The following is a 57,671-nucleotide window of genomic DNA, read 5'->3' on the forward strand; positions in this document are numbered from 1 at the left end:
TGTCGAGGCCTTGCGGCAGTTGCGAAATGAAGTCCATCGCGTAGGCATCACGCGCGGCTTTCTCGATGTCTTCGCGGGGGGCACCGGCCAGATCGCCATAAGCGATGTTATTGGCCACGGTGTCGCTGAACAGAGTGACGTGCTGGGTCACCTGGGCGATATGACGGCGCAGGTTGAGCAGCTTGTACTGCTCGATTTCCACGTCGTCGATAAGGATTTCGCCCTTGTCGTGGTGATAGAAGCGTGGAATCAGGTTGGCCAGCGTTGACTTGCCGCTGCCGGAACGGCCGACCAGCGCGACCATCTGTCCCGGCTGGACCGAGAAGCTGATGTCGTCGAGCACCTGACGCTCGGTGCCCGGGTAGGTGAAGCTCAGGTTGCGCACGTCCAGGCGACCGCTCACCGAATCGCGTTCGACAGTGCCCGTATCGACTTCCGGCTCGACGTCCAGTTGTTCGAAAATGCTCTCGGCACCGGCCACGCCTTTCTGGATGGTCGAGCTGACTTCGGACAATTGACGGATCGGCTTGGGCAGCAGACCTGCCAGGGTGATGTAGGCGACCATGTCACCGGCCGAGGCGTCACCGCGCAGGAACAGCACGAGGAACATCAGCACCGCCATGGCGGTGTAGATCACCAGTTGCAGCATCGGCGTGTAGATCGCGCCGGTACGGGTCATGCGCAGTTGCTTGTCGGTGTTGCTCTGGCTGGCGTTGAGGAAGCGTTGTTCTTCGTAAGCCTCGCCACCGAAGCTGCGCACCACGCGATAACCCTGGATGGTTTCCGAGGCCACATGCGTGACATCACCCATCGCCAGCTGGATCTTCTTGCTCTGCTTGCGGAATTTCTTGCTCGCGGTGCGCACCATCAAGGCGATGAGCGGCAGGATCGCGACCATTACCAGTGTCAGCTTCCAGTTCATGAACAGCAGCGAGGCAAACAGGAAGATCACCGTCATCCCTTCACGGATTACGACCTTGATCGCATCTGTTGCCGCCCCCGTGACCATGGTCACGTTGAAGGTGATACGCGAAATCAGATGACCGGAGTTATGCTTGTCGAAATAGCGGTTGGGCAGCACCAACAGGTTGTTGAACAACTGCACACGCAAGTCATGCACCAGCCCCAGGGAAACCTTGGCCAGGAAGTAGTTGCCCAGATAGGAGCCCAGCCCCTGCCACGCGGCGATCAGAATGATCAGCAGCGGTACGGCCTGCAGCAGTTGCAGGTCACGCAGGTAAGGCACGGAGGGAAACAGCACCGCTTCAGGATTGGACAGGCCATCGACAAAGTACTTGAGGATGTAGCCGAGCATCGGCTGCGTCGAGGCGAAAATCAGAAAGCCGACGATGCTGATCAGGAACAGACTGATGTACGGCCGGACGTAGCCGAGCAGGCGGAAGTAGATTTTCAAGCTCGAAGGGCTTGCGGCGGGACTGGAGTCGGTCATATCACGCGAAAGTCGATAAAAAGGACGCTGACTTTAGCACAGCTTCTTCAGGGTTCTGGCAATCGGCGAAAGGCTGTTATTGTTATGCACCTTTTCTGCATCAAATAGCCATCACTCGAATGGTCGATCAACCTCAGGAATGAATCTCACAGCATGCAACTTCGCGGCTTCAGCGGTACGTCCAATCGAGTTTTCGATTTCATTAGCCTGTGGATACTCCCCACCGGTTATTTCCTGCTCCTGTGCGCGCTGTTCTTTTTGCCGGGTCGAAGCCTTCATCACAAGTTGTTCTACGGGCTGTTCAGCATTCCGACACTGATCGCACTGTGCCTGCGCCCGCGTGAGCTCAAGGAGCTGCTGCGCGAGCCGGTTTTCGTCGCGGTCCTGCTGTTCGCTGCATGGGCGTTGCTCAGTCTCGCCTGGGGGCCGGGCGGGGAGCCGCTCGGCGGAATGTTCAAGCCGCCACTGCATACCTTGCTGCTGTTTGCCGGCTGCTACCTGCTGGTGCGCTACCGCAGCGACATCCTGCAACCCTTGCTGTTCGGCGCAGCGCTGGTCGCCCTGATTGCTACCACCATTTTCCTGTTCATGTTCGCCCGGATTTATGAACCGGGGATGCGCCTGATTGGCGGCGGCGCCTTCGATAACCCGCTGCTCAGCTCACACCTGTTCGGGTTCTTCAGCGCCTACTGGCTGAGTGTGACCATGACCTGCAAGCGCCGCCAGATGATGTGGCTCAGCGTCCCGGCGATGGCCGTCATGTTCATGGCGGTGATCGGCACCGGCTCCAGAACACCACTGGTGGCTCTGACCATGGCTGCGTTGTGGCTGTGTTTCATTTGCTGGAACCGACGCTCGGTAGGGTTACTGATCGCGCTGGTCCTGAGTGCCGCGACCGTTCTGACCCTGTTTGCGCAGATGATCATTGAACGTGGCGATTCCTACCGCCTGGAAATCTGGCAGAAAGTGCTGCACATGATTGCTGATCACCCCTGGATCGGCCATGGCTACAGCGCCAGCCTGGCTGTCGACCCCGGCAACGGTGTCAGTTTTCAGGAGCCGCACAGCTTTGTCCTGGGGGTTCTGTATTACGTCGGCATCATCGGCCTGCTGCCATGGCTGTTTTTCCTGCTATGGGGCCTGCTGAGCAGTTGGCGTCAGCGTGTACAGCCCATGCTGATCATTGCTTCGACCTGGCTGATATTCGGTATCGGCGCAGGCCTGACGGAAGGTGGCGGGATCATTTCGCGGCCCAAGGAACACTGGTTCCTGCTGTGGATCCCGCTGGCACTGATCGCGGCGCTGAGCATCAATCAACGCGCGCGTCGGCTGTTGACCCTGCCCGTGCAAAAGCTGTCGGTGACAGGCCTTGAGCAATTGAGCCGCGAAGCCCGGATCATCGAAGAAGACGGCCTGGGCCCGAAAGTCCTGTGCCTGAACGATGGCAGCTTCCTCAAACTGTTCCGTCGCCGCCGCTGGTACACCTCCGGCAGCTTCAACCCCTACTCCGAGCGGTTCGCAGTCAACAGCGAACAACTGCGCCAGATGGGGATTCCCACCCCGCAAGTATTGAACGTTTACCGTCTCGAAGATGGCAGCAGTGCCGTGCATTACGCACCGTTGCCTGGCCACACCCTGCGTCAGGTGCTGCAGGGCATTACCGCCCCGGCGGTGCGTCAGGCGTTGATCGAACGCTTCGGCAAATTCATGGCGCAATTGCATGAGAAAGGCGTGTACTTCCGCTCGCTGCACCTGGGCAACGTACTGGTACTGGAAGATGGCGAGTTCGGCTTGATTGATCTGGCCGACCTGCGCATCTACCCGACCCCGCTCAGCCTTTCGATGCGTCAACGCAATTTGCGTCATATGCAACGTTACACTGTCGACAAACGCTGGCTGTTCGAGGATCACCTCGATGCCCTGCTCCAGGGATACGCTGTGACGGCGTCCAAATCCGCAGTTGAAAATCTGCACAGGCAAGTGCTGGCCGGCAACACCCCGGCCCGAGTTCAGTGATGATCGAAACCAATCCTCTTATTGCGCTGGCAGCCTACCTGCTGGCCATCGTCACCTCCGCCCTGCTGTTGCGCGCGGTGCCGAAAATTGCCCGGCACCTGCAGCATTCCGGCGAAAGCCGCTATGCCAGCATCGACGGTCTGCGCGGCTATCTGGCGTTTGGTGTATTCGTGCACCATTCGATCATTACCTGGATCTTCTTGCGCACCGGCGTGATCGACTTCCCCCCGAGCAACTTCTATTCGATGCTGGGCCAGGGCAGCGTCGCGCTGTTCTTCATGATCACCGGGTTCCTGTTCTGGAGCCGCTTGCTCGCGCAGGGCCGCAACCACGACTGGCTGGCGTTCGGCGTTTCGCGGGTGTTCCGCCTGTACCCGCTGTACCTGCCATTGATGCTGCTGGTGTTCGTCTCGATCTTCCACTTGCAGAGCTGGCAATTGAAAGAGCCGGGGCTGGAACTGTTCAAGCAGGTGCTTGCGTGGCTGACGTTCGACCGCCCGGACATCAACCAGTACCGACACTCCGGCATGCTGATATCCAACGTCACCTGGACGCTGGCCTATGAAGTGTTTTTCTACCTGGCACTGCCATTGGCCGGACTGGTGTTCATCTACCGCGGCAACTGGTTGCAAGTGGTGCTGTGCCTGATCGGCATCTACGCGCTGTACCAGATCATCGGTTGGGAGCATTCGCTGAAAAAGCACTTTCTGGCGAGTTTCCTCGGCGGTATCGCCGCCGCGTACTGGATTCGCCGCCCGGCGCTCGTGGCATGGAGCCAGTCACGCCTGGCAAGCATCATCGCCGTGCTCGCGCTGGTGGTTGCGTTCACCGCGTTCAGTCGGGCGTTCAAGACTGCGCCGCTGTTTTTGCTGACGCTGTTTTTCGTGATCGTGGCGTCCGGCAACAACCTGTTCGGCGCGCTGAAACCACGCAGCATTCGCTGGCTCGGCGAAATCAGCTACAGCACTTACCTGCTGCACGGTTTCGTCCTGTGGCTGATGGTGCAACGGCTGCCGCTGCTGCTGGATATCGATGCGCGGGAAGCTTCGGTGTACCTGCCCCTGGTGGCGGTCTGCACGTGCCTGCTGATTTTGATCAGCAGCGTGACCTTCCTCTATATCGAGCAACCGGGCATGGCTGCCGGCAAGAAGGTTGTGCATTGGTTGCGCCAGCGCCAGAAGGGCGAAAAGCGCCTGCCGGAGAAAGTCGCTCGCTGAGTGTGAGCGACCAGGACCTCAGTCCTTTTCCAGCGGAGAAAAGAGCAAGCGCCCCAAGCCGCGCCAGGTCTTCTTGTTCCAGGCCTTGAACGGGATCTGTGCCAGCAGTTCGCGGGCCAGCTTGCGATTGCGGTTGGCGGTCTTGAGGAACATCGAGTTCAGCGCCTTGAAGCGTACTTCGTCATACAGCGGATGATCGCTGAACAGCGCATAGGTGCGCAGAATGTTCTCGATCATGAAGCGATGGTTCTTGTACGAGTTGGTAGCGTGCTTGCGGTAGCGCGCCATCACCACGTTCAAACCGTCGATGAAGTAGCCGGCGCGGGTCACTTTCAGCTCGATGTACAGGTCCTCAAGGCGAATCGTCGGATCGAAGCCACCCACCTTGTCCAGCGCCTCACGACGGATCATCAGCGTCGGTGCCGGTGGATACGGCTTGCGCTCAAGGAACATATCGTCGAAATCCAGACGGCGGAACGGCACGTCACGGCGCTGACGCTTCTCCGGGTAAAGGCTGCCATCGGCGTGCATCAATTCGATGTTGCCGGCGCAGATCCCGACTTCGGGCTTGCCGTCCATGTACGCCACCTGGGTGGCGATTCTCTCCGGGTACATGATGTCGTCGGAGCCGAACGGCACGATCAGGCTGCCCTTGGCACGAGCGATGGCGCCGTTGAGGGTGTTGGTCAGACCCTGATTCTGCTGCACACGAAAATCGAAACCGTACTGCGCCTGCAACGCGCTGATGCGCTCGACACTGTCGTCCTTCGAACCGTCATCGACCACCAGCAGCTCAATGTTCTTGTAGGTCTGATTGAGGACGCTGAGGATGCTTTCCTCGATGTACGGGCCGTGGTTGTACGAGGCGATGATCACCGTGACGAGGGCGTTGGCTTCGCTCATGACTTGTTCTTCGCTCACCGCTGCTCCTTGCGGGCCTGCTCGAGGCCAGAGTCGATCAGGTCCAGGTATTGCTGACGGAACACCTCGATGTCGTGTTGTTCCTGCAGGTAGCGATAAGCCTGCTCGCCCTTGGCCTTGAGTTCTTCATCCGATAGCGCGAGATAGTTGTCCAGCGCGGCGACCAGACTCGGTACATCCTTGGGTGTAATCGCCAAGCCACCGGCGCCTTCGATCAGCGGCAACATGGCCGGCACATTCGAGGCGATCACCGGCAGGTGTCCGCTCATGCCTTCGAGCAAGGCCAGGCCGAGGCCTTCGGCCAGCGAGGGCATGGTCCAGATGTCGAACGCACGCACGTATTGCAGGGCGTTTTCCTTGAACCCCAGCAGATGCGCACGGCCGCTCAAGCCCAGTTGCTCAATCTCCGCCGCCAGCGGCGCTTGCAGGCGTCCGGCACCGATAATTGCCAATTGAGTGTTCGGGTATTTGTCTTTCAGCGCGGCGAAAGCTTGCAACAGATAGGTGTGGCCCTTGACCGACACCAGCCGCCCCAGCGCGCCAATCAAACGCACATTCGGGTCGAGGCCCAACAACTCGCGGGCTTTGTCGCGGCTGTGCTGCAAGCCTTCGGCCTGCTCGATGTCGATGGCATTGGTAATGGCGTAGGTGTTCTGGTCGGTGAAGCCGCAATCGCAATCGAGCAGGTACTGTTTGACCGCCGGCGAAACGCCGACAAAGCGCCAGTGCCGATCGATCAGGCGCTGGGTCTGACGACGTCGGTAAAAGCGGTCGTATTCGCCGAAACCGTGGGAGATGCCAATGCACAGCGGCACCTTCAACCAGCGGTTGAGCGCCAGCATCATGTTCACCGGCTTGAAGCGGTTGCAGATCACCACATCGAACTTTTCCCGACGGCAGAACTTGTACAGCTGCCACATCGCCCGCAGGCGCATGCCTTTGAGCGACTTGTCGGAAAACTCGAAGTACACCGAACGGTCAGCCCGGCTCACCGGCTCGCCCGGCCCCGGTTTGCCGCGCAGGAACGCCGCCGTGACTTCATAGCGATCAGCCGGTAACGCCTTGACGATCTGCTCGGCCAGGTCGGCGAAATCATGGGCTTTGACGTTGTAGTCGGGTTGCAGCTGCAACACCTTGGACCGTTGACTCATGACTCTCCCCGCTGATCGCCCGGTTCACCGTGCTTCAATAACCAGAACAATTCCTGGCGTCTGACCGCTTTTCGAAAAAACTCGTTTTCCCCGTATACCGAGGATGTCCGCCCGGCGAGCAGGCGCTGAATCAGGCGGCGCAGGCGACGCTTGAACGGTGCCGGCGGCTGCAGGTCATGCATCATGCCCAGCGCCATGGCCTTGTCCCGCTGTTGTTCAAGGGACAGCGACAGGCACAGCGGCTGCATCGGCACCGCCGCATCGAAGGCCGGCGGCAAGGCAATGCCCTGCCCGGTGTTGCCCATCGGCCAGCGGTCGTTGTCGTGCAAATGGTTGGCGTAACCGAGCAACGTCGGCTGCCAGTCGAGACTTTGGAGCGCCTGCAAAACCGCTTGCTGGGCGCAGACATGATCGGGATGCGGATCAAGGGTCGGGTGCGGCAACACGATCACGTCCGGACGGGCGCGCAGCAGCACTTCACGCAGGTCGGCCAGCAGGTTGTTCCAGGTCGGCGCACCATCGGCGTCGCCCGGCAGAGTGAACGGATTCAACTGACGAAACAGGCGCGTGTCATTCAAGTCCGCTTCGCGCGAACCTACTGCCTGATTCGGCGCAGCTTGCATCGCGGCCAGTTGCAGACAAAAGTAACCGAGCTGCACGCAGTGTTCCTGCGGGACACCGGCCCAACGCGGCACGGCGAGGCTGTCCCAGGCGCGCAACCGGCCCTTGAGTCGCGCCGCTTCGACCTTGTTCATGCCCATCTGTTGATAGTGTTCGGCTTCGATTTCGCCTGCGGTCAGGGTGACGATCCAGGCTTCGTCGGCCTGACTGTACAAGCCATAGGCCGCCAGTTCGGCGTCGTCGGCGTGCGGGGCGATGACCATCACCCGCTGACGACGGTAATCAGGCTGTTCCAGCGCCCACAACACCGGTTCGCCGGACACCCGGCAGAAGCGCCCGCGCAGGCGCAACTGGCCTTGCGACAGAGCTTGCGCCTGACCGCTGAGATTCAGATAGCGCAGGCCATTGACCCCGCGCTCGAAGGTTTGCGCATCCGGATTAGTCCCGCCGAGCAGTTCCACGCGCGGATCAAAGAAGCGTCCGAGCCAACTGCTTTTGACCTTTACCGCGAGGATCAACGTCGCTTCGTCGACCAGCATCACACCTTCATCCAGACGCAATTGTTCGCCGTTCAGATGCACTTTCGGCTGCGGTGTGAACGGTGGAAAGCTGTACTGGTAATCGTCTTTCGGCGAATAGAACAGGTGATCGGCAAACCACGCTTCATGGGCGACCCAGCCAAGCACCGCGAGCACCAGCGGCAACCACCACGCCACCAGCACCCCGAGCGCGATCAACACGATCAGGGCGATCAGCAAGGTAATGCGTTTATTGCGCCGATGACGCTTGAGCAGTTGCTGTTTGCGGCTCATGGGCTGACTCATACGGTGAACACCGGCACAGGATTGCACCAGCGATCCTTGTATTCACGGTCGGCGCGACCGAAGGAAAACCGCAGCGGCTTGTTCAGTGCTCGCGCGTGCTCCCAGGCGCTTTGCGTATTGAGGAAGCTCAACACACTGCCAGGGCTGAATTCGCGGGTCTCGGGGTCGACGCCGCCGTTGATGTACTCGACGCTGATCCACTCCGGCGCTTCGACGCGGTACACCAGTTGAATGGCGATCGGCGCATCATTGAGGAAAATCACCGAGCCGATCAACAGTTCGCGCAGCAGCCCGATGACGTCGGCCATGCGCGCCGCGCCGGTGGCCGGAAAGCCCCAGCGGCGCTGGAACAGATCACAGTAGATCGCCGCCAGTTCGGCACTGGAAAACTCACTGACCGGACGCACCAGTCCACCCGCCTCTTCCAGCAAGCGCAGTTCGCGGCGCTGGTTGTAGCGAAACTTCTTCGACAATTCTTCGGGGGTGCGGGCCATGGCCAGTTGTTCGGTCTGCAACTTGAGGCCGCTGAAGCGGTTTTCGTTGAGCGCCGACAGATAGCGGGCGCGATGGCGCAGCGGCGCCTGGGCATCGGCGGCGGCCGGCAGGATCAACTCGGCATTGCCGAGGTCGAACAGGCCTTTCTTGCCGTTGCGCTTGAGCACGTCTTTGGACAGCGCCAAATCACGGCCCCAGGTCGGGATCGCCGCTTTGACTTCGCCGCCCTGCTCCCAGGCCAGATAACGCACCGGGATACCGGCCAGATCCGCCAGGCGTTCGACCACCAGCGGATGGGTCGCGACACTGCCGCCAAAACGCTGCCAGGCGCTGGCATAGGTGGAGGCGTCAACGGGCGACCAGCCACGTTCGCGCCAGCCTTGAAATCGGTTGAGCATCAGCCCCTCGGTGCCAGATCGATAACTTGCGGCAGACGCCAGAAGGTGTCGCGCACCGCACGGTCGGAGAAACGCTCACGCAGACGATCGAGCATCAGCTCGGCGCACTGCCGGCGTTGCTGATCATCCATACCGGCCAAATGTTGCAGGCCTTGGGCAAGGTGTTCGGCATCGCCCAGCGGGAACAGAATGCCCACGCCTTCGACCACTTCCTTGGCCCCGCCACAGGCAGTGGCGAGCAAAGGCACGCCGGCGGCCATGGCTTCGAGCAGCACCATGCCGAACGGTTCGTGATCGGAGCTCAGGGCAAACACATCGAAGGCGCGGAAGTAATTGCGCGCGTCCGGCACCTGACCGAGAAACAACACCCGATCACCGATGCCCAGTTCGCGCGCCAGTTCCTTGAGGTCCTGCTCCAGACGGCCCTTGCCGAGAATCACCAGCTGACTGTTGCCCGGCAGACCCGGCAACGCGGCAGCAAAACCGTGCAGCAAGGTGGCCTGATCCTTGTCCGGGTGCAGCCGTCCAACGTTGCCGACAATGAACGCATCAGCCGCCAGACCGAGGGTCTCGCGGGCTTCGTGGGCTGACACCTGACTGGCCTGCAAGGCCGGCACATCGATGCGGTTGTACAAGGTCTGGATGCGGGTCGACGGCCATTTCGGCAGGCAGCGCCGCATGTCGTCGCGCACGGCATCGGAGACGCCGAGCAGGCTCAGGCGCTTGCGGAAAATGTGCGCGAACAGCTTGCGCGTGCCGCGTTTGTAATCGTCAAACGCGTGGTGCACGCCAATCACCGGCAGCGACGTGCCGAGCAAGGCGATGTAGATCGGCTTGAAGCGATGGGCGATGCAGAAACTGAAATTGCGTGAAGCGGCGATCTTGCGCAAATCGCCGATGGCGCCCAGCTTCAGGCCACGAATGGCCTTGGAGCTGTATTCCATGAACAACACTTCATCGGAAGCACACGCTGCGGCCACCTCGCTATCGGCGGCCCCGGTCAGAAAGACCGTGGTCACCCGATAACCGGTGCCCGCGAACAGGCTGGCGTACTGCCGTGCGCAGTCGAGGAACGGCCCGTCATAGCCGTGACAGAACTGCAGCACATGGCGTTCAGCCGAGCGAGTCATAAGCGTTTGCGCCCTCTTTGACCACCAGAATGTCTTCCATGATCAGGTACTGAAGATCGGAACCGAAGAACATGTTCAGGGCATCGGTCGGCGAGCAGATCATCGGTTCACCACGACGGTTCAGCGAGGTGTTCAGCGACACGCCGTTGCCGGTGAGATTTTCCAGCGCCTTCATCATGTCGTAGTAGCGCGGGTTGTATTCGCGCTTCAGGACCTGGGCCCGGGAAGTGCCATCTTCGTGGACAACTTCCGGCACGCGGGTCTTCCACTCTTCCGCCACTTCGAAGGTGAAGGTCATGAACGGCGCCGGGTGATCGATCTTGATCATCTGCGGTGCAACGGTGTCGAGCATCGACGGGCAGAAAGGCCTCCAGCGCTCGCGGAACTTGATCTGGTGATTGATGCGATCAGCCACACCGGCCACGCTCGGGCAACCGATGATCGAACGACCGCCCAGAGCACGCGGACCGAACTCCATGCGGCCCTGGAACCAGGCCACCGGGTTGCCATCGACCATGATTTTGGCGATCTGCTCCGGCATGTTGTCGAGCTTGCGCCAGGTCGGTTTGTTCTCGTGACGGGCGCACGCGGCGATCACGTCTTCGTTGCTGTAGGACGGGCCGAGGTAGACGTGTTCCATCTTCTCGACCGGCACGCCACGGGCGTGCGACACATAGGCCGCGGCACCGACTGCGGTGCCGGCGTCGCCGGATGCAGGCTGTACGAACAGCTCTTTGACGTCGTCACGGGCGATGATTTTCTGGTTGAGCTTGACGTTCAACGCGCAGCCACCGGCGTAGGCCAGCTTGCCGGTTTCCTTGAGCACGTCGCCCAGGTAGTAATCGATCATCTGCAGCGCGATTTTTTCGAACAGTGCCTGGATGCTGGCGGCGTAGTGGATGTAAGGCTCGTCGGCGATGTCGCCCTCGCGCTTGGGGCCCAGCCACTCGATCAGTTTCGGCGAGAAGTAGTAACCCTTGCCCTTCTCCTTGTAGCGACGCAGGCCGATCACGTTGGCGTAGTCAGTGTTGATCACCAGCTCGCCGTTCTCGAAGGAAGCCAGGCGCGAGAAGTCGTATTTGCTGGCGTCGCCGTACGGCGCCATGCCCATGACCTTGAACTCACCGTCGAGCATGTCGAAGCCGAGGAACTCGGTGATCGCGCCGTACAGGCCGCCGAGGGAGTCCGGATCGAAAAATTCCTTGATCTTGTGGATCTTGCCGTTTTCGCCATAGCCGAAGAAGGTCGTGGCGTACTCGCCCTTGCCGTCGATGCCGAGGATCGCGGTTTTCTCTTTGAAACCCGAGCAGTGGTAGGCGCTGGAGGCGTGAGCCAGGTGGTGCTCGACCGGCTCGATCTTGATCTTCTTCGGATCAAAGCCCAGTTGCTCCAGGCACCAGACGATCTTGTTGCGATAACGCTTGTAGCGACGGTTGCCCATCAGGATCGCGTCGAGTGCACGATCCGGGGCGTACCAGTAACGCTTGGCATACTGCCAGCGGGCCTTGCCGAACAGGCTGATCGGGGCGAACGGAATCGCCACCACGTCAACGTCGGACGGCTTGATGCCGGCCTGTTCCAGGCAGAACTTCGCCGATTCGTAGGGCATGCGGTTCTTTGCATGCTTATCGCGGACGAAGCGCTCCTCTTCAGCCGCCGCCACCAGCTTGCCGTCGATGTACAAGGCGGCTGAAGGGTCATGGCTAAGGGCGCCGGACAGGCCAAGAATCGTCAATGCCACAGGGTCTAGCCTCTTTAGTCTGCATTCAGGCGCGATGCGCCTTGAAAATTGATGTGCCCTCGCACCGGGCGAGAGACAGCTAAAGGGCGGGATTATAGCGTAAACGTGGCGGGAATGACCCTGTGCGAATTGCCCTTGGTGAATCGGCCCGGTGAAACCTTGCTTTCACACTCAATAACCGCCCGCGCGCCAATAGATACCGAGATTGCCGTCACTGGCTTGGCGGTAAATCGTATACGGCAACACCACCGTATCCAGCACCCCGGACAACGGCAGGTCGAGCAACACGAACGGCTCCAGGACGCCGGAGGGGTCTGGGGACGCGTGGAGTACGCAGACGTCGAACGCCAGCCCGCTGTAGCTCCGTGGAATCGACTGGCAATAGGTTTTCTGTTTGCGCAGGTCGCGGGCGACGTCAGCGTCCATCTGCCATACCGGGGCGGCAGTGCCGGAGCCGGATAAAAGCCATGCGCAGGTGCCCAGTGTTACAGCGCTTTGGATGCTCAAGGTTTGCCCTCCGAAGTGGTCAGGGCAAGCTGGCATCGGGGCTGGAACGGGCAAAGCTCATGGCTTCTGGAGACGCTGCAGGACACGTCAGTGGAGTTCGTCCGCTGTTGCTTAACCGGATTTTTTTGGGGCTTTAAAGCCCTATCGCGAGCAGGCTCACTCCTACAGGGGAATGCTTTCCCATGTGGGAGCCAGCCTGCTGGCGAGGCGGCTCATGCCGCGCTGGAGATGTCCTTGGGCAACCGCTGATCGATCACCTGATACAACGCGCTGCTCTCGGGCCAGTTGCGCATGAACCGTGCCCGATCCCGTGCATAGGCCGCTGCGAAACTTCCGACAGAGCCGTGCTGACACATCGAATCCAGGTCGATCAACGCCCAGCGACCTTCCTGCCAGAACAGGTTATGCCCCTTGAAGTCGCCATGACTGATGCGCTCGGCAATCAATCGGGCGAACAGTTGATCCAGCGCCTGCAGCTCGGATTCCGGCGCCGCACCGCTTTCAACATACGGCGCAAAGCGCTCGATGATGTCCGGCCCCGGCAGAAACTCGGTCACCAGATAGGCGCGACTGCGCAGCCACAGAAAGCGCTTTTCCAGCACCGCCAGCGGTTTCGGTGTGGCGATGCCGAGGAACGCCAGGCGATTGCCTTCATGCCACGAATGCCACGCCCGGCTCGGGCGCCAGAAACGCTTGAGCCAATGCGCAAAGCCTTTGATGTTGTAGCGCTTGATCACCAGCGTGCGCCCGGCCACTTCGACCTTGCCAACACTCGCCGCGCCGCCGGTCTTGTACAGATGCCCCTGATCGAGCAGCACATCGGCTTGATCCAGCACCGGCAGCATGGCTGCCTCTTCCTCACGACGGACTGCCCGCAAGCCAAACGCACCGCGCTGCACACTGAACAACGTGCACTCGCGGCCCACCTTGATCAGGTAATCCTTCAGGCGCCAGGCGCGCACCTTGGCGATCTGTTTCTGCAGGGCTTCCAGCGGCAACGCATGCTCGCTGTTGCTCAGCAGGTAATACACCAGCAATTCCTCGATGAACGGCTCCAGTGACTTGGGCAACTGGGCGAAAAACACCCCGAGGTTTTCCAGCACCTTGTGCCGCGACAACGGCTGACCGGCAGTTTCGACGCAGATCCCCGCGCCATCGATCAGGTACAACTGCCCGCCGTGACGCAGCAGGTTGTCCAGATGCAGATCTTCCTGCCACAACCCTTTGCCATGCAGTTGGCCGATAGCGCCCAGCGCCTCGGCCAGTATCGCCGTTTGTTCGTCCGCCAGCACCGGCAACGATTCGACTTGCTGCCAGGCATCGCCGAGGCTTTCAGCGCCTTCGAGAAATTCGAAAAACAACCAGCCGCCCTCGCCGTCCTGCAAGCCATCGGCCAACAGCAATGGCGTGGTAAGGCCCTGTTCGGCGAGCAGTTTGACGCCCGCCAGCTCGCGCTGAAAATGCCGCGCAGCCTTGCTGCCCACCAGCAACTTGGCCAGCACCGGCCGACCGCGCCAGACCCCGGCGCCGACATAACGCTGCCCCGGCAACACCCGCAGCAGGCTCAGCAACTGCAAATCCGCAGGACCGGCCGCATCAGCGAGGCTGATCGTCAGCGGCAGATTCGGCGCACGCCCGGCGTTTTTCAGTTCGGACAAGCGCATCAACGGGTCTCCTTGCGACTGCGCCGTGCGGTCAGGCGCGAAACCCAGCTGTCGACCAGCGAACTGTCGACGGGCTGATCGAGGTACGCCGCGAGCAACTCGCGCAATTGCGCCTCGCTCCATTCCGGCGCGCGACGCAGCAGCGGCTCCAGATCCTTGACCCGATCGCGCATGCCGAACAGCAGGGGCCGGGTCTTTTCCAGGTCGATCAACTGCGCCCGATAGGCGTCGCCCTCAGCCTGCAAGAAAATGTGCTTGGGATAAAAACAGCCGTGCACCTGACGCACGCCGTGCAGCTGGCGCGCCAGTTGTCCACAGGCCTTGAGAATCGCCGAGTGCTGCGCGGCGGTCAGCTCGGACCAGCGTTGCAACAGCGAGTCGAGATCATCCCAGCCGTCGAGGGCACGGGTCAGCAGGATCGCCTGAACATCGCCCTTGACCTTGCGCTCGCCGAAAAACGCCGCTTGCAGCGCAGGAATCCCCAGCTTGTTGTAGCGGCTGATATTGCGAAACTCACGGGCGAAACTCGGCTCGCCGAACGGCGCATGCAAGGTGCGGGTCAGGTAATTGCTCTGCCGCTTGAGATAGTAGGCCTGCCCTTCCAGCTCCAGGCGAAACACGCTGCTCCAGCCACCGCCATCGGTGTTCGGTTCGTCCACGGCTTCGAGCTGCTTGGCCCAGAGCGCGTCGAAAGTGCCGAGGCCATGACGCTCAAGCAGCGCCCGGTCTTCAGCAGCCAGGAAATCAGTCATTCGCGTCCCTCGAAAAATCTCACCACGTGGCGAATCCGTTTCTTGTCGGCGGCATTCAGCCGATCACGTCCGCGGTATTGCAGGTAGAAGCGCAGGCGCTGGGTGTTCGACAGGTGATATTTGGCCACTTTGTCGAGACAGGCCAGATCCTTGGTGATCCGGTATTTGAGCCAGAAGCCGCGCCAGAAATCGCCGTTCGGGCAGTCGATCAGAAACAGCTGCGCCTGATCGTCGATCAGCAGGTTGCGCCACTTCAGATCGTTATGGGTAAAGCGGTGGTCGTGCATGGTTCGCGTATAGCCGGCCAGTTGCCGGCTGATGCCATCAACCCACAGGCGATCCTTGAGTTTCGGATCGTTGCGTTCGGCCAGCGCCGACAGGTCTTCGGTGCGCGGCAGCTCGCGGGTGATCATGGCGCCACGGTTGTACGCCGCGCCCCGCCGCTCCAGTCCCCAGGCCACCACTTCGGCCGTGGGAATGCCCCACTTGGCGAAGCGCTTGAGGTTCTGCCACTCCATCTTCACCCGCGGCTTGCCCAGGTAGCGGCGCAAACCTTTACCGGCGCCGACGTAGCGCTTGACGTAGTAATTGACGCCGTTGCGCTGCACGCGGATGACTTCGGACAGCGGATCACGGGTCAAACGCTCGCCCTGCAGGGCAAACACCGCTTCGAGGCTGCCGAAATCTTCGCTCAGTTCGCTGTATTGCGGCTCAAGAGTCCAACCCGCCATCAGAGCGCATCCCCGTATCGCTGTTTGCGCGCATAAAGCTTGTTGGCCTTGCCTTCGAGCCAGCTCAACAGCGGCGCTTCTTCTGCCAGGATCTGCCGCAGCGGTTGCTGGAAGTAGCCCTTGAGGAAACGCAACTTGTCGCGACGGGTCAGGCCGATGTCCAGCGCCGAAAAATACAGCGCGGCCAGATCCTTGTTGCGCCAGCGTTGCGTGATCTTTGCACGGGTCTGGGCGCGGTGCAGGTCGATCACCGAGAGCTTGAAATCGTCCGGGGTGACCGGTTTGTCGGTGTGCAGCAGGAAGTGGCAGATGTAGCAGTCGCGGTGGTTGACCCCGGCGCGGTGCATCATGCCGGTCATGCGTGCCACTTCAGCGATCAGCGCGCGCTTGAGTTTCGGCTGCGGCGGGTTCTTGACCCAATCGATGCTGAAATCTTCGAGGCTGACGGTCGGCGCCAGCTCTTCGGTGACGATGAACGAATGCTGATCCGCCGGGTTGCTGCCCTTTTCGCCGTAAGCCACAGCGGTCATGGTCGGCACGCCGACTGCCTGCAAACGCTGGATCGCCTGCCATTCCTGACCCGCGCCGAGCACCGGCAGCTTGGCGGTCAGCAGGTTCTTGAAGATCTCGCCCCAGCCGATGCCCCGGTGGATCTTGACGAAAAATCCGTTGCCGTCGACTTCCGTGCGCAGCGTGCGTCGAGCTTCCAGCTCGCGATAGACCTCGCCCTGCAAGCCTTCGACTTCGGCGAACGGGTCGCGTCCGGCCCACAGGCTCTTGAACGGTTCAGCCAGCATCAACTTCATTTAAGCGTGCTCCGCCAGAATCACATCGGCCGCGTGCTGCGGCATGCTGTAGAGGTCGGCCGTCTCGGCGAAGGCCAGACCATTGCGGCTCCAGGCCGCGCGTGCAGCGTCGTCATTCAACATGTCAGTCAGGTACTGCGTCAGTTGCGCCTGCTCGAATGGTTCGTCCAGCACGCGCCCGGCGTCCGCCTCGGCAATGTAATGGGCATAACCGCAGACCGCGCTGACCAGCACCGGCAAACCGGCCACCAGCGCTTCGAGCAGCACGGTACCGGTGTTTTCGTTGTACGCCGGGTGGATCAACAGATCGGCGCCGAGCAGGAAACGCGGGATATCGCTGCGGCCCTTGAGGAACGTCACGTTATCGCCCAGCCCCAAAGTTGCACTCTGCATCTGGAACAATTTGGGGTCATCCTGGCCGATTACAAACAGCCGGGTGCGTTTCTTCAGTTCGGCGGGCAATGCGGCCAGCGCCTTGAGGCTGCGATCGACGCCCTTGGTCTTGAACCCGGAGCCGATCTGCACCAGCAGCAGTTCGTCGTCCTTGAGGTTGAATTCGGCGCGGAAACCGGCGCGAATCTGGTCGGCATCCGCCGGCCGTCGACGATCCTGGGCGATACCCGGCGGCAGCAGATGGAAGCGCTCCAACGGCGTGTCGTAGTGCTTGATGAACAGCGGCTGCTGCACTTCGGAAATCATCAGCACTTCGGTTTTCGCCTCTTTGGCGAACACCGCGCGCTCGTACTCGGCGAAGTGGCGATAGCGACCCCAGCGGCGGTACAGCGAATGGCGCAGGTTCTGCGCCTTGTCTTCGAAGCAGCCGTCGGCGGCGTAGTAGACATCCAGCCCCGGCATCTTGTTGAAGCCGATCAGCCGGTCCACCGGACGCTTGGCCAGATCCGCTTCCATCCATGCGCTGAGTTTCTCGTTGCGCCGATGGTTGAAGAACGCCTTGACCGGCGCCACCAGCACTTCGAAACCGGGCGGCACGTCGCCTTCCCAGATCAGGGTGTAGACGCGGATCTGGTGACCGCGCTTCTGGCATTCGAGGGCGATGCGCATGAAATCGCGCTGCAAGCCACCGAACGGGAAATATTTGTACAGGACAAAAGCCAATTGCATCAGCGCAGCTCCTCAGCCATTAACAACGTGCTCAGACGGCTGGCGACACGCTCGGGATTTACACGCGTGAAGCACAGAGGCTGCTCGCGCTTGAGGTCAAACTGACGGGCATCCTGCGCAGTCGGTTGGTAGGTACATTTCTTTTGCAGGCACGGAGCGCAAGGGAAATCACTGGCCATGTGAATCTGCACCTTGCCGTAGGCGCCGGTCAGGCCCGGGTTGGTCGGGCCGAACAGCGAAATCGTCGGCACATCCAGCGCGGCGGCAAGGTGACCAAGACCGGTGTCCACCGCCACGCAGGCCTGCGCACCGGCCAGCACTTTGCCGACCCCGGCCAGATTCAGCTTCGGCAGCACTTCGGCGTGTTTGAAACCGGCGGCAATGCGTTCGGCGCGGGCCTTCTCCTGCGGGTTGCCCCACGGCAGCTTGACCCCGACGCCCAGGTAGCCGACGCGCTCGGTCAGCTCGCGCCAGTAGGCTTCCGGCCAGTGCTTGGTGTCCCACGTGGTGCCATGCAGGAACACCACAAAGGCACTCTTGCGCGGCAATTCCACCAGACGCTCGACGTTGAGGCCGTAGTCGCCCAACCCTTTGGGCAGGTCATAACCAAGGGCGATGGCGAACAGCTGACGCACCCGTTCGACGGCGTGTTGCCCACGGGCCACCGCCAGTTTGCGGTCATAGAAACGTGCAGCGATCGGCTCACGCGCCGAGCCTTTGTCGAGACCAGCTACCGGGGCTTTGACGTAGCGCGTCAGCCAGGCGCTTTTCAGCAGGCCCTGAGCGTCGATCACCAGATCGTATTGGCTGGCGCGCACACTTTGCTTGAAGCGCTTCCACTCGCCGCTCTTGATGGTCTGCCAAAGGTTCTTGCGCCAGCGGCGGATCGCCACCGGAATCACCTTGCCGACGGCCGGGTGCCAGGTCGGAATTTCGGCGAAGCCTTCTTCCACCACCCAGTCGAACGTGATCCCGGGGATGGCCCGGGCCGCGTCGGTCAGCGCCGGCAACGCGTGAATCACGTCGCCCAGCGATGAAGTCTTGATCAGCAATACCCGCAACTTAATGAACCTCGACCACAGAGCCCTGCAGTTTCTGCAAGGCATCGTTGACCGCGTCCGGCATCAGCTGGCGCAGGCAGTTGTAATGGCCGAACCGGCAGGTACGGTCGAAGCACGGGCTGCAATCCAGACCCAGCCGAACGATTTCCACGTGCTCGGCCAGCGGCGGGGTGAAACCCGGCGACGTCGAGCCGTAGACCGCCACCAATGGACGGTTCAGCGCCGCCGCGACATGCATCAGGCCGGAGTCGTTGGACACCACCGAATCGGCACAGGACAGCAGGTCGATGGCCTCGGCCAGCGAGGTGCCGCCGCTGAGGTTGACCGACTCTTCACGCAGGCCGGGAATCAGCCGTGCGCGGATGTCTTCGCCCACCGCGTGGTCGTTTTTCGAGCCGAACAACCACACCTGCCAGCCTTCGCGAATCCGCGCTTCGGCAACTTTGGCGTAATGCTCCGACGGCCAGCGCTTGGATTCGCCGAACTCGGCACCGGGGCACAGGGCCAACACCGGACGGTCGAGGGTCAGGCCGAACTTGGCCAGTGCCGCTTCGCGGGTCACCGGATCGATTTGCAGGCTCGGACGTGGATACGGTTTCGGCAGCTCGGCGTTCGGCTCGTAAGCCAGGGCCATGAAGCGCTCGATCATCAGCGGATAACGTTCCTTATCCAGCGTGCGCACGTCATTGAGCAGGCCGTAGCGGAATTCGCCGCGCCAGCCGGTGCGCTGCTTGATGCCGGCGAAAAACGGCACCAGCGCCGACTTCAGCGAGTTCGGCAGCAGGATCGCCTGATCGTACTGGCCGGCCAGGGATTTGCCGATGCGCCGACGCGTCGCCAGTTCCAGCGCGCCATGGCCGAGCGGAAAGCTCAAGGCTTTGCGCACTTCAGGCATGCGCTCAAGGATCGGCCGGCTCCACTCGGGGGCCAGCACGTCGATTTCGCATTGCGGGTGGCGCTGTTTGAGACACTGAAACAGTGTCTGCGCCATCACCATGTCACCGACCCAACTGGGCCCAACGATCAGAATATTCATGTGGTTTCCATAAACGAACCGGGGAGGCATTTACGCCTCCCCGCCTCGAGAATCACTGAGGGAGCGGCGCTGCTTGCGATGGGTCATTACCTTCAACATGACTGTCGACTGTCACTCCGCTATCGCGAGCAGGCTCGCTCCTACATGGTTTGTTCGTGTCTCAATCTGCAAATCACCACAAGTCCCTGTGGGAGCGTGGCTTGCCCGCGATGAGGCCATCACATCTGAAAGTGACGGTGGCTGACACTCCGCCATCGCGGGCAAGCCCGCTCCCACAAGGTATTCGATGCTTCAAATATCCGGTTTCAGCTTAGCCCCAACTCTTTCCAGATCCGCAATACCTGCCGGCGCTCCTCGACAAACTGGTCGCCTGCAATCACCCCGGCGTCCTTCTGCAAGGCCTGCCGGTGGGCGGCGGAGCGGTAAGCCTTATAGGCTTCGCGCAACAGGCTGGCGTCTTCGGCGGGCATCAGCCCTTCGTGTTCCAGCTCTTCCAGAATGCGGATGTTATCGGTCCAGCGCAGCAATGGCGGGTGGCTGTGCGACCACGCCAGGGCCGCGTATTGCACCATAAATTCAATATCGACGATACCTCCGGCGTCCTGCTTGAGGTCGAACGGCGCCATGGCCTCGAAGGCATTAGCCGCCGTACCGGCCGCGGTGCCCTTGGTGCCGAGGTTGTCGCGCATCTTGGCGCGCATCTCGCTGACTTCCTGTTGCAATTTCGCCAGATCCCGCGCTTTACCCAAAACCTGCGCCCGGACTTTCTCGAAGGCCTGGCCGACATCCTGACTGCCCACAAGCACCCGCGCCCGCACCAGCGCCTGATGCTCCCAGGTCCAGGCTTCATTTTCCTGATAGCGCTCGAAGGCTCCGAGTGAACTGACCAACAGCCCCGACGCGCCGGACGGGCGCAAACGCATGTCTACTTCGTACAGCTGACCGGAGTTGGTCTGCGCCGTCAGCAAGTGAATGATCCGCTGCCCCAGCCGGGTGAAGAACTGCGCGCCATCGATCGGTTTCGGCCCGTCGGTTTCCGCCTGCGGATCACCGTCATGGATGAACACCAGATCCAGGTCCGAACCATGCCCCAGTTCCAGCCCGCCGACTTTCCCATAACCGACAATGATGAAGCCCGGATCGCACAAACTGCCATCAGTGCGCAGCGGCGTGCCGTACTTGGCCACGGTCTGGCGCCAGGCCAGCGCCAGCACTTGCTCGAGAATCGCTTCGGCCAGCCAGGTCAGGTAATCGCTGACTTTCATCAACGGCAGGCTGCCGGCGATTTCCGACGCGGCGACGCGCAAGCGGTGCGCGAGTTTGAAGTGACGCAGGGCTTCCATCTGCTGCTCGAGGTCGTCTTCGGGAATCCGCGTCAGCCGTTCGCGCAGCTCGGCGGCCAGTTCTGGCGCCAGGGGCGGCTTGAACAGGCGACCTTCATTGAGCAACTCGTCGAGCAGCAGCGGGAAACGGGTGATCTGCTCAGCAATCCACGGACTGGCCGCGCACAGCGTCAGCAAGCGCCGCAAGGCGCCGGGGTTTTCCGTCAGCAACACTAAATAAGCCGAACGCCGCGCTACCGCTTCGACCAGCGGCAGCACTCGCTCCAGCACCAGATCCGGGTTGTCATGTTCCACCGCCTGAGCCAGCAGACGCGGAATAAACGCATCGAGACGCTCGCGACCCAGGCGCTGCATCGCGCGCAATTGCGGGCTGCCACGCAAACTGGCCAGCGCTTTCAGCGCTTTGCTCGCGTCCTTGAAGCCGCCCTCTTCCAATTGTCGGCAAGCGGCCTCCTCATCCTGCGCCTCTTCCCACAGCGGCAACCACTCACCACCGACCACCACCTCGCAATCGGCACCCTCTTCTTCATCGGGATCGGCGATCACCTGCGCGAAGTGCCAGGCCACACGGCCGCGCCAGAACATCAGCTTTTCGTGGAAGGCCTGCCAATCGGCGAAACCGAGCATAAAGGCAATGCGCGCCTGATCCTGAGCGCCGTCCGGCAACATCTGGGTCTGGCGGTCGGCAATCGCCTGGATCGCGTGTTCGGTGTAGCGCAGGAACTCGTAGCCTTCGCGCAATTCACTGATCACTGCCGGCGGCAGATAGCCTTGCCCTTCCAGCGTGCTCAATACCTTTAATAGAGGACGCTGCTGCAGGCTCAGATCGCGCCCGCCGTGGATCAACTGGAAAGCCTGGGCGATGAACTCGACTTCGCGGATGCCGCCGGATCCCAGCTTGATGTTGTCGGCCATGCCCTTGCGCCGCACTTCCTGCTGGATCAACTGCTTCATGGTGCGCAGCGCTTCGATCGCCGAGAAGTCCAGATAACGCCGATAGACGAAGGGGCGCAGCATGTCGAGCAACTGCGCGCCGGCAGTCTGATCGCCGGCCACCACCCGCGCCTTGATCATCGCGTAGCGTTCCCAGTCGCGGCCCTGATCCTGGTAATACTGCTCCAGTGCATTGAAGCTCAGCACCAGCGCGCCGGACGAACCGTACGGGCGCAGGCGCATGTCGACGCGGAACACGAAGCCGTCGACCGTCATCGGGTCGAGGGCCTTGATCAGGCGCTGACCGAGACGAATGAAGAATTCCTGATTATCCAGCGCGCGTTTCACGCCGACGGTTTCGCCGCCCTCGGGGTAGGCGAAGATCAGGTCGATGTCCGACGACAGGTTCAACTCGACCGCGCCGAGCTTGCCCATGCCGAGGATGACCATCTGTTGCGGCAGACCGCTGCGCCGACCGGTTGGCGTGCCGAACTGATCGCAGTGGCGACGGTACAACCATTGATAAGCCTGATCGATGGTGGCGTCGGCCATGTCTGAAAGATCGCGGCAGGTCTGTACCAGATCGGCCTGGCGGTTCAGGTCGCGCCAGATGATTCGTACCTGATGGCGAGCGCGCTGGCGACGCAGGACACGACCGAGTTCATCTTCGCTTTGCGCGGTGTTCACGGCGGCGGCAATCTGCGCGCAGAGCTCACCCGGCGCGTACGGCCGGTCGAGTTCGCCGGACTGCACCAGCGACAGCAACATCAAAGGGTCACGAACGCTCTGTTCAATGACGAAATCGCTGGCGGCACCGACGCGGGCGAATTGCGCCCAACGCTCCGCTGTCCAGGTCGACAAGCCGTGATCGCCTTCAAGGGAGGCGACGGCCGTACGGAACGACTGCTCGGATCGAGTGACCAACGGCAGGAGAATGGCGGGGAGTTCGGCAAGCACGGGCAGGGTCATGGTCTATCCTTGATCGGCGTGTAAATGGCCGCTTGTAGTGTTTGATGAAAACCCGCTACGCGAAGGACTGTCGAACAAAAGTTATAAATAGCTGAAATTTCTTCTTCTTTGGCATCCAGCATCAAACTTTCACCTTTTTCGGATGGTAATCGACCAACCTTAACGATTATTCTCACAACGCAGTCGGAGGCCACAAGCCTTTCCTCTGTAGTTTTACTACTCGTCTATACAGGCGAAAGGCTGAAATGCTCAAAGATTTGTAGTAAAACTACACGCCGCCGGAACAACCTGTCGGCAATCCAAGAATTTTAAATCGTCTGCCCACAAGGCCAGTCGCAAACTCAGGCAACCGATTCTGGAAGCCTTTCCGCCCTGGAGCAAGCCATGCAAGACCTCGATCCCGTCGAAACCCAGGAATGGCTGGACGCCCTGGAATCGGTTCTCGACAAAGAAGGCGAAGACCGTGCTCACTATCTGATGACCCGTATGGGTGAACTGGCGACCCGCAGCGGTTCGCAGCTCCCTTACGCCATCACCACGCCTTACCGCAACACCATCCCGGTAACCCACGAAGCACGCATGCCTGGCGACCTGTTCATGGAACGCCGCATTCGCTCGCTGGTGCGCTGGAACGCGATGGCCATGGTAATGCGTACGAACCTGAAAGATTCTGACCTGGGTGGTCACATCTCCAGCTTCGCTTCCAGCGCGACCCTGTATGACATCGGCTTCAACTACTTCTTCCAGGCCCCGACCGACGAACACGGCGGCGACCTGATCTACTTCCAGGGCCACACCTCGCCAGGCGTTTACGCCCGTGCATTCATGGAAGGCCGCATCACCGAAGACCAGATGAACAACTTCCGCCAGGAAGTCGACGGTCAGGGCCTGTCGTCCTATCCGCACCCTTGGCTGATGCCTGACTTCTGGCAGTTCCCGACCGTATCCATGGGTCTGGGTCCGATCCAGGCGATCTACCAGGCACGCTTCATGAAGTACCTGGAACACCGCGGTTTCATCCAGCCGGGCAAACAGAAAGTCTGGTGTTTCCTGGGCGACGGCGAGTGCGACGAGCCGGAATCCCTGGGCGCGATCTCCCTGGCCGGCCGCGAGAAGCTGGACAACCTGATCTTCGTCATCAACTGCAACCTGCAGCGCCTCGACGGCCCGGTTCGCGGCAACGGCAAGATCATCCAGGAACTCGAAGGCGTGTTCCGCGGTGCACAGTGGAACGTGACCAAAGTCATCTGGGGCCGTTTCTGGGACCCACTGCTGGCCAAGGACGTCGACGGCATCCTGCAACGTCGCATGGACGAAGTCATCGACGGCGAGTACCAGAACTACAAAGCCAAAGACGGCGCGTTCGTTCGCGAGCATTTCTTCAACACGCCTGAACTCAAGGCGATGGTTGCCGACCTGTCCGACGACGAGATCTGGAAACTCAACCGTGGCGGCCACGACCCGTACAAGGTCTACGCGGCGTACCACGAAGCGGTCAACCACAAAGAACAACCTACCGTCATCCTGGCCAAGACCATCAAGGGTTATGGCACCGGTGCCGGCGAAGCGAAAAACACGGCGCACAACACCAAGAAAGTCGACGTCGACAGCCTGAAGTTGTTCCGTGATCGCTTCGACATCCCGGTCAAGGATGAAGAGCTGGAGAACCTGCCGTTCTTCAAGCCAGAGCCAAACAGCGCCGAAGCCCGCTACCTGAGCGAGCGCCGTGCTGCACTGGGCGGTTTCGTACCGCAGCGCCGCGCGCAGAGCTTCAGCGTACCGACCCCGGATCTGGACACCCTGAAAGCCATCCTCGACGGCTCGGGCGACCGTGAAATTTCCACCACCATGGCCTTCGTGCGCATCCTCGCGCAACTGGTCAAGGACAAGGAAATCGGCCCGCGCATCGTGCCGATCATCCCGGACGAAGCCCGTACCTTCGGTATGGAAGGCATGTTCCGTCAGCTGGGCATCTACTCCTCTGTCGGCCAGCTCTACGAGCCAGTCGATAAAGACCAGGTAATGTTCTACAAGGAAGACCAGAAAGGTCAGATCCTTGAAGAAGGCATCAACGAAGCGGGCGCCATGAGTTCCTTCATCGCCGCCGGTACTTCGTACTCCAGCCACAACCAGCCGATGCTGCCGTTCTACATCTTCTACTCGATGTTCGGCTTCCAGCGTATCGGTGACCTGGCTTGGGCCGCTGGCGACAGCCGCACCCGTGGCTTCCTGATCGGCGGCACCGCCGGCCGTACCACCCTGAACGGTGAAGGCCTGCAACACGAAGACGGTCACAGCCACCTGCTGGCCGCGACCATCCCGAACTGCCGCACCTACGATCCGACCTACGGCTACGAGCTGGCGGTGATCATTCAGGACGGCATGAAGAAGATGACCGAAGAGCAGCAGGACATCTTCTATTACATCACCGTGATGAACGAGTCGTACCAGCAGCCAGCCATGCCGGCCGGTGCCGAAGAAGGCATCAAGAAAGGCATGTACCTGCTCGAAGAAGACACCCGCGATGCAGCGCACCACGTGCAACTGATGGGCTCCGGCACCATCCTGCGTGAAGTGCGTGAAGCGGCGAAGATCCTGCGTGAAGAGTTCAACATCGGCGCTGACGTATGGAGCGTCACCAGCTTCAACGAACTGCGTCGCGACGGCCTGGCCGTAGAGCGCAGCAACCGTCTCAAGCCTGGCCAGAAGCCCAAGCAGAGCTACGTTGAAGAGTGCCTGAGCGGCCGTAAGGGTCCGGTCATTGCCTCTACCGACTACATGAAGCTGTTCGCCGAGCAGATCCGTCAGTGGGTACCGTCCAAGGAATTCAAAGTCCTGGGCACCGACGGTTTCGGCCGCAGCGACAGCCGCAAGAAACTGCGTCATTTCTTCGAAGTCGACCGTCATTTCGTGGTGTTGGCAGCCCTGGAAGCACTGGCTGACCGTGGTGATATCGAACCTAAAGTCGTGGCCGAGGCCATCGTCAAGTTCGGCATCGACCCGGAAAAACGCAACCCACTGGACTGCTGAGGAGACATTTTGTGAGCGAACTCATTCGCGTACCTGACATCGGCAGCGGTGAAGGTGAAGTAATTGAACTGTTTGTGAAGGTCGGCGACCGTATCGAAGCCGACCAGAGCATCCTGACCCTGGAATCGGACAAGGCCAGCATGGAAGTGCCGGCCCCGAAAGCCGGCGTCATCAAAAGCCTGAAAGTGAAGCTGGGCGACCGCCTGAAAGAAGGCGACGAACTGCTCGAGCTGGAAGTCGAGGGCGCCGCGCAAGCGGCTCCTGCGCCTGCCGCTGCACCGGCCAAAGCCGAAGAAAAACCGGCTGCTGCCGCTCCTGCTGCTGCCGCGCCAGCCGCTGCCCCGGCTGCCGCTTCGGTGCAGCAAGTGCACGTGCCGGACATCGGTTCGTCGGGCAAGGCCCAGATCATCGAGATCCAGGTCAAGGTCGGCGACACCGTCGAGGCTGATCAGTCGCTGATCACCCTGGAATCCGACAAGGCCAGCATGGAAATCCCGTCGCCTGCCGCAGGCGTGGTCAAGGCCATCAGCGTCAAGCTCAACGACGAAGTCGGCACTGGCGACCTGATTCTGGATCTGGAAGTGGCGGGCGCTGCGGCCCCGGCTGCGGCCGCTCCGGCTCAGGCTGCTGCTCCGGCACCCGCCGCTGCGCCTGCTCCGGCTGCCGCTCCAGCCGCCCCGGTCGCCGACAGCGTTCAGGACATCCACGTTCCGGACATCGGTTCGGCCGGCAAGGCCAAGATCATCGAAGTTCTGGTCAAGGCTGGCGACAGCGTTGAAGCCGACCAGTCGCTGATCACCCTCGAATCCGACAAGGCAAGCATGGAAATCCCGTCGCCTGCCGCGGGCGTGGTGGAAAGCGTTTCGATCAAGCTGGACGACGAAGTCGGCACCGGCGATCTGATCCTCAAGCTGAAAGTCAAAGGTGCGGCCCCGGCTGCGGCCCCGGCTCCAGCTGCCGCTGCGCCAAGCGCTCCGGCACCTGCCGCTGCTGCTCCGGCTGCCGCTGCCCCTGCTGCTGCCGCTCCGGTTGCTGCGCCGGCCAAGCCAGGCGCGAAAGTTCACGCCGGCCCTGCCGTGCGTCAACTGGCCCGTGAGTTCGGCGTCGAGCTGAGCGCTGTTGGCGCCAGCGGTCCGCACGGTCGCATCCTCAAGGAAGACGTGCAGGTTTACGTCAAGGCGATGATGCAGAAGGCCAAGGAAGCGCCAGCTGCTGGCGGCGCAACTGGCGGCGCAGGCATCCCGCCGATTCCGGTGGTGGACTTCAGCCGCTTCGGCGAAATCGAAGAAGTGCCGATGACCCGTCTGATGCAGGTCGGCGCGGCCAACCTGCACCGCAGCTGGCTGAACGTGCCGCACGTGACGCAATTCGACTCGGCGGATATCACCGAGCTGGAAGCCTTCCGTGTTGCGCAGAAAGCCGTCGCGGAGAAGGCCGGCGTCAAGCTGACCATCCTGCCGCTGCTGCTCAAGACCTGCGCACACCTGCTCAAGGAACTGCCGGACTTCAACAGTTCGCTGGCGCCAAGCGGCAAGGCGATCATTCGCAAGAAGTACGTCAACATCGGTTTCGCCGTCGACACCCCGGATGGCCTGCTGGTACCGGTCATCAAGAACGTCGATCAGAAGAGCCTGCTGCAACTGGCCGCAGAAGCTGCTTCGCTGGCTGAAAAAGCCCGGACCAAGAAGCTCTCTTCGGACGAGATGCAGGGCGCCTGCTTCACCATTTCCAGCCTCGGCCACATTGGCGGCACCGGCTTCACGCCGATCGTCAACGCGCCGGAAGTGGCGATCCTCGGTGTTTCCAAGGCAACCATCCAGCCAGTCTGGGACGGCAAAGCCTTCCAGCCGAAACTGATGCTGCCACTGTCGCTGTCCTACGATCACCGCGTGATCAACGGCGCTGCTGCTGCACGCTTCACCCAGCGTCTGGGCAGCCTGCTGGGCGACATCCGCACCATCCTGCTGTAAAGCGTTCGGCCCTCCGGCAACGGAGGGCCGACTGCGTTCCACGTTTTCGAGCGCCACACGCTCGTACCTCAACCCCGTCAGTTTGACGGGGCTTTTTTTGCACTGAAAAAAGTGCAGTGCCTCTTCCTACAAGTTCGGTTTACTTGAACTACGACTGCAGTCGAATTCGTCTCGATATTTTTCATCGACAGGCAACTAATCTCTGCCCTCGGATTAAATAACGATTCCCCTGCGTTATTTATAAAAAATGAAACTTACTCGAACGGACTCGAATATGTTCAAGCCAACTATTGGCCCGATTATCGGCCACACGACAACTCATCACGCGCGCATATTCATGCGCGCCGACAAGCAAGGCAATGCACCGGTATTTGCCGCCATTCGCTATCGGAAGTCTGGAACACAACAGTGGTCAGCTAGTACTTTCGCCGAACCCGATGCGCTGCGCGACATGACCGAAGTGTTCACCCTCAACAACTTGAGCAGTGACACCGAATATGAATACCAGACCGGCTGGTTCAGCCCGATGAATCCGGTCCATACCGTGGACAGTGTCGCCGAACTGCCGCTGCAGTGGCCGCGGGAAATCTACCGATTGCGCACCCGTTCCAGCAATGCCCTGCAGCCAAAGGCCTATATCGTCGGTTCTTGCCGCTATTTGCGCATGACGGCGGGGGTGCCGGTGCTGCCCCATCTGGGTGACCGGATCTTTGCCTCCATCAACCGATTGATCGAAGGTGCGCAGCCGCCGATCAGTGCCACCCTGATGACGGGTGATCAGGTTTATCTCGACGACCTTAATCTGTTCGCGCCTGATCGTGAATATAAGGACATCCTCAGCAAGTACCGTGCGGCCTTCTCTCAGCCGAATATCGAGCGTTTGATGTCCGGCACTTCGACTTATATGATCCTGGACGATCACGAAATCGAAGACAATTGGCCGGCGAATGCCGAACAATCAGATCAAATGTTATATCGCAATGCAATGGCCGCCTATGAAATCTATCAAGTCAGCCACAGCCCGGCGCATGAACTTACAACTAACGAAAAGGTGAATCGGGCAAAACTCGAGCACTACTGGTATCAATTCAGTGACGCTGATATCGAATGGTTTGTGACCGACAGCCGCACCCGCCGCAACCTGTCAGCCGATGATCGCCGCATCCTCGATGAAGCGCAGGAACAGGCGCTGATCGAATGGCTGATCAATAGTCCGGCGCGGGTGAAATTCGTCGTGACCAGCGTAATGTTCTACCCGGATCGCCAACTGCTGGGCGACGACGCCTGGAAAGCTTTCCCGGAGCAGCGCCTGCGCCTGCTGGAAACCATCCGAACCCGACGCATCAAAAATGTCGTGTTTGTCTCGGGCGATGTGCATGGCTCGCTGACTTCGCGCCTGACCCACAGCGAAGACCCGGACTTCGAAGTCCATACCATCGTTTCCTCACCGTTTTACAACAGCAAGCTGCTGCCCTATGCCAAGGCGTCGACGTTTATCCTCGATCGACCGCTGGCGCGCACGTCGACGGGTGATTATCAGCATGAGTTGACCAGCCCGGTCATCAGCGAAGACAACTTCGCCCATGTAGTCGTCGAGACTGATCAAATTCTGGTCAATTACCATGATCGTGATGGCAAGAAGCTGCAATCGATCAGCCTGAAATTACGCTGATATCTTGAAAGATCGCAGCCTTCGGCAGTTCCTACATTGGCATGCATCCACTGCAGGAGCTGCCGCAGGCTGCGATCTTTTGCTCTTTTCAACCACCTACTGGAGAAATGCTCTGAGCGGCCGACACATTCTTATAGCACTTGGCCTTCATCTCTCTTGTCAGTCGGTGCCGCAATGATGCAACCTTGCCGCAGGCAACAGTAAAGAGGGCGCGAGCCCGGCGCGTTCAGCATATTTCCAAGCGAGTTCCTTCATGAAGAGCCAACCCGATGCCGCCAGCCGTATGGCGGCCGAGGTAGTGACGCAGTTGCCTGTGCCCTCGCGGCTCGGCATGCTGCGTTTCGAGCGCTTGAATGAAGCCAGTTGGGCGATGCTGTTTCTCGACCCCAACTGCGAACGCCAGTTCGGCCAGCCGGCCGTCGAATTGTGTGCCCTGGTCGGCTCGCCCTACGCCAGCCTGATGGAGCCTGAAGCGCGCTATCAACTGCACGACACCATTCAGCAACAACTGCGCGACAGCCCGCATTATCTGGTGCGCTACACCTTGCACACCGCCGCTGGCGTGTTGAGCATCCTCGAGCTGGGCGAAGCCTATAAGCAGCACAATCGGCACTTGCTGCGCGGTTATCTACTGGCGGTCGATGATGTCTTCGACGAAGCGCCAGCGCTGCCCTCGGTCGACCTCGAAACCCAGAACTCGCGCCTGCAGATCGCCCTTGAACTCAACCAGCGCGCCCAGCAGGAACAACTGCAGCACCTTGATCGGGTGCGCGCCCAGCAGGACCTGATTCTGCTGCTCGCCCGCCAACGCTACAGCAGCCACAACTCGCTGCAGGAAGCCGCCGAACTGATCACCCGCTGCGCCTGCGATATCTATGAAATCGACTGCGCCAGCCTGTGGAACCTCGAAGGCAATCTGTTGGTGCCGATTTCCGCGTATCACCGCGCAACGCAGGAATACCTCCTGCCGGAGGTGATCGACATCAGCGGCTTTCCCGACTACATGGAAGCGCTGCACGGCAGCCGCGCCATCGACGCGCATAATGCGATGCGCGACCCGCGCACACGCGAGATGGCAGAGGCCCTGCGCCCGCGCGACGTCAACGCCATGCTCGACGCCAGCATCCGCGTCGACGGCCAGGTGGTCGGCGTGCTCTGTCTGGAGCAGACCGGCGTGACCCGCGCCTGGCAGTCCGATGAAATCGCCTTTGCCGGTGAGCTGGCGGATCAATTCGCCCAGGTCATCAACAACCACAACCGCCGCACCGCCACCAGCGCCCTGCACCTGTTCCAGCGCGCAGTGGAGCAAAGTGCCAACGCCTTTTTGCTGGTCAATTGCGACGGTGTGGTCGAGTACGTCAACCCGAGTTTCACCGCGATCACCCAGTATTCCACCGAAGAAGTCCACGGCCAGCGCCTGTCGGAGCTGCCGGCCCTGGAAAACCTCAGCGAGCTGCTGTTCGACGCGCCTTCGGCGCTGGCCAAGAGCAATAGCTGGCAGGGCGAATTCAAGAGCCGGCGCAAGAACCTCGAACCCTACTGGGGCCAGTTGTCGATCTCCAAGGTGTATGGCGACAACCGCGAACTGACGCACTACATCGGCATCTACGAAGACATCACTCAGACCAAACTGGCGCAGCAGCGCATCGAGCGTCTGGCGTACACCGACAATCTGACCAACCTCGGCAACCGTCCGGCGTTTATCCGCAATCTGGACGAGCGCTTCGCCCGCGATAGCGATACGCCGATCAGCCTGCTGCTGGTGGACATCGACAACTTCAAGCGAATCAACGACAGCCTCGGTCACCAGACCGGCGACAAGCTGCTGATCAGCCTGGCCCGGCGCCTGCGCAACAGCCTCAGCCCGAGCGGCAGCCTCGCGCGGTTTGCCAGTAACGAGTTCGCCGTACTGCTCGACGACACGGATCTCGCCACCGGCCAACAGATCGCCAACCAGTTGCTGGCGACCCTCGACAAACCGATGTTCGTCGACAACCAGTTGATCAGCGTCACCGGCTCCGTGGGCCTGGCCTGCGCGCCGCTGCACGGACGCGATCCGCAAACCCTGATGCGCAACGCCGGCCTCGCTCTGCACAAAGCCAAAGCCAACGGCAAGCATCAGGTGCAAGTCTTCACCGAAGCGCTGAATGCCGAGGCCAGCTACAAGCTGTTCGTCGAGAACAACCTGCGCCGCGCCCTGACCCAGAACGAGCTGGACGTGTTCTACCAGCCCAAGCTATGCCTGCGCAGCGGTCGCCTGCTGGGCATGGAAGCACTGCTGCGCTGGAACCACCCCGAACGCGGGATGATCCGCCCGGATCAGTTCATCAGCGTTGCCGAAGAAACCGGCCTGATCATTCCGATCGGCAAGTGGATTGCCCGCCAGGCCTGCCGCATGAGCAAAGCGCTGACCGCCGCGGGCATGGGCAATCTGCAAGTGGCGATCAACCTGTCACCCAAGCAGTTCTCCGATCCCGATCTGGTCGCGTCCATCGCCAACATCCTCAAGGAAGAAGCGCTGCCGGCCAGTCTGCTCGAACTGGAGCTGACCGAAGGTTTGCTGCTGGAAGCCACCGAAGATACGCACTTGCAGCTCGATCAGCTCAAGCGCCTGGGCCTGACTCTGGCCATGGACGACTTCGGTACCGGTTACTCGTCGCTCAGTTACCTGAAGAAATTCCCGATCGACATCATCAAGATCGATCGCAGCTTCATCCACGAAATCCCCGACAACCAGGACGACATGGAAATCACCTCCGCGGTGATCGCCATGGCGCACAACCTGAAGCTCAAGGTCGTGGCCGAAGGCATCGAGACCGCCGAGCAGCTGGCGTTCCTGCGTCGCCATCGGTGCGACGTCGGCCAGGGCTACCTGTTCGACCGGCCGATCCCCGGCGGCGAGCTGATTCAGGCGCTCAAGCGCTACCCGCGCGGCCCGCTCTGCCTGTAGCCCCTGTAGGAGCTGCCGAAGGCTGCGATCTTTTGATCTTGTTTTCAAAAAGCAAAATCAAAAGATCGCAGCCTTCGGCAGCTCCTACATTGGGTAGTGATTAAACGGGCATCATTCGGCACACTGGCGGTCTGATTTTTTACATCCCATCCTGACTGAGAGGAACGATCATGGTTCTGCGCTCGGAAATTCTGGTGAACAAAAACGTGCTACCGACCAAAGACCAAGCTCTACCCGGCCGCGAAACCGCGATGACCCTGCCTGAAAAGCATTTCGTCTTCGAAGAAACCCCGTTGCTCGGCCCGTTTTTCCAGGACGTCGACTTCGCGATCTTCGGTCTGGGTTGCTTCTGGGGCGCGGAGCGCCGTTTCTGGCAGCGCGAAGGCGTGGTCAGCACCGTGGTCGGTTACGCCGGCGGCTACACGCCGAACCCGACTTACGAAGAAGTCTGCTCGGGCCTGACCGGCCACGCCGAAGTGGTGCTGGTGGTGTATGACAAGGCCAAAGTCAGCTATGAAGAGCTGCTGGCGATGTTCTGGGAACTGCACAACCCGACTCAGGGCATGCGCCAGGGCAATGACATCGGCACTCAATACCGCTCGGTGATCTACGCGACCTCGCCAGAGCAACTGGACGCGGCGCTGAAGAGCAAAGCGGTGTATCAGGCTGAACTGTCGAAGGCAGGCCTGGGCGAAATCAGCACCGAAATCGAACAGGCGCCGACCGTGTATTTCGCCGAGGCCTATCACCAGCAATACCTGGCGAAAAACCCTGAAGGTTATTGCGGGATCGGCGGCACCGGCGTGTGCATGCCACCGAGCCTGGCGGGTAACTAAACCCCAAAGCATCGCGGGCAAGCCCGCTCCCACAGGTTTAGCGCCAACTTCAAAATGGCGCAGTACTTTGTGGGAGCGGGCTTGCCCGCGAAGGCGTCCGTTCAGACACCGCTAAAACAGTTGATCAGCTTTCAGCAATCAACCAATCCATCTGCCATCCACCCTGAGTCTGCCCAAGCTTCTTCGATAACCACGGCAGCAACTCACGCAATTCTTCCTCCAGCCCCCACGGCGGATTGGCGATCGCCATGCCAGAGCCGTTCAGGCTGTTCGGCGTATCCAGCGGATGCACCAGCAGTTCCACGCGCAGCAACTTCGGCGCGCCGGTACCGGCCAGATCCTGATAGAAACGGCGCAACGCACGCTGATCCTTTACCGGATACCAGATCGCCGCGACGGTCTGGCGCATGCGGCCAATCGCCTCTTTCAGCGACGCCGCACACTTTTGCATCTCGTCGAGCTGTTCGAACGGCGGATCGATCAGCATCACCGCACGCTTCTCCTGCACCGGCAGCATCGCCCGCGCCACGTGCCAGCCCTCTCCCAGATGCACCTTGACCCGACGATCGCCGGCCATGTTCTCCTTGAGCTGCACGCCGTCTTGCGGGTGTTTCTCGTTGAGCATCACCCGATCCTGCGCCCGGGTCAGACGCCGCGCCAGCTCTGGTGACCCCGGGTAGTAGCGCAACTGGCCATCCGGGTTCATCTCGTGCAGCACCTTCATGTAATCGGCGGTCAGCGCCGGCAAATCCGGCTGATCCCATAAGCGCGCGATGCCTTCCAGGTACTCGCCGGTACGGTTGGCCTGATCGCCCTGCAAGTCATACAGACCGATACCGGCGTGCGTGTCGAGATAGGCAAACGGCTGCTCCTTGCGCGACATCAGGGCGATGAGGCGGGTCAAGGTCAGGTGTTTGAACACATCGGCGTGATTGCCGGCATGGAAGGCGTGACGATAATTCATGGCTGCTCCTGCGAGGGCCGTGAAGTTTACCTTTTACCGGGCGGCAAGTCAGGGGTTGGGGGCTGAGTGGCCCTCTTACACCTTAAGATCCGGCCCAATACCTGTGGCGAGGGGATTCATCCCCGATGGGCTGCGCAGCAGCCCCCTATTCCGTCACATGTTTTATTTGATGCTCCGCGATGACAGGTCTTGGGGCCGCTTCGCTGCCCATCGGGGATGAATCCCCTCGCCACAGTTCAGGTACCTCGACAACCCATCGAAAGCTTTATCAAAACCCAGGATGCGAACATCGCTGATCCGAGGACTTCGCCCGGAAATTTCATTCTGCTTCGTCCTGCAAATGGTCCAATAACGCCGATTGCGACGTTTCTTCCGACGCAGAAACCTGGAAAAACCGCCTGACCTTGCAACGTAAAACCGGCTCGGGAAAGGCCTCGAACAAGGCAGGATGCTCCTCGCTCAGCCACTGCACAGCATTGCCGATACGAATGTCATCAGCTGTTGCGGCCAAGACCGATCCCGTTACTTTCCACCAAGGAAACACTCGTCCCGAAACCTGCGCCCTGCCCCCGATCTCCACGGCCTGTCCATTGATCAAGCCGCGCGAAATCACCGGCATCAACTGCGCAGATTGCACTTCGTCGGACTGCAGGATCGGCAACACAAAACGCCCATCCCAGAAGCGAAAAAACACCGCTGCGCCGTCCGGCATCAGCACTTGAGTCAGGCTGCGAAAGTGCTCAACCACCACCTCCAGACTCGCCGAGGACACCGCCAACCACCCCCAGTCGCGAGACTCGGTAGACGCCACCCAATCGAGAAACGCACTGTCCGCCGCGACAATTCCTGCAAAGGGCATTACCGCGTCCCACTCGGCGTAGATCGTGTCCGCCCAGATCGGGTGGGGTCCGACCAGCGGAGGCCTGGCGTCGCTGGCATTACTGAAAATCGCGAACAGTTGCTCCGCAGGTTTCAGCGGCTCACGCGCCAGCCACGCTGAAGGCGTCAGGCACTCAGGCTGCACAAACACCGTCCTTGCAGCGCTCGCACTCTTCGCAGAATGGCGCATCACCTTTAAAGCTCATGATTTGTGCGGCGGTGAGCATGGCCGCCGGTGCCGCTGCAAGTTTCGCTGGCAACCCCGGCACACTAGGTGCCGCGCCCATCGCCGTCATCGGCGCGCCACCGACCTGAATTGGCACGCTACTGAAGATCCCGCCAGGCCCGATGTTGATCCACTGCCCGCCGGCCTGAATCGTGGCGCTCGCGCCGCCATCGATCACCACTTGCTGCCCGGCACTGACGTGGATTTGTGCGCTGGCGCTGGTGGCCTGGTTGCTCACCCGAATATGCCGATCGCCGACCACCGTCAGGTGATCGTCCTGTTTGACTTCGATCTGGCGCTGGCCGTGAGTGATGCGTTGTTCGTCGGCCTTCAACTCATGTTTGGCGGTGCCCGTGACGACGATGCTGCGCTGGTTGTCGACCTGCACCTGCTGGTCGTGCAGTACATGCTGGGTCCAGTTGCGCTGGGCACGCAGGTAGATTTCTTCGGCGCCCTTTTTGTCGTCGATGCGCAGTTCGTTGTAACCACCGCCACCGGGGCTGCTATGGCTGCGGAAGATGCTGCGGGTCTTGTCCGCCGGGAGGTCCAGCGGCACCGGGGTCGCGGCATTCGGCAGGCACCCCATCACCAACGGTTTGTCGGCGTCGGCGTCGATGAAACCGACCAGCACTTCCATGCCGACTCGCGGGATCAACACGCTGCCGTATTGGTCATGTGCCCAACCGGTTGCCACACGCAGCCAGCAACTGGAATGCTCATTCAGCTCGCCGTCGCGGTCCCAGGCCAGTTGCACCTTGACCCGACCGTACTCGTCGCAGTGAATTTCCGCGTCGTGCGGCCCGGTGACGACGGCAGGTTGATAGCCAAGCATCCGGGGCTTTTCCGGGCCGAGGGCTGGGCGGAAGAACACGTCCCACGGCGTAGCAAGAAAGGTATTACGGTAACCCTGGAATGTTTCCCCATCGCTGGTGACCGATTCCTCCAGCACTTGCGGCTGTCGCCCACGGTGTTCGATGGCGGTGAGCAGCCACAGGTCATTCCAGTCCCGGCGCGGGTGTTCGGTCAGTTGCAGGAAATGTCCGCACACCAGTGCAGAGACGTCGCTGATGCCTTCGGCCTGACGGTAATCGGCGACATGTCGCTCAAGCGTGCGCTGCGCCAGATACTTGCCTATCTCGCGATCGTTGAACTGGCCGGGAAAACGATAATCCTCCAGCACCGGGCGCTGCTCGCTGTCGCTGTGGCTTTGCAGTTGCAAGTGCGGTTTCTCAAAGTTGTAGTCGCGCCGGGTGACCACGCTGGTGCGGGTTTCGACCCGGACATTGAAACGCTGGATGGCGGGCGCACCAGCCGACATGCCGCTCCCCGGCAAATACAGCGTCGGCTCGGCCAGTCGCGGGAATACCGTTTGATCGTCGCCGAACACGAGTAGATGCCCGTCGGGGCTGTGCTGAAAATGAAAATGAATGCCGACTTCGGCACACAGCCGTTGGATGAACGCCAGATCGCTTTCGGCGTACTGCACGCAATAATCGCGCACCGGGTAATCACTGCCGAGACGAAACTCGAAGGCGTCGCGCAGGATCGCGTGGTCCTTGAGGATCCGCGCCACGATCTGCGGCACCGTCTGATGCTGAAAAATCCGCTGGTTGATGCGATGCCCGAGGTACGTCAGACGCGGTACCAGGCTCAGGTGATAGCGCGTCAGACGTTTCCCGGAATCCCCCTGCCCGACTCGATAAATCTGACCATGGACACCGGAACCTTCTGCATCGAAGCTCAGGAACGCCTGACTATGCAGCAGGCTCTCGAGGTCCAGGTCGGGCCGTTCACTGACCAGTTCCAAGTCGAAGCGAAAGGGTTGGCTGATGGCTTCCTTGCCCGTGAACTCAAGGACTTTGAGATCAAATTGGGCGCCTTCAAGGGTCAACGTGAAACGCGGTTGATTGGCAGGCGCGAACATCCGATGTGTCTCTGCAGATTGAGGGCGGGCGATTCTGCATGAGGGGCAGGGGATGTTGGGTGGGTGACGGGAAAATCAGATTTGCCCTACTTTCACTGCCGAAAAAGCCTTCGGATATTGGCGCAATCGACTACAGACATATCCCCCAAAACCACCACTGGACCTGTGGGAGCTGGCTTGCCAGCGATGAGGCCGGCACATCCAACTTATGCGCTCACTGACACACCGCCATCGCTGGCAAGCCAGCTCCCACAGGGTTCTCCAAGTTCTTGAGAAATTACGGGCATAAAAAAACAGCCCGCCTCCTTGTAGGAAACGGGCCGTTTTTCTGTGAGCCGCAGCTCAGTGCATCACTTGTTCAGGTGGAAATCTTTTTCCGCCGCTTCGAAGCGCTGCACCATGCCTTTGGTTGGCTCGCCCATTTTGCTGACGATGTAGATCGCCAGGCTGGCGAAGATGAAGCCCGGGATGATTTCGTACAGGCCCATCACCTCGAAATGCTTCCACACCACCACGGTGATGGCGCCGACCAGGATGCCGGCCAGTGCGCCATTGCGGGTCATGTCTTTCCAGATCACCGAGATCAGCACCACTGGACCGAACGCGGCACCGAAACCGGCCCAGGCGTAGGACACCAGGCCCAGTACGCGGTTTTCCGGGTTGGCGGCCATGGCGATAGCGATCAGTGCCACCAGCAACACCATCGCGCGGCCGACCCAGACCAGTTCAACCTGGGAGGCGGATTTGCGCAGGAAGGTTTTGTAGAAGTCTTCAGTCAGGGCGCTCGAGCACACCAGCAGCTGGCAACTCAGGGTGCTCATGACCGCGGCGAGAATCGCCGACAACAGGACACCGGCGACCCACGGGTTGAAGAGGATTTTCGCCAGTTCAATGAACACCCGCTCGTGGTTCTCGGTCACCGGACCGGCTACTTCCGGGTGCGCCGAGAAGTAAGCGATGCCGAAGAAGCCCACGGCGACGGTGCCGCCCAGGCACAGGATCATCCAGGTCATGGAGATGCGACGGGCGTTGGCAATCGATTTCACCGAGTCAGCGGCCATGAAACGCGCGAGGATGTGCGGCTGACCGAAGTAACCCAGACCCCAGCCCATCAGCGAGATGATGCCGATGAAGGTGGTGCCCTTGAGCATGTCGAAGTTGCTTGGGTCCTGGGCTTCGATGGCGAGGAACGTGGTATCGACGCCGCCGGTGGCCAGCAACACGATGATCGGCGTCAGCAGCAGGGCAAAGATCATCAGCGTGGCTTGCACGGTGTCAGTCCAGCTCACCGCAAGGAAACCGCCGATAAAGGTGTAGGCAATTGTCGCCGCAGCACCGGCCCACAGCGCCGTCTCGTAGGACATGCCGAAGGTGCTTTCGAACAGACGGGCGCCAGCCACGATGCCGGACGCGCAGTAAATGGTGAAGAACACCAGAATCACCACCGCCGAGATAATCCGCAGCAGGCCGCTGTTGTCTTCGAAACGGCTGGCAAAGTAGTCCGGCAGGGTCAGCGCATCACCGTTGTGCTCGGTTTGCACGCGCAGACGGCCGGCGACGAACAGCCAGTTCAGGTAAGCGCCGATGATCAGACCGATGGCGATCCAGCTCTCGGACAGGCCGGACATGTAGATGGCGCCCGGCAAGCCCATCAACAACCAGCCGCTCATGTCGGAAGCACCGGCGGACAATGCCGTCACCACGCTGCCGAGGCTGCGACCGCCAAGAATGTAGTCAGAAAGGTTGTTGGTGGAGCGATAGGCCATGAGGCCGATCAGTACCATTGCTGCGATGTAGATCACGAACGTGATCAGTGTTGGATTGCTTACGCTCATTAAGTACGCCCTGGCTTTGTTTTTATGTAGCAGCAGTGATCAATCGTACGCAAACGACGACGTTTGGCAGACGAATCGGGATCCCGCGCATTTAGGACTGATGTTTCCCCAGGAAAGCCACCAGCCGATACACCGGATACTTCCGGTTGCACCTTGGGCGCGAATGCTATGCAACAAAGTAAAAAAGGTGCAACCAGTTTCTGGCGATTAAGTTGCACCTAGTCGGATATACCGATAAATACGCCGTTTTTGCTCCTTTTTAGCGCAGTCACGGCGCTCCGCTAGAAGTAAAAGCACCAAGCAGGAGCGGCACTTCAGTACCAGAAAATAATTCCTGACGAAGCGTTAATTTTTCCGACAAAAAAAGGGTTGCACCCGGTTGCACCTCTTTCGGCGCACGGCTAATCTTGCCGCCAGCTGATGCCACGCAACTGTGGCAACCATGAGGATAAAAATATGGCTACCACCACCCTTGGGGTCAAACTCGATGACCCGACCCGCGAGCGCCTGAAGGCTGCCGCGACCTCGATTGATCGCACACCGCACTGGCTGATCAAGCAGGCAATTTTCAATTACCTGGAAAAACTCGAGGGTGGTGCAACCCTGACCGAGCTGAACGGTTTGACCGCCAAGGACAGCGACGACGCCGGTGAAGTCCACACCGATCACGCGCACCAGTGCTTCCTCGAATTCGCTGAAAGCATCCTGCCGCAATCGGTACTGCGCGCTTCGATCACGGCCGCCTACCGTCGCCCTGAGCCGGAAGTGGTGCCGATGCTGATCGAGCAGGCGCGCCTGCCGGCTCCGATGGCCGAAGCCACCAACAAACTCGCCGCGACCATTGCGGAAAAACTGCGTAACCAGAAAAGTGCCGGCGGTCGTGCAGGCATTGTTCAGGGCCTGCTGCAGGAGTTTTCCCTGTCGTCCCAGGAAGGCGTGGCACTGATGTGCCTGGCCGAAGCGCTGCTGCGCATCCCGGACAAAGGCACTCGCGATGCACTGATCCGCGACAAGATCAGCACCGGCAACTGGCAGCCGCACCTGGGCAACAGCCCGTCGCTGTTCGTCAACGCAGCCACTTGGGGCTTGCTGCTGACCGGCAAACTGGTGTCGACCCACAACGAAGCCGGCCTGACTTCGTCGCTGAGCCGGATCATCGGCAAGAGCGGCGAGCCGATGATCCGCAAGGGCGTCGACATGGCCATGCGCCTGATGGGCGAGCAGTTCGTCACCGGCGAAACCATCGCCGAAGCACTGGCCAACGCGAGCAAGTTCGAAGCCAAGGGCTTCCGTTATTCCTACGACATGCTCGGTGAAGCGGCGCTGACCGAACACGACGCGCAGAAGTACCTGGCGTCGTACGAACAAGCCATCCACTCGATCGGCAAAGCCTCCCACGGTCGTGGGATTTATGAAGGCCCGGGCATTTCCATCAAGCTGTCGGCCCTGCACCCGCGCTACAGCCGTGCGCAGTACGAGCGCGTGATGGACGAGCTGTACCCGCGCCTGCTGTCGCTGACCCTGCTGGCCAAGCAATACGACATCGGCCTGAACATTGACGCCGAGGAAGCCGACCGCCTGGAGCTGTCGCTGGATCTGCTCGAGCGCCTGTGCTTCGAACCGCAACTGACCGGCTGGAACGGCATCGGTTTCGTGATTCAGGCTTATCAGAAGCGTTGCCCGTACGTGATCGACTACGTAATCGATCTGGCCCGTCGCAGCCGTCATCGCCTGATGATCCGCCTGGTGAAAGGCGCGTACTGGGACAGCGAAATCAAGCGCGCCCAAGTCGAAGGCCTGGAAGGCTATCCGGTCTACACCCGCAAGGTGTACACCGACGTTTCCTACATTGCCTGCGCGCGCAAACTGCTGTCGGTGCCGGAAGTCATCTACCCGCAGTTCGCCACGCACAACGCCCACACCCTGTCGGCCATTTATCACATTGCCGGTCAGAACTATTACCCGGGCCAGTACGAATTCCAGTGCCTGCACGGCATGGGCGAACCGCTCTACGAGCAGGTTGTCGGCAAAGTGTCCGAAGGCAAGCTGAACCGTCCATGCCGCGTGTATGCACCGGTCGGTACTCACGAAACCCTGCTGGCGTACCTGGTGCGTCGTCTGCTGGAAAACGGCGCCAACACCTCGTTCGTCAACCGCATCGCCGACCAGTCGATTTCGATTCAGGAACTGGTGGCCGATCCGGTGGCGCAGATCGAGCAGATGGCGACCGTGGAAGGTGGTTTTGGCCTGCCGCACCCACGCATCCCGCTGCCGCGTGACCTGTACGGCGCCGAGCGCGCCAATTCCGCCGGCATCGACATGGCCAACGAACATCGTCTGGCCTCGCTGTCCTGCGCCCTGCTCGCCACTGCGCACAACAACTGGAAAGCCGCGCCGATGCTCGGTTGCGCTTCCAGCAACGAAGCTCCAGCGCCAGTGCTGAACCCCGCGGATCACCGTGATGTGGTCGGTCACGTGCAGGAAGCTACCGTCGAAGACGTCGACAACGCGATCCAGTGCGCGCTGAATGCTGCGCCCATCTGGCAGGCCACCCCGCCAGCCGAGCGTGCGGCGATTCTGGAACGTGCCGCTGACCTGATGGAAGGCGAGATCCAGCCACTGATGGGCCTGCTGGCCCGTGAAGCCGGCAAGACCTTCGCCAACGCCATCGCCGAAGTGCGTGAAGCGGTCGATTTCCTGCGTTACTACGCGGTGCAGGCGCGCAACGATTTCAGCAATGACGCCCACCGCCCACTGGGCCCGGTGGTGTGCATCAGCCCGTGGAACTTCCCGCTGGCCATCTTCAGCGGTCAGGTCGCTGCCGCACTGGCTGCCGGTAACCCGGTACTGGCCAAACCGGCTGAGCAGACTCCGCTGGTTGCCGCGCAAGCCGTGCGTTTGCTGCTCGAAGCGGGTATTCCCGAAGGCGTGCTGCAACTGCTGCCGGGTCGCGGTGAAACCGTCGGTGCCGGTCTGGTCGGTGATGAGCGCGTCAAAGGCGTGATGTTCACCGGTTCCACCGAAGTCGCGCGCCTGCTGCAGCGCAACATCGCCGGTCGTCTCGACAGCCAGGGCCGTCCGATTCCGCTGATCGCTGAAACCGGCGGGCAGAACGCGATGATCGTTGACTCCTCGGCACTGACCGAACAAGTGGTGATCGACGTGGTGTCCTCGGCCTTCGACAGCGCCGGTCAGCGTTGCTCGGCCCTGCGCGTGCTGTGCCTGCAGGAAGATTCCGCCGACCGCGTCATCGAAATGCTCAAAGGCGCGATGGCTGAAAGCCGTCTCGGCAACCCTGAGCGCCTGTCCGTGGACATTGGCCCGGTGATTGACGCCGAAGCCAAGGCCGGTATCGACAAGCACATCCAGGCCATGCGCGACAAAGGTCGCAGCGTGTATCAGGTGGCTATCGCCGACAGTGAAGAAGTCAAACGCGGCACCTTCGTCATGCCGACCCTGATCGAGCTGGAAAGCTTCGACGAGCTGCAACGCGAGATCTTCGGCCCGGTGCTGCACGTAGTGCGCTACAAGCGCAAGGACATCGACCAGTTGATCGGCCAGATCAATGCCTCCGGTTATGGCCTGACCCTCGGCGTACACACCCGCATCGACGAGACCATCGCCAAGGTGATCGACAACGTCAACGCCGGTAACGTCTACGTCAACCGCAACATCGTCGGTGCCGTGGTCGGCGTGCAGCCATTCGGCGGCGAAGGCCTGTCGGGGACTGGCCCGAAAGCCGGTGGTCCGCTGTACCTGTACCGCTTGCTGTCGACCCGTCCTACGGACGCCATCGAACAGTCCTTCGCTCGCGGTGATGCACTCGTCGCCCCGGACGTGCGTCTGCGTGAAGCCATGAGCAAACCGCTGAACGCTTTCAAGGCCTGGGCCGAGAGCAACCAATACGCCGAACTGAGCACCCTGTGCGTGCAATACGCCGCGCAGTCGCAAAGCGGTATCACCCGCGTGCTGGCCGGCCCGACCGGCGAGAAAAACAGCTACGCGATCCTGCCGCGTGAACACGTGCTGTGCCTGGCGGACGTCGAAGGCGATCTGCTGACCCAACTGGCGGCGGTATTGGCGGTCGGCGGTTCGGCGGTATGGCCGGAATCCGACATCAGCAAGGCCTTGTTCGCACGCCTGCCGAAGGACGTTCAGGCGCGGATCAAACGGGTTGCCGACTGGCACAAGGATGAAGTGGTGTTTGATGCGGTTCTGCATCACGGTCATTCCGACCAGTTGCGTGGCGTGTGCCAGCAGATTGCCAAGCGTGCCGGTGCGATCGTTGGCGTTCAGGGCCTGTCCCAGGGCGAGACCAACATCGCGCTGGAGCGCCTGGTGATCGAGCGCGCGTTGAGCGTCAACACGGCGGCGGCGGGGGGTAATGCGAGCCTGATGACTATCGGTTAAAAACCGTTAAGCCGGGTACTGCACAGGTGCCCGGTTCAGCAGAAAAAACTGTGGGAGCTGGCTTGCCAGCGATAGCGATGTGTCAGCCACCATTAATGGTGATTGCTCCGCCGCCATCGCTGGCAAGCCAGCTCCCACAGTTGTTTTGGGGTGTTTGCAAAGTTGTTGCGGGGCTCCAACATCACGCCCATCAATCATCCTGTTCAGCCTTTATCAGCGAGCCTAGACTCGGCCCAACCCCAATTTACAGGTAGGCCGCCATGTCTGAGACGCTGCTCAGTTCCCGCAATCTGGCTTTCGAGCTGTACGAAGTCCTCGATGCCGAAGGCCTGACCCGGCGTGAGCGCTTTGCCGAGCACAACCGTGAAACGTTCGATGCGGCCATCGGCACGGCGCGCAACATCGCCGAGAAATACTTCGCACCGCACAACCGCAAGGGCGACGAGAACGAGCCGCGCTACGAAAATGGTCAGGCGGTTCTGATCCCGGAAGTGAAACCGGCGGTGGACGCATTCCTCGAGGCGGGTTTCCTCAACGCCGCGCGCAGCTTCGAAGCCGGCGGCATGCAATTGCCGACGCTGCTGTCGCAAGCGTGCTTTGCGCACTTTCAAGCGGCGAACGCGGCGACCACTTCCTACCCGTTCCTGACCATGGGCGCGGCCAACCTGATCGAAAGCTTCGGCAGCGACGAGCAGAAACAGCGCTTCCTGCAACCGATGATCGACGGCCGTTTCTTCGGCACCATGGCCCTGACCGAACCGCACGCCGGTTCGTCGCTGTCGGATATTCGTACCCGCGCCGAGCCGGCGTCTGACGGCACCTATCGCCTGAAGGGCAACAAGATCTTCATTTCCGGCGGCGATCACCCGCTGTCGGAAAACATCGTGCACATGGTCCTGGCCAAGCTGCCGGACGCGCCGCCGGGGGTGAAGGGCATTTCGCTGTTCATCGTGCCGAAGTTTCTGGTCAATGCTGACGGCAGCCTCGGTGCGCGCAACGATGTGCTGCTGGCCGGGCTGTTCCACAAGATGGGCTGGCGCGGCACCACCTCGACGGCACTGAACTTCGGCGATAACGGCCAGTGCGTCGGCTATCTGGTAGGCAAGCCGCACCATGGCCTGAGCTACATGTTCCAGATGATGAACGAAGCGCGGATCGGCGTCGGCATGGGCGCGGTGATGCTCGGTTACGCCGGCTACCTGTATTCGCTGGAATACGCCCGCGAACGCCCGCAAGGCCGGGTGCCGGACAGCAAGGATCCAACCACCGCGCCAGTGGCGATCATTCAGCACGCCGATGTCAGACGCATGCTGTTGACCCAAAAGTCCTACGTCGAAGGGGCGTTTGATCTTGGCCTGTACGCGGCGCGACTGTTCGATGACACCACAACGCTGGAGACCGAAGCCGAGCGCAAACAGGCCCATGAGTTGCTGGATCTGCTGACGCCGATCGTCAAATCCTGGCCGTCGGAGTTCTGCCTGAAGGCCAACGAATTGGCGATCCAGATTCTCGGCGGCCACGGTTACACCCGCGAATACCCGGTTGAGCAGTATTACCGCGACAACCGCCTGAACCCGATCCACGAAGGCACCCACGGCATTCAGTCGCTGGACTTGCTCGGACGCAAACTGGCGCAGAACGGCGGCGCCGGATTGAAGCAACTGATCCGCCTGATCGCCAACACCGCCGAGCGCGCGACCGCGTATGAATCGTTAACGGCATTGCGTGAGCCGCTGGAGCAACTGGTGGCGCGCCTGCAAACAGTCACCATCGGTTTGCTCACCGATCTGGCGCAGGGCAAGGTCAACAGCAGCCTGGCGAATTCGGCGCTGTACTTGAAGGTATTCGGGCACACGGTGATTGCCTGGCGCTGGCTGGAACAGGCGATCCGCGCCGAGGAAGGTCTGGCCAAAGGCAATGCGGCAGATGCTGACTTCTATCAGGGCAAGCTGCAGGCGGCGCGCTTTTTCCTGACGTGGGAAGTGCCGGGCTGTCACCATGAGCTGGCGTTGCTGGAGGCGCGGGATGATACGTGTCTGGCGATGCAGGATGCGTGGTTTTGATCCGGATTTTTTGTCGCTGCTGATGCCGTCTTCGCGGGCTTGCCCGCGAAGAGGCCCGAACTGACAACACATCAGCTCAACTTGAACCCACCCATCTGCCTTGCCAGATCATCCGCCAACCGCTGCAACATCTGACAATCCTCACGACACGCCCGCACCTCTCCGGCCGTGGCCCGGGCCAGATCGGAAATCCCCTGCACGTTGCGATTGATCTCTTCAGTCACCGCCGACTGTTCTTCTGTCGCGGTTGCCACTTGATGGTTCATGTCACTGATGCGCTCGACCTGCCCGGTAATCGCGGTCAGGGAGGCGCCGGTACGCTGGCTCGACTCAACCCCGGTGCCGGTCGCCGCCTGCCCGGTACGCATCGATGACACCGCATTCTCCGCGCCTTGCTTGAGGCTGCCGATCATCTGCTGGATCTCGTCGGTAGACGCCTGAGTCCTGCGCGCCAAGGTGCGCACTTCATCGGCCACCACGGCAAACCCACGGCCCATGTCCCCGGCCCGCGCGGCTTCGATGGCAGCGTTGAGCGCCAGCAGGTTAGTTTGCTCGGACACCCCGCGGATCACCGCCAGCACCGAATCGATCGACGCCACCTGATGCGCCAGTTCACCCACCGCGCCCGCCGCCACGCCAATCTCATCGGACATGCTTTCGATATGACGAATCGAACCGCCAACCACTTCCCGTGCCTGCAGCGCTTCATCCCGGGCGGTTTGTGAGGCGAGTGCGGCGTTGCCGGCGTTCTGCGCGATTTCCTGCACGGTCAGGCCCATCTCGTGCACCGCCGTGGCAACCATGTCGGTCATTTCCTGCTGGCGCCCGGAACGTTCGGCGGTGTTTTCCACCACCTTCGCCACTTGGCCGACCGCCGTGCGCAAGCGTTCGCTGGTGGTCAGGACTTCGCCGATCAGCCCGCGCTGACTGTCGAGGAAACGGTTGAAGCCCCGAGCCAGATCGCCCAGCTCATCGGCGCGGCTGGAATCTAACCGATGGGTCAAATCTCCACCGCCGCTACCGATCGCTACCAGCGCGGCTGTTACCTGACGAATCGGTCGCACCAGCCCTTGAGCCAGCCATACCACCAGCGCCAGGCACACCAGCGCCACCGCCAGACCGATACCGCCGCTCATCCACATCGCCTTGCGGGCTTCGGCGTAGATCTGCGCTTGCGGCACTTCGGCCACCAGCGTCCAGCCCAGATCGCGCAGCGGCAGGCTGAAGGCGAGGAAGTCTTCGCCATCGCGCTGGAACGAGCTGTTGGTGGCGACTTTTTGACCCATGACCGCTTGCGCCGCCGACGCACCGATTTGCTCCGTGAGGGTGCGCTTGCCGCTGAACTGCGCCTCGGGATGGACCTGGATCAAACCGTCGGAACGCACGAGATAGACCTTGCCGCGCTCGCCAAAGCTGAAGTTGTGGATCAGCTCCGACAGCTCTTTCATGCTCAAGCCCAGCCCGGCGACACCGACCACTTTGCCGGCCTGCTCGACCTTCAAGTCGATGAACAGCGCCAATTCTCCGGTGGCGCCATCGTTGTCGATGTTCAGGGTGCGCGGCTGGTTGCTGTCGAGGAAGGAATAGAACCAGGCATCAGCCGGTTTGGTCCGGCTGAGGGTGCGGTCCAGACCTTTTTCGGTGATGTAGTGATTGGAGTCGCTGCCGATGATCAACGCAGTGAAGGCTTTATGTTCGGCGCGGATGCCTTCCAGATACTGCGCGAAGGCTGCTGTTTTGCTACTGTCTTCACCCGAGGCCAGCCAGTCGCGCACCATGCTGTTGCTGGCGATGTCTTTGGCGGCGGTCAGCGGCTGGACGAGGATGCGTTCGATGTCGTTGCGCGTCGCTTCGATGCTCGACGGCAGCGCTTGTTCGACCAGATAGCTCTGGGCGAGGCGGTTGACCACCAGGGTATAAATGCCAACCACGATCAGGATGCTGACCAGCAGGGCGGTGCCCATGCTGAGAATCAGCTGCCATTGAATACTGCGTCGCCACAACTGCATGGAGCACCCCCAAAGAATAAGTGGCCGAAACAATGCAACAGCCGTGCCGATTGTATACAACCTGATCGACAATCTATTCTTTGGTTGTGCCCAACCCCATCAGCCCTGATTGATGGTCTTGGCGATGGTGTCGACCGTGGCGCTGACTTGCTCTTGGTAACGGTCGAGTTCCTGCTGGTGCTGCTTCTTCATTTCGATCTGCTGCGAGCACAGGTTCATCGCTGCCAGCACCAGCAAACGGTCACCGATCAGCGTCGGGTATTTGCGTTTGGTGTCGGCCAGAGCGGCCTTGAGCATCAGTGCGGCGTCCAGCAGGGTCTGTTCTTCCCCGGCCGGTGCCTTGATCGAATAGTCCTCCCCGAGAATGGAGATGACTTTTACCCCTGCGGTGCCGTGGTTCATGCGCTGACAGGACCTGCGTTGACGCGATCAACCAAGGCCTGGATGCGTGCTGCCGTGGCGCCGTGCTTCTCTTCCTGTTCCATCAGGCTCAGTTGCAGGCTTTCGTTTTCATCCTTGGCCTGGGCCAGTTCCGTCGACAGGGTCTGGTTGGTTTGCGCGAGGGTCTGGTTCTGTTGCACCAGGTCGCTGACGAGCTGTTCCAATTGGCTGAGGGATGCTTCCAACATTTTGATCTTCCAGGCGTTTTTCAAAGGGCGCGTACGATAAAGAAAAGTCACTGCGGATGCCAGGGTTATACCGGCGCAAGGCCTTGATTTTCCTGGCGGCCGACCGTTCTCGCGAGTTTAAAAGACTGTGATCTGCCAATCTGGTTCCTGCACTTCGTCGCTCAGCCCCCTATGCGACAAATACGCACAGCGCCTCAAGACTTTAGTCGTATGACCGATAAGTCATCCATACAGCAGTCTCAGCCCGCATGGATGCGGCCCTTTCTGGTATCCGCGCCATGTCCCTTCGCAATATGAATATCGCCCCCCGGGCGTTCACCGGCTTCGCCCTGATCGGCGGCCTGATGCTGATTCTCGGCGTGTTCGCCCTGAATCAGATGAGCAAAATCCGCGGCGCTGCCGAGGACATCACCAACAGCAGCGTGCCGAGCATCAAGAACCTCGACGAGTTCACGCAGCTGACCTTGCGCCTTCGGGTGCTGTCGTATCGCTTGCTGGTCAATCGCGAGCCGGACGTGCAGCAGAAGACCATGGAACTGCTGGACACCCGCAACCAGCAGATCCGCGCCGCCCAATCGGCCTATGAGCCGTTAATCAGCGGCCCGCAGGAACGCGCAGCCTACGATCAATATGTGCAGCTGCTGGGCCAGTACCGGCAGATCGAAGACCGGATGAAGAGCCTGTCGCGCAACAATCAGGTGGACGAGTTGCGCAACCTGCTCAACACCGAGTTGCTGAACAACTCCGAAGCGATGAACACCGTGCTCAACCGCCTGATGCAGATCAACGGCGAGCAGATCAGCCAGACCAATCAAGAGGCGGTCGACCAGTATTCCTCGGCGTTCAATCTGGTGGTCACCCTGCTGGTCGTGGCCACCGGCCTGACCTTCCTGTTCGCCTGGCTGCTGACCATCAGCATCACCAAGCCGATTTCCAAAGCGCTGGACGCGGCGGAAACCATCGCCGAAGGCAACCTGACCCAGCCGATCCACGTCGACGGCACCGACGAAGCCGGGCGTCTGCTGGCGGCCATGGCCAAGATGCAATCGAAGCTGCGCGACACCTTGCAGCGCATCTCCGGCTCGGCCACCCAGCTGGCTTCCGCTGCCGAAGAGCTGAACAGCGTCACCGACGAAAGCGCCCGTGGCCTGACCCAGCAGAACAACGAAATCGAGCAGGCCGCCACCGCGGTCAACGAGATGACCAGCGCCGTGGAAGAAGTCGCGCGCAATGCGGTAAGCACTTCGGAAGCCTCGAAGAACGCCACCACTTCGGCGGGCGACGGCCGTGATCTGGTACAGGAAACCGTCAGCGCCATCGAACGCATGAGCGCCGACGTGCAGAGCACTGCGACCCTGATCGGCGATCTGGCGAATGAATCCCGTGACATCGGCAAGGTGCTGGACGTGATTCGTGGTCTGGCGGATCAGACCAACCTGCTGGCCCTGAACGCGGCGATCGAAGCGGCGCGTGCCGGTGAAGCCGGGCGCGGTTTTGCCGTGGTGGCGGACGAAGTGCGTGCGCTGGCGCATCGCACCCAGCAGTCGACCAGCGAAATCGAACGCATGATCGGCAGCATCCAGAGCGGCACCGAACACGCCGTGGACTCGATGCGCAACAGCACCGAGCGCGCCGAATCGACGCTGAACATCGCGCGGGGTGCCGGGATGTCGCTGGACACCATCAATACCGCGATCGTCGAGATCAACGAGCGCAACCTGGTGATCGCCAGCGCCGCTGAAGAGCAGGCGCAAGTGGCCCGCGAAGTGGATCGCAACCTGGTGAACATCCGCGACCTGTCGGTGCAATCGGCGACAGGCGCGAATCAGACCAGTGCGGCGAGTAACGAGCTCTCGCGCCTGGCGCTGGACCTGAACAACATGGTCGGGCGGTTCAGCCTGTAACGTTTAAAAAGCAAAAAGATCGCAGCCTGCGGCAGCTCCTACATGGGATTGATTTACACCCTGTAGGAGCTGCCGCAGGCTGCGATCTTTTGATCTTGAAAAAAGCTTTTTGACAGCATCACATTTCAACAGGTTAGAATCGCTGGCACGCAGACTGCATGGTCAGTTTGTGCCCGTCTTTACGCTTCTGGAGTACTGCCTTTGAATGCGACGACCATCAACAGCCTGTTCTTGATCGGCGCGTTGCTGGTAGGTGCGAGCATTCTTGTCAGCTCACTGTCCTCCCGTCTCGGCATTCCCATTCTGGTGATCATCCTCGCGGTCGGCATGACCGCCGGGGTCGATGGCGGCGGGATCATTTTCGATAACTACCCGACGGCCTATCTGGTCGGCAACCTCGCACTGGCGGTAATCCTCCTCGACGGCGGCTTGCGCACCCGGGTTTCGAGTTTCCGCGTGGCCTTGTGGCCGGCGCTGTCACTGGCGACGGTCGGGGTGTTGATTACCACCGGGCTGACCGGCATGGCCGCCGCGTGGCTGTTCGACCTGAACCTGATTCAGGGCCTGCTGATCGGCGCCATCGTCGGCTCCACGGACGCCGCTGCGGTGTTCTCGCTGCTCGGCGGCAAAGGCCTCAACGAACGGGTGACCGCCAGCCTGGAAATCGAATCCGGCAGCAACGACCCGATGGCGGTGTTCCTCACCGTGACCCTGATCGACATGCTCGCCAGCGGCCAGACCGGCCTGCACTGGAGCCTGCTGACGCACCTGATCCGCGAGTTCGGCATCGGCGGCGTGATCGGTCTGGGCGGCGGCTGGCTGATGCTGCAACTGGTCAACCGGATCAACCTCGCCACCGGCCTGTACCCGATTCTGGTGATCGCCGGCGGTCTGGTGGTGTTCGCCCTGACCAACGCCCTGCACGGCAGCGGCTTCCTCGCGGTGTACCTGTGCGGTCTGGTGATCGGCAACCGCCCGGTGCGCAGCCGTCACGGCATCCTGCATATGCTCGACGGCATGGCCTGGCTGGCGCAGATCGGCATGTTCCTCGTGCTGGGGCTGCTGGTCACTCCGCATGACTTGCTGCCGATCGCCCTGCCCGCCCTCGGTCTGGCGCTGTGGATGATTCTGTTCGCCCGGCCGCTGTCGGTGATCGTCGGCCTGCTGCCGTTCAAGGCGTTCCATGGTCGCGAGAAAGCGTTTATTTCCTGGGTTGGTCTGCGCGGCGCGGTACCGATCATTCTCGCAGTGTTCCCGTTGATGGCCGGGCTGCCGAATGCGCAGCTGTACTTCAACCTCGCGTTTTTCATCGTGCTGGTGTCGCTGCTGGTGCAGGGCACAAGCCTGCCGTGGGTCGCCAGACTGCTCAAGGTGACAGTGCCGCCGGAGCCGGCGCCGATCTCGCGTTCGGCGCTGGAAGTGCACATCACCAGCGAGTGGGAACTGTTCGTTTACAAGCTCGGCGCCGAGAAATGGTGCATTGGTTCACCGCTGCGCGAACTGAAAATGCCCGAAGGCACACGTATCGCCGCGCTGTTTCGTGGCCAGCAACTGCTCCATCCGTCGGGTAGTACCGTGCTGGAAGTCGATGATTTGCTGTGTGTTATCGGCCATGAACACAACCTTCCAGCCCTCGGCAAACTGTTCAGCCAGGCACCGCAACGCGGTCTGGATCTGCGTTTCTTCGGTGACTTCGTCCTCGAAGGAGACGCCCAGCTTAAAGCGGTTGCAGCGCTGTACGGGTTGCCGGCCGAGGGCATTGATCCGGACATGACCCTGGGCGCATTCATTGCCCAAAAGGTTGGCGGTGCGCCGATCGTTGGCGACCAGGTGGAGTGGAACAACACCCACTGGACGGTCGCGGTCATGGACGGGAACAAGATCGGCAAAGTGGGCGTCAGATTCCCCGAAGGAAGTCGCCCGGGTCCCGGTCTCTTCCTCTAAACTGCGTCCACTCTCACTTGCTTGACCGGTCTCTATGCCTACCCTGCGCTCTTTCTTTTTCGCGGCCCTGCTGGGCCTGAGTCTTTCCGTCGGCCCGCTGTATGCCGCTGAACCGCCGTCCAGCGAAGCCGTGCAGGCCAGCCTGGACAAACTGGCCGACAGCAAACTGCCGGATGCCGACAAAAAGACCCTGCAAACGGTCCTGCAAACCACGCTCAACCAGCTCAACAGCCGGCGTGATTACGAGCAGAAGCTGATCGACCTCAAGCAGCAACTGGCCTCCGCCCCGCGGCAGACCATCGAGAACACCCGCGAACTCACGCGCCTCAAGGCCACGGCAGTGGTGCCGGTGGCGCAGCGTTTCAGCAAAGAGTCGATCCAGCAGCTGGAGCAGATCCTCACCGATCGCTCGACCCAGCAAAGTGACCTGCAAAAAGCCCTGGCCGATGCCAACAGCCTGATCATCACCGCCCAGACTCGCCCAGAGCGTGCGCAGGCAGAAATCTCTGCCAGCCAGACGCGCATCCAGCAGATCAACAACATCCTCAAGTCCGGCAAGGACAGCGGCAAGACCGTCAGTGCCGAACAACGCGATCAATTGAACGCCGAGCTCGCCGCGTTGAACGCGCTGATCCCGCTGCGCCGCCAGGAACTGGCCGGCAACAGCCAGTTGCAGGATCTGGGCAACAGTCAGCACGACCTGCTCACGGAGAAGTCCGACCGACTCGATCGCGAGATCCAGGAACTGCAGACGCTGATCAACCAGAAGCGTCTGGCACAGTCGCAGGAAACCGTCACCCAGCAATCGATCGAGGCTCAGAAGGCCGGCGGCAGCAGCCTGCTCGCCACTGAAAGCGCCGCCAACCTCAAGCTTTCCGATTACCTGCTCAAAAGCACCGACCGCCTCAACGAAGTCACCCAACAGAACCTGCAGACCAAACAGCAACTCGACAGCCTGACCCAGAGCGACTCGGCCCTCGACGAGCAGATCAACGTGCTCAAGGGCAGCCTGCTGCTGTCGAAGATTCTCTATAAGCAGAAGCAGGCGTTGCCGCGGCTCAAGGTCGACCGCGATCTGGCGGACCAGATCGCCGACATTCGCCTGTATCAGTTCGAAGTCAGTCAGCAGCGCGAACTGCTGAGCAACCCGGCGACCTACGTCGACAACCTGCTTTCCACCCAGCCGCCGGAACAAGTCACCCCGCAACTGCGCAAGAGCCTGATGGAACTGGCCAACACCCGCGCCGACCTGCTGGAACGTCTGAACCGCGAGTTGAGCGCGGTGCTCAACGAATCGATCACCCTGCAACTCAACCAGAAACAACTGCTGAGCACCGCGCAGAGCCTGCGCGCGACCCTCGACGAGCAAATGTTCTGGATCCCCAGCAACAAGCCACTGGACGCGGAATGGCTACGCGGCGTGCCGGAGCGGCTCAAGCGGCAGATCGATACCCTGCCGCTGGCCTCGAGCCTGAGCGAGCTGACCGACGGTCTGACCCAGCGTCCGCTGCTGTTCCTGCCGCTGGCCCTGCTGATCGGCGCTCTGCTGTGGCGACGCAAGGCGCTGTACGCGCGGCTGAACAAGGTTCACCAGGACATCGGCCACTTCAAGCGTGACAGCCAATGGCATACCCCGCAGGCGATCCTGATCAACATTCTGCTGGCGATGCCGGTGGCCCTTGGCCTGGCGCTGTGCGGGCTGGCCCTGCAGATCGACGCCCGCGGGCAGAACGCCAACATGGGCGCGGCGCTGCTGCAAATGGGTCAGGCGTGGCTGGTGTTCTACACCGCTTACCGGATTCTCTCGCCAGGCGGTGTGGCTGAGCTGCATTTCCGCTGGGACAAGCCGCAGGTCGAGTTCCTGCAGGGCTGGATCCGTCGCCTCGGGCTGGTGGTGATGGCGCTGGTGACCGTGGTGGCGGTGGCCGAGCTGCAACCGGCGGCGCTGGCCGACGACGTCATCGGCATGCCGGTGGTGCTGACCTGCTACGCGCTGATGGCCTGGCTGCTCAGCCGCCTGCTGATCAGCAGCCCGGCCCACGAAAACACCTCCTTGTTCCGCAAGGCCGTGGGCGTGATGTTCACTCTGTTGCCAATCGCCCTGTTCGTCGCGGTGTGCTTCGGCTACTACTACACTGCGCTGAAACTCAGCGACCGGTTGATCAACACCCTGTACCTGCTGATGTTCTGGCTGGTGATCGAAGCCACGTTCGTGCGCGGTCTGGCGGTCGCTGCACGCCGCCTGGCCTATCAGCGCGCCCTGGCCAAACGTCAGGCGGCCAAAGAGGCCGGCGACGGCGAAGCGGTGATCGAGGAGCCGACCCTGGACATCGAGAAGGTCAACGAACAGTCGCTGCGCCTGATTCGTCTGGCGCTGCTCGGTGGCTTCATCGCCGCGTTGTACTGGGTCTGGGCCGATCTGATCTCGGTGTTCTCGTACCTCGACAACATCACCCTTTACGAATACACCAGCGGCACCGGCGCCAACATGAGCATGGTGCCGATCAGCATCGGCGACATGCTCGGCGCGCTGATCATCATCGGCATCACCTTCGCCCTGGCGCGCAACCTGCCGGGTCTGCTCGAAGTGTTCGTGCTGTCGAAACTCAATCTGGCGCAGGGCAGCGCTTATGCGACCACGACGCTGCTGTCCTACGTGATCGCCGGCGTCGGTTTCGTTTCCACGCTGTCGACCCTCGGCGTCAGTTGGGACAAGTTGCAGTGGCTGGTGGCCGCGCTGTCGGTCGGTCTCGGTTTCGGTATGCAGGAGATCTTCGCCAACTTCATCTCCGGCATCATGATCCTGTTCGAACGCCCGGTGCGGATCGGTGACACCATCACCATCGGCAACCTGTCGGGCACGGTCAGCAAGATCCGCATCCGCGCCACCACCATCACCGATTTCGACCGCAAGGACATCATTGTCCCGAACAAGACGTTCATTACCGGGCAATTGATCAACTGGTCGCTGACCGACACCATCACCCGCGTCACGCTGAAACTCGGCGTGGATTACGGCTCCGACCTGGATCTGGTCAAGGAACTGCTGCTCAAGGCCGCCCGGGAAAACCCGCGCGTCCTCAAGGAACCCGAGCCGCATGTGTACTTCCTCAACTTCGGCGAAAGCACCCTCGATCACGAACTGCGTATGCACGTACGTGACCTCGGTGACCGCAACCCGGTGATCGATGAAGTGAACCGCTTCATCAACCGCGAATTCAAGAAGCAGCACATCAACATCTCGTTCCGCCAGATGGAGGTGTACCTGAAAAACCTTCATGGCCAGGAATACAAGCTGGTACCCATCGAAGACGAGAACAAAACCATCGTCCCGATCGGCGCGGAGCAAAAGCCGCTGCAAGAGCCGCCGCCGGCCAAACTCGACTAACCGGACTGATCCCAGCAGAATGCTCGGACATTCTGCTGGAGCCGGCCCTTGAAAGCCCTCGACGAACTGACCTTCGACAATCGCTTCGCCCGCCTGGGCGACGCGTTCTCCGCCCATGTGCTGCCCGAGCCGATCGACAACCCGCGTCTGGTCGTCGCCAGCCCGACGGCGCTGGCCCTGCTCGATCTCGAGCCGACGACGGCGGACACTCAGGAATTCGCCGAACTGTTCGGCGGCCACACGTTGTGGGCCGATGCCGAGCCACGGGCGATGGTCTATTCCGGGCACCAGTTTGGCGGCTACACACCGCAACTGGGTGACGGTCGCGGGCTGTTGCTCGGCGAGGTGTATAACCAGGCCGGCGAACATTGGGATCTGCATCTGAAGGGCGCCGGGCAGACGCCGTTTTCGCGCATGGGCGATGGTCGGGCGGTGCTGCGTTCATCGATCCGTGAATTTCTCGCTTCCGAAGCGCTGCACGCGCTGAACATCCCGACTTCACGCGCGGCCTGCGTGATCGGCTCCGACACTCCGGTGTGGCGTGAAAAGCAGGAACGCGCGGCGATGGTGCTGCGTCTGGCGCCGAGCCACATCCGCTTCGGCCACTTCGAATATTTCTATTACACCAAACGTCCCGAGCAGCAGAAGCAGCTCGGCGAGCATGTATTGGCGATGCACTATCCCGAATGCCTGGAGCAGCCGGAACCGTATCTGGCGATGTTCCGCGAAATTGTCGAGCGTAATGCCGAACTGATTGCCAAGTGGCAAGCCTACGGCTTCTGCCACGGGGTGATGAACACCGACAACATGTCGATCCTCGGCATCACCTTCGACTTCGGCCCGTTCGCCTTTCTTGACGATTTCGACGCCCACTTCATCTGCAACCATTCCGATGATCAGGGTCGCTACTCGTTCAGCAATCAAGTGCCGATCGGCCAGTGGAACCTCAGCGCCCTGGCCCAGGCGCTGACGCCGTTCATCAGCGTCGAAGCCCTGCGCGAAACCCTCGGCCTGTACCTGCCGCTGTTCCAGGCGCACTACCTCGACCTGATGCGCCGCCGCCTCGGCTTCACCAGCGCCGAAGATGACGACCAGAAATTGCTCGAAGACCTGCTGCAGCTGATGCAGAACAGCGGCGTCGACTACAGCTTGTTCTTCCGCCGCCTCGGCGAAGATTCAGCAGAACAGGCTGTCGCCCAATTGCGCGATGACTTCGTCGATATCAAAGGCTTCGACGCCTGGGGCGAACGCTACGTGGCACGGGTTGCCCGCGATGGCGACAGCGATCAGGAACAGCGCCGCACACGGATGCACGCGGTCAATCCGCTGTACATCCTGCGCAACTACCTGGCGCAAAAAGCCATCGATGCCGCCGAACAAGGCGACTACTCCGAGGTGCGCCGGCTGCATGCGGTGCTGAGCAAACCGTTCGACCAGCAACCGGGGATGGAGGCGTATGCCGAGCGGCCGCCGGAGTGGGGCAAGCATCTGGAGATCAGTTGTTCGTCTTGAGGCAGACTAGATGAATACGTCTACAGGCACCTTGAAGTAGTCGGCCAGCCAGCGAACTTGCCGCAAGTTCAACTTGCGCTTGCCGTTCAGAATTTCCGAAACAACAGATTGAGTACCCACACCCGGCAGGTCGCTCTGAGTCAGTCCATGTTCGCGCATCAGGTAGCCAAGGACCTCTTCGCCGCTCGCCTCGGCCATCGGATGGTGTGTGCGATCCCACTCCCCAATCCAGTCACTGATGATGTCCACCAGACTCGCGAGCGGATGCGAGCCATCATCACCAGTTATCTCAAGGATCTCGTCAACGGCCTGAACCAAGACGTCGTAATCCTCTTCATTTTTCGGTTTTCGCAGCAACGGAGAGACAAACTCCCAGTGCTCGGCAACTGTCTTGATCAAACTACTCATACCTTTCCCTCCTTCCATTTGCCCCGATCGTATTCGCGGTGGTCGAGCACATGCTTGATGTAGAGCCTTTGTGACCGATAACTGACAAAAGCGATTAGCCTCAATTTGTTGCCACCAATGTCGAAAACGTGGAGATCACCCACCTTGTCGGTGGCAGGAAATATCGACTTCATTGCCGCGAAGTCCTTTGGATAACTCCTGCTTGCCAGACGAAACCATTGCGCTAGCGC

General features: G+C 60.9%; 38 protein-coding genes and 3 pseudogenes (2 of these 41 cut by a window edge). 14 read left to right on the plus strand and 27 right to left on the minus strand.

Features of this window, described 5'->3' with window-relative positions:
* Positions 1–1,450, minus strand: partial view of a lipid A export permease/ATP-binding protein MsbA gene (gene msbA, locus L6D63_RS00990; RefSeq protein WP_095667707.1) — the 5' portion only. The gene continues 353 nt to the left of window position 1, outside the view; only the first 1,450 of its 1,803 coding nucleotides appear in the window; the start codon lies at positions 1,448–1,450; its stop codon lies off the left edge, out of view.
* A 153-nt stretch (positions 1,451–1,603) separates the two neighbouring features.
* Here msbA and L6D63_RS00995 point away from each other — a divergent pair, with 153 nt between their 5' ends.
* Together L6D63_RS00995 and L6D63_RS01000 are read left to right on the plus strand one after the other, a co-directional pair.
* Positions 1,604–3,466 carry a bifunctional O-antigen ligase/aminoglycoside phosphotransferase family protein gene (locus tag L6D63_RS00995; RefSeq protein WP_131670961.1) on the plus strand — a complete coding sequence of 621 codons (1,863 nt, stop codon included), beginning with the start codon at positions 1,604–1,606 and terminating at the stop codon, positions 3,464–3,466.
* Positions 3,466–4,683, plus strand: a complete 1,218-nt coding sequence (locus tag L6D63_RS01000; RefSeq protein ID WP_121183378.1) for an acyltransferase family protein — start codon at positions 3,466–3,468, stop codon at positions 4,681–4,683. Before L6D63_RS00995 ends, L6D63_RS01000 begins: the two co-directional genes overlap by 1 nt.
* An 18-nt stretch (positions 4,684–4,701) precedes the next feature.
* Here L6D63_RS01000 and L6D63_RS01005 read toward each other — a convergent pair whose 3' ends face one another.
* The 16 genes from L6D63_RS01005 to L6D63_RS28600 all read right to left on the minus strand — a co-directional run bounded on the left by L6D63_RS01005 (position 4,702) and on the right by L6D63_RS28600 (position 23,010).
* Positions 4,702–5,586 (minus strand): glycosyltransferase, encoded by an 885-nt coding sequence (locus tag L6D63_RS01005; RefSeq protein ID WP_095669255.1) that lies wholly within the window; start codon positions 5,584–5,586, stop codon positions 4,702–4,704.
* 14 nt (positions 5,587–5,600) lie between these two features.
* Positions 5,601–6,755, minus strand: coding sequence for a glycosyltransferase family 4 protein (locus L6D63_RS01010; RefSeq protein WP_131670960.1), 1,155 nt, complete (start codon positions 6,753–6,755; stop codon positions 5,601–5,603).
* Positions 6,752–8,188, minus strand: coding sequence for a PIG-L deacetylase family protein (locus L6D63_RS01015; RefSeq protein WP_131670959.1), 1,437 nt, complete (start codon positions 8,186–8,188; stop codon positions 6,752–6,754). Before L6D63_RS01015 ends, L6D63_RS01010 begins: the two co-directional genes overlap by 4 nt.
* Positions 8,189–8,196: 8 nt before the next feature.
* Positions 8,197–9,093: an antimicrobial resistance protein Mig-14 gene (locus L6D63_RS01020; protein WP_131670958.1), complete on the minus strand. Its 897-nt coding sequence runs from the start codon at positions 9,091–9,093 to the stop codon at positions 8,197–8,199.
* Entirely contained in the window at positions 9,093–10,223 is a 1,131-nt protein-coding gene (locus L6D63_RS01025; RefSeq protein WP_095667711.1) for a glycosyltransferase, read from the minus strand. The genes L6D63_RS01020 and L6D63_RS01025 overlap by 1 nt, the downstream gene beginning before the upstream one ends.
* The gene (locus L6D63_RS01030; protein ID WP_041065832.1) at positions 10,207–11,964 is read right to left on the minus strand and encodes a carbamoyltransferase family protein; all 1,758 of its coding nucleotides are present in this window, start codon (positions 11,962–11,964) and stop codon (positions 10,207–10,209) included. The genes L6D63_RS01025 and L6D63_RS01030 overlap by 17 nt, the downstream gene beginning before the upstream one ends.
* A gap of 171 nt (positions 11,965–12,135) precedes the next feature.
* Positions 12,136–12,471, minus strand: coding sequence for a YceK/YidQ family lipoprotein (locus L6D63_RS01035; protein ID WP_131670957.1), 336 nt, complete (start codon positions 12,469–12,471; stop codon positions 12,136–12,138).
* Between the two features lie 212 nt (positions 12,472–12,683).
* Complete coding sequence (locus L6D63_RS01040) at positions 12,684–14,135, minus strand: lipopolysaccharide kinase InaA family protein (protein WP_131670956.1); 1,452 nt, start codon at positions 14,133–14,135, stop codon at positions 12,684–12,686.
* The gene (locus L6D63_RS01045) at positions 14,135–14,887 is read right to left on the minus strand and encodes a lipopolysaccharide kinase InaA family protein (protein WP_131670955.1); all 753 of its coding nucleotides are present in this window, start codon (positions 14,885–14,887) and stop codon (positions 14,135–14,137) included. The genes L6D63_RS01040 and L6D63_RS01045 overlap by 1 nt, the downstream gene beginning before the upstream one ends.
* Complete coding sequence (locus L6D63_RS01050; RefSeq protein ID WP_095667714.1) at positions 14,884–15,618, minus strand: lipopolysaccharide kinase InaA family protein; 735 nt, start codon at positions 15,616–15,618, stop codon at positions 14,884–14,886. Before L6D63_RS01050 ends, L6D63_RS01045 begins: the two co-directional genes overlap by 4 nt.
* Positions 15,618–16,424, minus strand: coding sequence for a lipopolysaccharide core heptose(I) kinase RfaP (gene rfaP, locus L6D63_RS01055; RefSeq protein ID WP_047290938.1), 807 nt, complete (start codon positions 16,422–16,424; stop codon positions 15,618–15,620). The genes L6D63_RS01050 and rfaP overlap by 1 nt, the downstream gene beginning before the upstream one ends.
* On the minus strand, positions 16,425–17,546 hold the full coding sequence (locus L6D63_RS01060) for a glycosyltransferase family 4 protein (RefSeq protein ID WP_131670954.1): 1,122 nt from the start codon (positions 17,544–17,546) through the stop codon (positions 16,425–16,427).
* Complete coding sequence (waaC, locus tag L6D63_RS01065; protein WP_131670953.1) at positions 17,546–18,607, minus strand: lipopolysaccharide heptosyltransferase I; 1,062 nt, start codon at positions 18,605–18,607, stop codon at positions 17,546–17,548. The genes L6D63_RS01060 and waaC overlap by 1 nt, the downstream gene beginning before the upstream one ends.
* 1 nt (position 18,608) lies before the next feature.
* Complete coding sequence (gene waaF / locus L6D63_RS01070) at positions 18,609–19,643, minus strand: lipopolysaccharide heptosyltransferase II (RefSeq protein WP_047290935.1); 1,035 nt, start codon at positions 19,641–19,643, stop codon at positions 18,609–18,611.
* Positions 19,644–19,948: 305 nt separating this feature from the next.
* Positions 19,949–22,888, minus strand: coding sequence for a bifunctional [glutamate--ammonia ligase]-adenylyl-L-tyrosine phosphorylase/[glutamate--ammonia-ligase] adenylyltransferase (gene glnE / locus L6D63_RS01075; protein ID WP_131670952.1), 2,940 nt, complete (start codon positions 22,886–22,888; stop codon positions 19,949–19,951).
* Positions 22,885–23,010, minus strand: coding sequence for a hypothetical protein (locus L6D63_RS28600; RefSeq protein ID WP_276574640.1), 126 nt, complete (start codon positions 23,008–23,010; stop codon positions 22,885–22,887). The genes glnE and L6D63_RS28600 overlap by 4 nt, the downstream gene beginning before the upstream one ends.
* Positions 23,011–23,272: 262 nt before the next feature.
* Here L6D63_RS28600 and aceE point away from each other — a divergent pair, with 262 nt between their 5' ends.
* From aceE to msrA, 5 genes are all read left to right on the plus strand, one after another.
* Positions 23,273–25,918, plus strand: coding sequence for a pyruvate dehydrogenase (acetyl-transferring), homodimeric type (gene aceE, locus L6D63_RS01080; protein ID WP_003220999.1), 2,646 nt, complete (start codon positions 23,273–23,275; stop codon positions 25,916–25,918).
* Positions 25,919–25,929: 11 nt separating this feature from the next.
* Positions 25,930–27,888 (plus strand): dihydrolipoyllysine-residue acetyltransferase, encoded by a 1,959-nt coding sequence (gene aceF, locus L6D63_RS01085; RefSeq protein WP_131670951.1) that lies wholly within the window; start codon positions 25,930–25,932, stop codon positions 27,886–27,888.
* A 274-nt stretch (positions 27,889–28,162) separates the two neighbouring features.
* Entirely contained in the window at positions 28,163–29,560 is a 1,398-nt protein-coding gene (locus tag L6D63_RS01090) for an alkaline phosphatase D family protein (RefSeq protein WP_131670950.1), read from the plus strand.
* Between the two features lie 253 nt (positions 29,561–29,813).
* Entirely contained in the window at positions 29,814–32,510 is a 2,697-nt protein-coding gene (locus tag L6D63_RS01095) for a putative bifunctional diguanylate cyclase/phosphodiesterase (protein WP_047290931.1), read from the plus strand.
* Between the two features lie 170 nt (positions 32,511–32,680).
* Positions 32,681–33,346, plus strand: a complete 666-nt coding sequence (gene msrA / locus L6D63_RS01100; RefSeq protein ID WP_047290930.1) for a peptide-methionine (S)-S-oxide reductase MsrA — start codon at positions 32,681–32,683, stop codon at positions 33,344–33,346.
* A 124-nt stretch (positions 33,347–33,470) separates the two neighbouring features.
* Here msrA and L6D63_RS01105 read toward each other — a convergent pair whose 3' ends face one another.
* The 4 genes from L6D63_RS01105 to putP all read right to left on the minus strand — a co-directional run bounded on the left by L6D63_RS01105 (position 33,471) and on the right by putP (position 39,174).
* Positions 33,471–34,310, minus strand: coding sequence for a 23S rRNA (adenine(2030)-N(6))-methyltransferase RlmJ (locus tag L6D63_RS01105; RefSeq protein ID WP_131670949.1), 840 nt, complete (start codon positions 34,308–34,310; stop codon positions 33,471–33,473).
* Positions 34,311–34,629: 319 nt separating this feature from the next.
* Positions 34,630–35,334 carry a DUF4123 domain-containing protein gene (locus L6D63_RS01110; RefSeq protein ID WP_131670948.1) on the minus strand — a complete coding sequence of 235 codons (705 nt, stop codon included), beginning with the start codon at positions 35,332–35,334 and terminating at the stop codon, positions 34,630–34,632.
* Positions 35,324–37,339, minus strand: a complete 2,016-nt coding sequence (locus L6D63_RS01115) for a type VI secretion system Vgr family protein (protein ID WP_131670947.1) — start codon at positions 37,337–37,339, stop codon at positions 35,324–35,326. The genes L6D63_RS01110 and L6D63_RS01115 overlap by 11 nt, the downstream gene beginning before the upstream one ends.
* A gap of 350 nt (positions 37,340–37,689) precedes the next feature.
* Positions 37,690–39,174, minus strand: a complete 1,485-nt coding sequence (putP, locus tag L6D63_RS01120; protein ID WP_121183342.1) for a sodium/proline symporter PutP — start codon at positions 39,172–39,174, stop codon at positions 37,690–37,692.
* 456 nt (positions 39,175–39,630) lie between these two features.
* On the opposite strand from putP, the gene putA reads away from it, so the two are divergent.
* Complete coding sequence (gene putA / locus L6D63_RS01125; RefSeq protein ID WP_047290926.1) at positions 39,631–43,584, plus strand: trifunctional transcriptional regulator/proline dehydrogenase/L-glutamate gamma-semialdehyde dehydrogenase; 3,954 nt, start codon at positions 39,631–39,633, stop codon at positions 43,582–43,584.
* 260 nt (positions 43,585–43,844) lie between these two features.
* Entirely contained in the window at positions 43,845–45,647 is a 1,803-nt protein-coding gene (locus tag L6D63_RS01130) for an acyl-CoA dehydrogenase (protein ID WP_131670946.1), read from the plus strand.
* Between the two features lie 71 nt (positions 45,648–45,718).
* Here L6D63_RS01130 and L6D63_RS28910 read toward each other — a convergent pair whose 3' ends face one another.
* From L6D63_RS28910 to L6D63_RS01145, 4 genes and pseudogenes are all read right to left on the minus strand, one after another.
* On the minus strand, positions 45,719–46,459 hold the full coding sequence (locus L6D63_RS28910; RefSeq protein WP_432417105.1) for a methyl-accepting chemotaxis protein: 741 nt from the start codon (positions 46,457–46,459) through the stop codon (positions 45,719–45,721).
* 126 nt (positions 46,460–46,585) lie between these two features.
* Positions 46,586–47,656: pseudogene (locus L6D63_RS28915) on the minus strand (HAMP domain-containing protein); the annotation flags it as partial.
* A 99-nt stretch (positions 47,657–47,755) separates the two neighbouring features.
* Positions 47,756–48,058: a cell division protein ZapA gene (locus L6D63_RS01140; RefSeq protein ID WP_007967308.1), complete on the minus strand. Its 303-nt coding sequence runs from the start codon at positions 48,056–48,058 to the stop codon at positions 47,756–47,758.
* Positions 48,055–48,285 (minus strand): hypothetical protein, encoded by a 231-nt coding sequence (locus L6D63_RS01145; protein WP_007967306.1) that lies wholly within the window; start codon positions 48,283–48,285, stop codon positions 48,055–48,057. The genes L6D63_RS01140 and L6D63_RS01145 overlap by 4 nt, the downstream gene beginning before the upstream one ends.
* Before the next feature lie 344 nt (positions 48,286–48,629).
* Here L6D63_RS01145 and L6D63_RS28695 point away from each other — a divergent pair.
* From L6D63_RS28695 to selO, 5 genes and pseudogenes are all read left to right on the plus strand, one after another.
* Positions 48,630–49,286, plus strand: a pseudogene (locus L6D63_RS28695) (MCP four helix bundle domain-containing protein); the annotation flags it as partial.
* A 303-nt stretch (positions 49,287–49,589) separates the two neighbouring features.
* Positions 49,590–50,189: pseudogene (locus tag L6D63_RS28700) on the plus strand (methyl-accepting chemotaxis protein); the annotation flags it as partial.
* 201 nt (positions 50,190–50,390) lie between these two features.
* Positions 50,391–52,133 carry a potassium/proton antiporter gene (locus L6D63_RS01155; protein ID WP_041074130.1) on the plus strand — a complete coding sequence of 581 codons (1,743 nt, stop codon included), beginning with the start codon at positions 50,391–50,393 and terminating at the stop codon, positions 52,131–52,133.
* Positions 52,134–52,167: 34 nt separating this feature from the next.
* The gene (gene mscK / locus L6D63_RS01160; protein WP_047290922.1) at positions 52,168–55,521 is read left to right on the plus strand and encodes a mechanosensitive channel MscK; all 3,354 of its coding nucleotides are present in this window, start codon (positions 52,168–52,170) and stop codon (positions 55,519–55,521) included.
* 48 nt (positions 55,522–55,569) lie between these two features.
* Positions 55,570–57,033 carry a protein adenylyltransferase SelO gene (selO, locus tag L6D63_RS01165; RefSeq protein ID WP_131670945.1) on the plus strand — a complete coding sequence of 488 codons (1,464 nt, stop codon included), beginning with the start codon at positions 55,570–55,572 and terminating at the stop codon, positions 57,031–57,033.
* A 6-nt stretch (positions 57,034–57,039) separates the two neighbouring features.
* Here selO and L6D63_RS01170 read toward each other — a convergent pair whose 3' ends face one another.
* Positions 57,040–57,441 (minus strand): helix-turn-helix domain-containing protein, encoded by a 402-nt coding sequence (locus L6D63_RS01170; RefSeq protein WP_047290920.1) that lies wholly within the window; start codon positions 57,439–57,441, stop codon positions 57,040–57,042.
* Positions 57,438–57,671 carry the 3' portion of a type II toxin-antitoxin system HigB family toxin gene (locus tag L6D63_RS01175; protein ID WP_047290919.1) on the minus strand. It continues 63 nt past the right edge of the window, so the window shows 234 of its 297 coding nt (coding positions 64–297); the start codon falls outside the window, past its right edge — the gene reads right to left on this strand; its stop codon occupies positions 57,438–57,440. Before L6D63_RS01175 ends, L6D63_RS01170 begins: the two co-directional genes overlap by 4 nt.

It is taken from the genome of Pseudomonas parakoreensis (assembly GCF_021602155.1).
Taxonomy (GTDB): domain Bacteria; phylum Pseudomonadota; class Gammaproteobacteria; order Pseudomonadales; family Pseudomonadaceae; genus Aquipseudomonas; species Aquipseudomonas parakoreensis.

What these genes read in the sequence shown, in the direction of transcription:
- L6D63_RS00995 (WP_131670961.1), top strand. Translation starts at nt 1,604, where the DNA reads ATGCAACTTCGCGGCTTCAGCGGTACGTCCAATCGAGTTTTCGATTTC.
- L6D63_RS01000 (WP_121183378.1), top strand. Translation starts at nt 3,466, where the DNA reads ATGATCGAAACCAATCCTCTTATTGCGCTGGCAGCCTACCTGCTGGCC.
- L6D63_RS01005 (WP_095669255.1), bottom strand. Translation starts at nt 5,586, where the DNA reads ATGAGCGAAGCCAACGCCCTCGTCACGGTGATCATCGCCTCGTACAAC.
- L6D63_RS01010 (WP_131670960.1), bottom strand. Translation starts at nt 6,755, where the DNA reads ATGAGTCAACGGTCCAAGGTGTTGCAGCTGCAACCCGACTACAACGTC.
- L6D63_RS01015 (WP_131670959.1), bottom strand. Translation starts at nt 8,188, where the DNA reads ATGAGCCGCAAACAGCAACTGCTCAAGCGTCATCGGCGCAATAAACGC.
- L6D63_RS01020 (WP_131670958.1), bottom strand. Translation starts at nt 9,093, where the DNA reads ATGCTCAACCGATTTCAAGGCTGGCGCGAACGTGGCTGGTCGCCCGTT.
- L6D63_RS01025 (WP_095667711.1), bottom strand. Translation starts at nt 10,223, where the DNA reads ATGACTCGCTCGGCTGAACGCCATGTGCTGCAGTTCTGTCACGGCTAT.
- L6D63_RS01040 (WP_131670956.1), bottom strand. Translation starts at nt 14,135, where the DNA reads ATGCGCTTGTCCGAACTGAAAAACGCCGGGCGTGCGCCGAATCTGCCG.
- L6D63_RS01045 (WP_131670955.1), bottom strand. Translation starts at nt 14,887, where the DNA reads ATGACTGATTTCCTGGCTGCTGAAGACCGGGCGCTGCTTGAGCGTCAT.
- L6D63_RS01050 (WP_095667714.1), bottom strand. Translation starts at nt 15,618, where the DNA reads ATGGCGGGTTGGACTCTTGAGCCGCAATACAGCGAACTGAGCGAAGAT.
- rfaP (WP_047290938.1), bottom strand. Translation starts at nt 16,424, where the DNA reads ATGAAGTTGATGCTGGCTGAACCGTTCAAGAGCCTGTGGGCCGGACGC.
- L6D63_RS01060 (WP_131670954.1), bottom strand. Translation starts at nt 17,546, where the DNA reads ATGCAATTGGCTTTTGTCCTGTACAAATATTTCCCGTTCGGTGGCTTG.
- waaF (WP_047290935.1), bottom strand. Translation starts at nt 19,643, where the DNA reads ATGAATATTCTGATCGTTGGGCCCAGTTGGGTCGGTGACATGGTGATG.
- glnE (WP_131670952.1), bottom strand. Translation starts at nt 22,888, where the DNA reads ATGACCCTGCCCGTGCTTGCCGAACTCCCCGCCATTCTCCTGCCGTTG.
- L6D63_RS28600 (WP_276574640.1), bottom strand. Translation starts at nt 23,010, where the DNA reads ATGCTGGATGCCAAAGAAGAAGAAATTTCAGCTATTTATAACTTTTGT.
- aceE (WP_003220999.1), top strand. Translation starts at nt 23,273, where the DNA reads ATGCAAGACCTCGATCCCGTCGAAACCCAGGAATGGCTGGACGCCCTG.
- L6D63_RS01090 (WP_131670950.1), top strand. Translation starts at nt 28,163, where the DNA reads ATGTTCAAGCCAACTATTGGCCCGATTATCGGCCACACGACAACTCAT.
- L6D63_RS01095 (WP_047290931.1), top strand. Translation starts at nt 29,814, where the DNA reads ATGAAGAGCCAACCCGATGCCGCCAGCCGTATGGCGGCCGAGGTAGTG.
- msrA (WP_047290930.1), top strand. Translation starts at nt 32,681, where the DNA reads ATGGTTCTGCGCTCGGAAATTCTGGTGAACAAAAACGTGCTACCGACC.
- L6D63_RS01105 (WP_131670949.1), bottom strand. Translation starts at nt 34,310, where the DNA reads ATGAATTATCGTCACGCCTTCCATGCCGGCAATCACGCCGATGTGTTC.
- L6D63_RS01115 (WP_131670947.1), bottom strand. Translation starts at nt 37,339, where the DNA reads ATGTTCGCGCCTGCCAATCAACCGCGTTTCACGTTGACCCTTGAAGGC.
- putP (WP_121183342.1), bottom strand. Translation starts at nt 39,174, where the DNA reads ATGAGCGTAAGCAATCCAACACTGATCACGTTCGTGATCTACATCGCA.
- putA (WP_047290926.1), top strand. Translation starts at nt 39,631, where the DNA reads ATGGCTACCACCACCCTTGGGGTCAAACTCGATGACCCGACCCGCGAG.
- L6D63_RS01130 (WP_131670946.1), top strand. Translation starts at nt 43,845, where the DNA reads ATGTCTGAGACGCTGCTCAGTTCCCGCAATCTGGCTTTCGAGCTGTAC.
- L6D63_RS28910 (WP_432417105.1), bottom strand. Translation starts at nt 46,459, where the DNA reads ATGACCGACATGGTTGCCACGGCGGTGCACGAGATGGGCCTGACCGTG.
- L6D63_RS01140 (WP_007967308.1), bottom strand. Translation starts at nt 48,058, where the DNA reads ATGAACCACGGCACCGCAGGGGTAAAAGTCATCTCCATTCTCGGGGAG.
- L6D63_RS01145 (WP_007967306.1), bottom strand. Translation starts at nt 48,285, where the DNA reads ATGTTGGAAGCATCCCTCAGCCAATTGGAACAGCTCGTCAGCGACCTG.
- mscK (WP_047290922.1), top strand. Translation starts at nt 52,168, where the DNA reads ATGCCTACCCTGCGCTCTTTCTTTTTCGCGGCCCTGCTGGGCCTGAGT.
- L6D63_RS01170 (WP_047290920.1), bottom strand. Translation starts at nt 57,441, where the DNA reads ATGAGTAGTTTGATCAAGACAGTTGCCGAGCACTGGGAGTTTGTCTCT.